The sequence below is a fragment of the Micromonospora sp. CPCC 205558 genome (assembly GCF_036902955.1).
Taxonomy (GTDB): domain Bacteria; phylum Actinomycetota; class Actinomycetes; order Mycobacteriales; family Micromonosporaceae; genus Micromonospora.
Genome location: NZ_JBAKHR010000011.1, coordinates 114,138 through 169,673 on the forward strand (window position 1 = coordinate 114,138; position 55,536 = coordinate 169,673).

Annotated in this window: 62 protein-coding genes (1 of these 62 cut by a window edge); 37 read left to right on the top strand and 25 right to left on the bottom strand. The window is 69.7% G+C overall.

From position 1 onward, the window contains the following. Positions 1-337 precede the first annotated feature (337 nt). Positions 338-619, bottom strand: coding sequence for a hypothetical protein (locus V6U86_RS15440; protein ID WP_334503619.1), 282 nt, complete (start codon positions 617-619; stop codon positions 338-340). Between the two features lie 65 nt (positions 620-684). Beyond that, positions 685-1,296, bottom strand: a complete 612-nt coding sequence (locus V6U86_RS15445) for a LysR family substrate-binding domain-containing protein (RefSeq protein WP_334503621.1) — start codon at positions 1,294-1,296, stop codon at positions 685-687. Here V6U86_RS15445 and V6U86_RS15450 point away from each other — a divergent pair. Continuing rightward, on the top strand, positions 1,274-1,699 hold the full coding sequence (locus V6U86_RS15450; RefSeq protein ID WP_334503623.1) for an SRPBCC family protein: 426 nt from the start codon (positions 1,274-1,276) through the stop codon (positions 1,697-1,699). The genes V6U86_RS15445 and V6U86_RS15450 overlap by 23 nt on opposite strands. A 165-nt stretch (positions 1,700-1,864) precedes the next feature. Here the strand turns inward: V6U86_RS15450 and V6U86_RS15455 are convergent, their stop codons facing one another. From V6U86_RS15455 to V6U86_RS15480, 6 genes are all read right to left on the bottom strand, one after another. Further along, the gene (locus V6U86_RS15455; RefSeq protein ID WP_334503625.1) at positions 1,865-2,734 is read right to left on the bottom strand and encodes an AraC family transcriptional regulator; all 870 of its coding nucleotides are present in this window, start codon (positions 2,732-2,734) and stop codon (positions 1,865-1,867) included. Positions 2,735-2,890: 156 nt separating this feature from the next. Further along, positions 2,891-4,633: an ABC transporter substrate-binding protein gene (locus V6U86_RS15460; RefSeq protein ID WP_334503627.1), complete on the bottom strand. Its 1,743-nt coding sequence runs from the start codon at positions 4,631-4,633 to the stop codon at positions 2,891-2,893. 144 nt (positions 4,634-4,777) lie between these two features. After that, entirely contained in the window at positions 4,778-5,764 is a 987-nt protein-coding gene (locus tag V6U86_RS15465; RefSeq protein ID WP_334503630.1) for an ABC transporter permease, read from the bottom strand. A gap of 11 nt (positions 5,765-5,775) precedes the next feature. Further along, positions 5,776-6,783, bottom strand: a complete 1,008-nt coding sequence (locus V6U86_RS15470) for an ABC transporter permease (protein WP_334503632.1) — start codon at positions 6,781-6,783, stop codon at positions 5,776-5,778. Then, positions 6,780-7,880: an ABC transporter ATP-binding protein gene (locus V6U86_RS15475; protein ID WP_334503635.1), complete on the bottom strand. Its 1,101-nt coding sequence runs from the start codon at positions 7,878-7,880 to the stop codon at positions 6,780-6,782. The genes V6U86_RS15470 and V6U86_RS15475 overlap by 4 nt, the downstream gene beginning before the upstream one ends. Next, positions 7,877-8,932, bottom strand: a complete 1,056-nt coding sequence (locus V6U86_RS15480; protein WP_334503872.1) for an ABC transporter ATP-binding protein — start codon at positions 8,930-8,932, stop codon at positions 7,877-7,879. The genes V6U86_RS15475 and V6U86_RS15480 overlap by 4 nt, the downstream gene beginning before the upstream one ends. A gap of 398 nt (positions 8,933-9,330) precedes the next feature. Between V6U86_RS15480 and V6U86_RS15485 the strand changes: the two genes are divergently transcribed. The 5 genes from V6U86_RS15485 (at position 9,331) to V6U86_RS15505 (ending at position 16,459) form a co-directional block, all read left to right on the top strand. Further along, on the top strand, positions 9,331-10,767 hold the full coding sequence (locus V6U86_RS15485; protein ID WP_334503637.1) for a TldD/PmbA family protein: 1,437 nt from the start codon (positions 9,331-9,333) through the stop codon (positions 10,765-10,767). Positions 10,768-11,011: 244 nt separating this feature from the next. Beyond that, entirely contained in the window at positions 11,012-12,409 is a 1,398-nt protein-coding gene (locus V6U86_RS15490) for a TldD/PmbA family protein (RefSeq protein WP_334503639.1), read from the top strand. A 244-nt stretch (positions 12,410-12,653) separates the two neighbouring features. After that, complete coding sequence (locus tag V6U86_RS15495; protein ID WP_334503641.1) at positions 12,654-13,460, top strand: hypothetical protein; 807 nt, start codon at positions 12,654-12,656, stop codon at positions 13,458-13,460. Positions 13,461-13,472: 12 nt separating this feature from the next. Further along, entirely contained in the window at positions 13,473-15,401 is a 1,929-nt protein-coding gene (locus V6U86_RS15500; protein WP_334503643.1) for a fumarate reductase/succinate dehydrogenase flavoprotein subunit, read from the top strand. After that, the gene (locus V6U86_RS15505) at positions 15,398-16,459 is read left to right on the top strand and encodes a succinate dehydrogenase/fumarate reductase iron-sulfur subunit (RefSeq protein WP_334503646.1); all 1,062 of its coding nucleotides are present in this window, start codon (positions 15,398-15,400) and stop codon (positions 16,457-16,459) included. Before V6U86_RS15500 ends, V6U86_RS15505 begins: the two co-directional genes overlap by 4 nt. A gap of 163 nt (positions 16,460-16,622) precedes the next feature. Here the strand turns inward: V6U86_RS15505 and V6U86_RS15510 are convergent, their stop codons facing one another. Next, positions 16,623-17,072 carry a (deoxy)nucleoside triphosphate pyrophosphohydrolase gene (locus tag V6U86_RS15510; RefSeq protein WP_334503648.1) on the bottom strand — a complete coding sequence of 150 codons (450 nt, stop codon included), beginning with the start codon at positions 17,070-17,072 and terminating at the stop codon, positions 16,623-16,625. Between the two features lie 183 nt (positions 17,073-17,255). Between V6U86_RS15510 and V6U86_RS15515 the strand changes: the two genes are divergently transcribed. The 6 genes from V6U86_RS15515 to V6U86_RS15540 all read left to right on the top strand — a co-directional run bounded on the left by V6U86_RS15515 (position 17,256) and on the right by V6U86_RS15540 (position 20,048). Next, on the top strand, positions 17,256-17,564 hold the full coding sequence (locus V6U86_RS15515) for a 4a-hydroxytetrahydrobiopterin dehydratase (RefSeq protein ID WP_334503650.1): 309 nt from the start codon (positions 17,256-17,258) through the stop codon (positions 17,562-17,564). 84 nt (positions 17,565-17,648) lie between these two features. Beyond that, positions 17,649-17,810, top strand: coding sequence for a hypothetical protein (locus V6U86_RS15520; RefSeq protein ID WP_334503652.1), 162 nt, complete (start codon positions 17,649-17,651; stop codon positions 17,808-17,810). Continuing rightward, a complete protein-coding gene (locus V6U86_RS15525; protein ID WP_334503654.1) occupies positions 17,807-18,313 on the top strand; it encodes a class I SAM-dependent methyltransferase in 507 nt (168 codons plus the stop codon). The genes V6U86_RS15520 and V6U86_RS15525 overlap by 4 nt, the downstream gene beginning before the upstream one ends. A gap of 10 nt (positions 18,314-18,323) precedes the next feature. Then, positions 18,324-18,686 carry a PH domain-containing protein gene (locus V6U86_RS15530; RefSeq protein ID WP_203147864.1) on the top strand — a complete coding sequence of 121 codons (363 nt, stop codon included), beginning with the start codon at positions 18,324-18,326 and terminating at the stop codon, positions 18,684-18,686. 229 nt (positions 18,687-18,915) lie between these two features. Beyond that, positions 18,916-19,650 carry a class I SAM-dependent methyltransferase gene (locus tag V6U86_RS15535; RefSeq protein WP_334503659.1) on the top strand — a complete coding sequence of 245 codons (735 nt, stop codon included), beginning with the start codon at positions 18,916-18,918 and terminating at the stop codon, positions 19,648-19,650. A gap of 116 nt (positions 19,651-19,766) precedes the next feature. Then, positions 19,767-20,048, top strand: coding sequence for a hypothetical protein (locus tag V6U86_RS15540; RefSeq protein ID WP_334503661.1), 282 nt, complete (start codon positions 19,767-19,769; stop codon positions 20,046-20,048). Positions 20,049-20,193: 145 nt separating this feature from the next. Here the strand turns inward: V6U86_RS15540 and V6U86_RS15545 are convergent, their stop codons facing one another. Continuing rightward, complete coding sequence (locus V6U86_RS15545; protein ID WP_334503663.1) at positions 20,194-20,544, bottom strand: ArsR/SmtB family transcription factor; 351 nt, start codon at positions 20,542-20,544, stop codon at positions 20,194-20,196. After that, entirely contained in the window at positions 20,541-20,999 is a 459-nt protein-coding gene (locus V6U86_RS15550) for an SRPBCC domain-containing protein (protein WP_334503665.1), read from the bottom strand. Before V6U86_RS15550 ends, V6U86_RS15545 begins: the two co-directional genes overlap by 4 nt. A 115-nt stretch (positions 21,000-21,114) precedes the next feature. On the opposite strand from V6U86_RS15550, the gene V6U86_RS15555 reads away from it, so the two are divergent. Further along, positions 21,115-21,489 carry a VOC family protein gene (locus V6U86_RS15555; RefSeq protein ID WP_334503667.1) on the top strand — a complete coding sequence of 125 codons (375 nt, stop codon included), beginning with the start codon at positions 21,115-21,117 and terminating at the stop codon, positions 21,487-21,489. Positions 21,490-21,505: 16 nt separating this feature from the next. Here V6U86_RS15555 and V6U86_RS15560 read toward each other — a convergent pair whose 3' ends face one another. After that, positions 21,506-21,853, bottom strand: a complete 348-nt coding sequence (locus V6U86_RS15560; protein ID WP_334503669.1) for a hypothetical protein — start codon at positions 21,851-21,853, stop codon at positions 21,506-21,508. Positions 21,854-21,932: 79 nt separating this feature from the next. Further along, on the bottom strand, positions 21,933-22,700 hold the full coding sequence (locus tag V6U86_RS15565) for a class I SAM-dependent methyltransferase (protein WP_334503671.1): 768 nt from the start codon (positions 22,698-22,700) through the stop codon (positions 21,933-21,935). Positions 22,701-22,918: 218 nt separating this feature from the next. On the opposite strand from V6U86_RS15565, the gene V6U86_RS15570 reads away from it, so the two are divergent. Next, positions 22,919-23,221: a hypothetical protein gene (locus tag V6U86_RS15570; RefSeq protein WP_334503673.1), complete on the top strand. Its 303-nt coding sequence runs from the start codon at positions 22,919-22,921 to the stop codon at positions 23,219-23,221. Here V6U86_RS15570 and V6U86_RS15575 read toward each other — a convergent pair. Together V6U86_RS15575 and V6U86_RS15580 are read right to left on the bottom strand one after the other, a co-directional pair. Then, a complete protein-coding gene (locus V6U86_RS15575) occupies positions 23,176-23,889 on the bottom strand; it encodes a hypothetical protein (protein WP_334503675.1) in 714 nt (237 codons plus the stop codon). The genes V6U86_RS15570 and V6U86_RS15575 overlap by 46 nt on opposite strands. A gap of 106 nt (positions 23,890-23,995) precedes the next feature. Further along, positions 23,996-24,463, bottom strand: coding sequence for an ArsI/CadI family heavy metal resistance metalloenzyme (locus V6U86_RS15580; protein WP_334503678.1), 468 nt, complete (start codon positions 24,461-24,463; stop codon positions 23,996-23,998). Between the two features lie 77 nt (positions 24,464-24,540). On the opposite strand from V6U86_RS15580, the gene V6U86_RS15585 reads away from it, so the two are divergent. Beyond that, positions 24,541-24,915, top strand: a complete 375-nt coding sequence (locus V6U86_RS15585; RefSeq protein WP_334503680.1) for an ArsR/SmtB family transcription factor — start codon at positions 24,541-24,543, stop codon at positions 24,913-24,915. Next, on the top strand, positions 24,912-25,391 hold the full coding sequence (locus tag V6U86_RS15590) for an aquaporin (protein WP_334503682.1): 480 nt from the start codon (positions 24,912-24,914) through the stop codon (positions 25,389-25,391). The genes V6U86_RS15585 and V6U86_RS15590 overlap by 4 nt, the downstream gene beginning before the upstream one ends. 969 nt (positions 25,392-26,360) lie before the next feature. Here V6U86_RS15590 and V6U86_RS15595 read toward each other — a convergent pair. The 3 genes from V6U86_RS15595 to V6U86_RS15605 form a co-directional block, all read right to left on the bottom strand. After that, positions 26,361-27,461, bottom strand: a complete 1,101-nt coding sequence (locus tag V6U86_RS15595; RefSeq protein WP_334503685.1) for a hypothetical protein — start codon at positions 27,459-27,461, stop codon at positions 26,361-26,363. 636 nt (positions 27,462-28,097) lie between these two features. Then, positions 28,098-28,349 carry a hypothetical protein gene (locus V6U86_RS15600; RefSeq protein WP_334503687.1) on the bottom strand — a complete coding sequence of 84 codons (252 nt, stop codon included), beginning with the start codon at positions 28,347-28,349 and terminating at the stop codon, positions 28,098-28,100. A gap of 320 nt (positions 28,350-28,669) precedes the next feature. Beyond that, the gene (locus V6U86_RS15605; RefSeq protein WP_334503689.1) at positions 28,670-29,914 is read right to left on the bottom strand and encodes a helix-turn-helix domain-containing protein; all 1,245 of its coding nucleotides are present in this window, start codon (positions 29,912-29,914) and stop codon (positions 28,670-28,672) included. 219 nt (positions 29,915-30,133) lie between these two features. Here V6U86_RS15605 and V6U86_RS15610 point away from each other — a divergent pair, with 219 nt between their 5' ends. The 12 genes from V6U86_RS15610 (at position 30,134) to V6U86_RS15665 (ending at position 38,102) form a co-directional block, all read left to right on the top strand. Next, a complete protein-coding gene (locus tag V6U86_RS15610) occupies positions 30,134-30,454 on the top strand; it encodes a hypothetical protein (RefSeq protein ID WP_112681382.1) in 321 nt (106 codons plus the stop codon). A gap of 286 nt (positions 30,455-30,740) precedes the next feature. Further along, complete coding sequence (locus V6U86_RS15615; RefSeq protein WP_334503697.1) at positions 30,741-31,616, top strand: hypothetical protein; 876 nt, start codon at positions 30,741-30,743, stop codon at positions 31,614-31,616. Positions 31,617-31,701: 85 nt separating this feature from the next. After that, a complete protein-coding gene (locus V6U86_RS15620) occupies positions 31,702-32,565 on the top strand; it encodes an FtsK/SpoIIIE domain-containing protein (protein WP_334503698.1) in 864 nt (287 codons plus the stop codon). Continuing rightward, a complete protein-coding gene (locus tag V6U86_RS15625) occupies positions 32,562-32,771 on the top strand; it encodes a hypothetical protein (protein ID WP_334503700.1) in 210 nt (69 codons plus the stop codon). The genes V6U86_RS15620 and V6U86_RS15625 overlap by 4 nt, the downstream gene beginning before the upstream one ends. 84 nt (positions 32,772-32,855) lie before the next feature. Beyond that, entirely contained in the window at positions 32,856-33,296 is a 441-nt protein-coding gene (locus V6U86_RS15630) for a DUF6197 family protein (RefSeq protein ID WP_334503702.1), read from the top strand. Continuing rightward, the gene (locus V6U86_RS15635) at positions 33,293-33,595 is read left to right on the top strand and encodes a hypothetical protein (RefSeq protein ID WP_334503703.1); all 303 of its coding nucleotides are present in this window, start codon (positions 33,293-33,295) and stop codon (positions 33,593-33,595) included. Before V6U86_RS15630 ends, V6U86_RS15635 begins: the two co-directional genes overlap by 4 nt. Positions 33,596-33,615: 20 nt before the next feature. Continuing rightward, entirely contained in the window at positions 33,616-33,999 is a 384-nt protein-coding gene (locus V6U86_RS15640) for an RRQRL motif-containing zinc-binding protein (protein WP_334503874.1), read from the top strand. Continuing rightward, a complete protein-coding gene (locus V6U86_RS15645; protein ID WP_334503705.1) occupies positions 33,996-34,724 on the top strand; it encodes a hypothetical protein in 729 nt (242 codons plus the stop codon). The genes V6U86_RS15640 and V6U86_RS15645 overlap by 4 nt, the downstream gene beginning before the upstream one ends. Continuing rightward, positions 34,721-34,987 carry a hypothetical protein gene (locus tag V6U86_RS15650; protein WP_334503707.1) on the top strand — a complete coding sequence of 89 codons (267 nt, stop codon included), beginning with the start codon at positions 34,721-34,723 and terminating at the stop codon, positions 34,985-34,987. Before V6U86_RS15645 ends, V6U86_RS15650 begins: the two co-directional genes overlap by 4 nt. Beyond that, a complete protein-coding gene (locus V6U86_RS15655; RefSeq protein ID WP_334503709.1) occupies positions 34,987-36,774 on the top strand; it encodes a replication initiator in 1,788 nt (595 codons plus the stop codon). Before V6U86_RS15650 ends, V6U86_RS15655 begins: the two co-directional genes overlap by 1 nt. A 49-nt stretch (positions 36,775-36,823) precedes the next feature. Continuing rightward, positions 36,824-36,994, top strand: a complete 171-nt coding sequence (locus tag V6U86_RS15660; RefSeq protein ID WP_334503711.1) for a helix-turn-helix transcriptional regulator — start codon at positions 36,824-36,826, stop codon at positions 36,992-36,994. 1 nt (position 36,995) lies between these two features. Next, positions 36,996-38,102: a tyrosine-type recombinase/integrase gene (locus V6U86_RS15665; protein WP_334503713.1), complete on the top strand. Its 1,107-nt coding sequence runs from the start codon at positions 36,996-36,998 to the stop codon at positions 38,100-38,102. Positions 38,103-38,122: 20 nt separating this feature from the next. On the opposite strand, the gene ychF is transcribed toward V6U86_RS15665, so the two are convergent. Further along, a complete protein-coding gene (gene ychF, locus V6U86_RS15670; protein ID WP_334503715.1) occupies positions 38,123-39,208 on the bottom strand; it encodes a redox-regulated ATPase YchF in 1,086 nt (361 codons plus the stop codon). 143 nt (positions 39,209-39,351) lie between these two features. On the opposite strand from ychF, the gene V6U86_RS15675 reads away from it, so the two are divergent. Next, the gene (locus V6U86_RS15675; protein WP_334503718.1) at positions 39,352-39,921 is read left to right on the top strand and encodes an exonuclease; all 570 of its coding nucleotides are present in this window, start codon (positions 39,352-39,354) and stop codon (positions 39,919-39,921) included. A gap of 3 nt (positions 39,922-39,924) precedes the next feature. On the opposite strand, the gene V6U86_RS15680 is transcribed toward V6U86_RS15675, so the two are convergent. Further along, entirely contained in the window at positions 39,925-40,659 is a 735-nt protein-coding gene (locus V6U86_RS15680) for a peptidase E (RefSeq protein ID WP_334503721.1), read from the bottom strand. Positions 40,660-40,811: 152 nt separating this feature from the next. Next, complete coding sequence (locus V6U86_RS15685; RefSeq protein ID WP_334503723.1) at positions 40,812-41,315, bottom strand: hypothetical protein; 504 nt, start codon at positions 41,313-41,315, stop codon at positions 40,812-40,814. A gap of 139 nt (positions 41,316-41,454) precedes the next feature. Here V6U86_RS15685 and V6U86_RS15690 point away from each other — a divergent pair, with 139 nt between their 5' ends. The 8 genes from V6U86_RS15690 (at position 41,455) to valS (ending at position 52,788) form a co-directional block, all read left to right on the top strand. Further along, positions 41,455-41,964: a SigE family RNA polymerase sigma factor gene (locus V6U86_RS15690; protein ID WP_334503726.1), complete on the top strand. Its 510-nt coding sequence runs from the start codon at positions 41,455-41,457 to the stop codon at positions 41,962-41,964. Then, positions 41,961-42,479, top strand: a complete 519-nt coding sequence (locus tag V6U86_RS15695) for a hypothetical protein (RefSeq protein ID WP_334503728.1) — start codon at positions 41,961-41,963, stop codon at positions 42,477-42,479. The genes V6U86_RS15690 and V6U86_RS15695 overlap by 4 nt, the downstream gene beginning before the upstream one ends. Before the next feature lie 290 nt (positions 42,480-42,769). Further along, positions 42,770-44,203 (top strand): FAD-binding oxidoreductase, encoded by a 1,434-nt coding sequence (locus V6U86_RS15700; RefSeq protein ID WP_334503730.1) that lies wholly within the window; start codon positions 42,770-42,772, stop codon positions 44,201-44,203. Positions 44,204-44,281: 78 nt separating this feature from the next. Next, positions 44,282-45,808, top strand: coding sequence for a DNA-3-methyladenine glycosylase 2 family protein (locus V6U86_RS15705; RefSeq protein WP_334503732.1), 1,527 nt, complete (start codon positions 44,282-44,284; stop codon positions 45,806-45,808). Further along, positions 45,805-46,314 carry a methylated-DNA--[protein]-cysteine S-methyltransferase gene (locus tag V6U86_RS15710; protein ID WP_334503735.1) on the top strand — a complete coding sequence of 170 codons (510 nt, stop codon included), beginning with the start codon at positions 45,805-45,807 and terminating at the stop codon, positions 46,312-46,314. Before V6U86_RS15705 ends, V6U86_RS15710 begins: the two co-directional genes overlap by 4 nt. Before the next feature lie 37 nt (positions 46,315-46,351). Further along, positions 46,352-48,199, top strand: a complete 1,848-nt coding sequence (locus V6U86_RS15715; RefSeq protein WP_334503737.1) for an ABC transporter ATP-binding protein — start codon at positions 46,352-46,354, stop codon at positions 48,197-48,199. After that, positions 48,196-50,076 (top strand): ABC transporter ATP-binding protein, encoded by a 1,881-nt coding sequence (locus V6U86_RS15720; RefSeq protein WP_334503739.1) that lies wholly within the window; start codon positions 48,196-48,198, stop codon positions 50,074-50,076. The genes V6U86_RS15715 and V6U86_RS15720 overlap by 4 nt, the downstream gene beginning before the upstream one ends. Positions 50,077-50,169: 93 nt before the next feature. Further along, positions 50,170-52,788: a valine--tRNA ligase gene (gene valS, locus V6U86_RS15725; RefSeq protein ID WP_334503740.1), complete on the top strand. Its 2,619-nt coding sequence runs from the start codon at positions 50,170-50,172 to the stop codon at positions 52,786-52,788. A gap of 44 nt (positions 52,789-52,832) precedes the next feature. On the opposite strand, the gene V6U86_RS15730 is transcribed toward valS, so the two are convergent. The 4 genes from V6U86_RS15730 to V6U86_RS15745 all read right to left on the bottom strand — a co-directional run. Next, positions 52,833-53,477 (bottom strand): hypothetical protein, encoded by a 645-nt coding sequence (locus tag V6U86_RS15730; RefSeq protein ID WP_334503742.1) that lies wholly within the window; start codon positions 53,475-53,477, stop codon positions 52,833-52,835. A 93-nt stretch (positions 53,478-53,570) separates the two neighbouring features. Continuing rightward, the gene (locus tag V6U86_RS15735; RefSeq protein WP_334503745.1) at positions 53,571-54,281 is read right to left on the bottom strand and encodes an ABC transporter permease subunit; all 711 of its coding nucleotides are present in this window, start codon (positions 54,279-54,281) and stop codon (positions 53,571-53,573) included. A gap of 67 nt (positions 54,282-54,348) precedes the next feature. Then, a complete protein-coding gene (locus V6U86_RS15740; protein ID WP_334503747.1) occupies positions 54,349-55,260 on the bottom strand; it encodes an ABC transporter ATP-binding protein in 912 nt (303 codons plus the stop codon). Further along, on the bottom strand, positions 55,260-55,536 hold the 3' portion of the coding sequence (locus V6U86_RS15745) for an ABC transporter permease (RefSeq protein ID WP_334503749.1). It continues 629 nt past the right edge of the window; only the last 277 of its 906 coding nucleotides appear in the window; the start codon falls outside the window, past its right edge; the stop codon is at positions 55,260-55,262. The genes V6U86_RS15740 and V6U86_RS15745 overlap by 1 nt, the downstream gene beginning before the upstream one ends.

The following is a 55,536-nucleotide window of genomic DNA, read 5'->3' on the forward strand; positions in this document are numbered from 1 at the left end:
GATCCGCCCAACGACGACCTACCTGCTCACGGCCGAACCACCAAGATCACCTGGAGTGAGCCGCCCTGCTTCCGCACCCGAGAGTGACCGCGACTCGGGGTACTCGCCGCTGGCGCGCACTGCATTCGTGAATCTTGGACACTTTCCGTTCGCGCCTAACGGAAAGTGTCCAAGATCTCCTGTGGCGCCTGCCCGCCGCCCAGTTCTCCGTTGGCTGCGAACGGCACCGCCGAGCGGCTGGCAGCGGCGCGACCAGTTCACGGCCACCACTCACCCCTACCGGACCGCGACGGCGACGGCGACGGCGACGACGGCGACGGCGACGACGGCCCGAACGTCAGTCCGTTCCCCCTCCGCCACCGCCGGTATCGAAGTTCGCGGCGTCTCCATAGGTGGCGTTCTCGATGATGGCGGCAGAGTGCCGGTCGGGAACGCCGCGGCCACGATGGAAGGTGTCGTGACTAGAGCGCGGCGAGTTACGACGCATGGCTCGCATGGCGGCTCGCGCGAGGGCTGCCGTCTCCTCGGCGCTGAGTGGCCGACGACGTCTGCGCTTGAGCATGAGGACCGTGACACCCGTCGCGAGCCCGATGCCGGCGATCAAGAGATACCACTGCATGTCATCACGGTAGGAGACGCCCGCATCTGGCCCTGCTTGGTGTCCGGCAACCACCTCGTGACCGCTCAGTCGGCGCCCGGTTCACCGAGGACGGTTTCGCGGAATGACGCCACCACGGGCCGAAGATCGACCCGGTGCCACGCGGCCCACAGCTGCACGGACCCCCCGTACCAGGGAATTTCCCGCACCACGATGCCCTGGGTCGTGCCACGCACCATGCTCCGCTGCACGAGCGCGAGGCCGAGACCGGAGGCGACCAGGCCCAGCGCGGTGAGCGGATCGGCCGCGTTGAGGCCGATGTCCGGCGTGAAGCCGGCGGCCACGCACGACGCGACGAACGTGTCCCGCCAGGCCGGGTCCTGTGAGTCGCCCACCGCGATCCACGGCTGCCCGTTCAGGTCAAAGGTGTAGCGGATCAAGGCACTCGCCGCGCGACACGGGGTCAGCGTCAAGGCCGCCGCGCTGCAGTTCTCTCTCGCCCACCCGGCCACGGTCGCCGCGATCCCCGGCGCCACGAAGCCCGGCCGCATCGCGGAAGACGTGGCCGCCCTCGGCGAAACGGTGCCGGCCGCCTTCTGGACGGCGCTGCGCGAGGAGAAGTTGATCGCCGACACCGCGCCCGTACCCGCAGCCTGACTTTCTGAGGAGAATCCCGTGGCCACCGCCACCGAGTTCATTGACATCCCCGTTACGCCAGAGCGCACCTGGCAGCTCATCGGCGGCTTCGACTCGCTTCCCGACTGGCTGCCCTACATCCCCAGCAGCGAACTCAGCGAGGGCGGACGCGTCCGCACCCTCAAGAACGAGGACGGCGGCGTCATCGTCGAGCGCCTCGAAGCCTTCGACAACGAGGCCCGCAGCTACAGCTACTCCATCCTCCAGGCGCCATTCCCCATCACCGACTACCTCTCCACCATCACGGTGCACGAGGTGCCCGGACAGGACGGGGCCCGCGTGCAGTGGTCCGGCACCTTCACGCCGGTTGGCGTCACCGATGCGGAGGCCGTCGCCCTGTTCCGCGGCATCTACCGGGACGGCCTGGCCGCACTGCACCAGACACTCACCGCGAATGCCGCCTGAGAGTTCAGGGATCTCGTCGAGACACCGCAGATGCGGGCGATCAGGCGCGCTCGCCCACCGAGGTCCGGTCTCGTGACCTGTCCAGCAGAACAGAAGGGCCCCCTCCCGACGGCGTTGTCGGGAGGGGGACCCCTGAGGCTCACCGGACACGTACGCCCGGGTCCGTCACGCTGGCTCGATGGGCAGCCACAGTTCGCAGGTCGCGGTGCTGAAGTCCTCCGCCCGGTCGAGGATGGCAACCACCGAGGGGCCCGGCCGCAGTCGCCACGGGTTGGACGGGAACCACTCGGTCGCGGTCGCCGCCCAGGCTGTCTGCAGGGCCTGCGGGTGGGGTCCGGCGGTGCGGAACACCGCCCACTGGCCGGCCGGCACCTCGATGGCGTCGAGGTCGTCGGGGACCGGCGTGTCTCGGGACACCGCGACCCCGTGCAGGTAGGTCAGTTCGCTGCCCTCGGTGGCCTCGGCCTCGACGTCGTCGCTGACCTGTAGCAGCCCGGCGGGTTCGGTGTCGCTGAGTGCCTTGAGCCGGAGATGCTCCTGCGGTGGCAGTCCGGCGATGTGCTGCTGGATGTGTGGGTTGATGCCGTGGTGGATGAGTGGGACCCGGGCCGCGTGTCCGACCAGCCGGAACGTGGGGCGGTCGACGATGCGGGTATGCATGGGGATGATCCCTTCGACGGTCAGGCGGAACCTGAGCTGCGGTTGTGTGCGAAGGGGGCCTCCATCGCGGCGTACGTCGCCGGGGCTGGCACCGTGGACCGCCCGGAACGCACGTCCGAACGCCTCGGTCGAGCCGTATCCGTGTCGGACGGCGATGCTCAGCAGGTCGTCCTCGCCCCGAACGATGTCGGCGGCGGCGACGGTCATGCGGCGTCGGCGCACGTACTCGGACAGCGGCATGCCGGCCAACGACGAGAACATCCGGCGCAGGTGGTACTCGGTGGTGCCGACTGCCCTGGCCGCTGCGTTGACGTCGAATTCCTCGGTGAGGTGCTCTTCGAGTAGGTCGACAAGCTGGTTGAGTGCCGCGATCACGAGGCCTCCTTTCGACGTCAAGCCTGACCGAAGGGCCCTGCCGCGCACCCGACCGTAGCGGTCCGATCTGATCAGGTGGCCGGACTTCCGAACGACGACAGGGCCCCCTCCCGACGGCGTTGTCGGGAGGGGGCCCCTGAATCTCTGCGGTGTGCCTTACGGCTTGACGTGCGCGTTCACGAACGACGGGTAGCCGAAGACGCTGGAGATGAAGACTCCGCCGGCCTTGGAGCCGTGCACGTTGTAGGCCACGTCGACGTAGAGCGGCACCACCGGCGCGTACTCCTTCATGATCCGCTCGTCGAGCTTGGCCCACTCCGGGCCCTGCTCGGCCGGGGCCAGCGCCAGGATGCGGTCCATCTCGGCGTTGATCGTCGGGTCGTTGAAGTAGGACTGGTTGCTGTTGCCCTCGGCCTTGATGGTGCGGCCGTCGTAGAGCACCGGCAGGATCGACGCGCCGCTCGGCCAGTCCGCCGCCCAGTTACCGATGTACAGGTCCCAGGGGTTGTCCTTCTTCTTGATCTCGTCGAGCTTCGCGTCGTCGGAGATGTTCCGCAGCGTGATCTTGAAGCCGGCCCGTTCCAGGTTGGCCTTGAGCTGGGCACCCTGCTGCTGCTCGGTCGAGTTGTCGGCGACACCGAGGACCAGCTCGGGCGTCTGACCGCCGAGCAGCTCCTTGGCCTTGGCGACGTCACCGTTGGGTCCCGCCGGGTACGCCTCGTACGCCTTGTAGCCGATCGTGGCCGGCGGCATGAGCGTGGTCAGCGGCGCGGCGACGGTCTGCCCGCCGAGCGCCTTGATCATGCCCTCGCGGTCGATGGCGTAGTTGAGCGCCTGGCGGACCTTGAGGTCCTTGACCCGCTGGTTGTTGATGACGAGCTGGTTGGCGCTCGGCGTCGGCGACAGGATGCTGCGCGACTTCAGCGTGGCGTCACCGACCACCTTGGCGACCAGCGAGGCGGGCACGGCGTTGAAGGCGAGCGCGCTCTGGTCGGCGCCGTTGTCGGCGATCACCCGGTTGTTGGCGGCGTCCGCGGTGGGGCCGAAGGTCCAGACGAACTGGTCCGGGTACTGGTGCCGCACCGGGTCGGTGTTCGGGTCCCAGTTGGTGTTGCGGTCCAGGGTGAGCTGCACGCCGACCTGGTTCTTGGCGATCTTGTACGGGCCGGACGAGAACGGCTGCTTGTCCAGGTCGACGCCGGTGTCCTTGTCCGCCGGCAGCGGCGCGGTGGTCGGCAGCGAGACCGCGAACGGCAGGTCGCAGCGGGGCTTGGCGAACTCGAAGCGCAGCGTCTTGTCATCCGGCGTGCTCAGGCCCGGCGGCAGCGACGTCTTGTCCTTCTTGAAGTCCCACTTGGTGTCGAACTGCGGGCTGTCGGCCAGCCACTCCTGGATGTAGGTCGGGCCGCCGGACAGGTCCGGGTCGAAGGAGCGGGCGATGCCGTACGCGATCTCCTTGGAGGTGATCGGGCGACCGTCCTCGAACTTCACCCCGTCCTTGACCTTGAACTCCCAGACCTTGCAGTCGCTGTTGACGTTCTTGCCCGGGGTCTCGGCCAGGTCGCCCACCAGGACCAGGCCGCCCTTGCCGTCGTCCTTCCAGGTGGTCAGGTAGCGGGCGAAGAGCGGGTTGGCCATCAGACCGGCAAACGAGTACGTCCGCTGCGGATCCAGGTGGGAGATCGGCGACTCCCGGATGATGGTGAAGGTGCCGCCCTTCGCAGCGCCGCTCACCTCGGCCGCCGGCCCCTGCGAGTCCTTGGGGTCGGTCGCGATGACCCCGGTCTGCTGCCGTTCGGTGTCCACAGTGGTGCCCTCGCCCGTGTTCTTCGAGCACGCACCCAATGCCACAACCAGAGCGATCGCGCCGCCTGCGGCAACCGCCACGCGTGGTCGCATGAAGTACCCCCTTCACCCATGTGCCGTGCGGTTTCGTCGGGGCGAGAACCACCGACGTCCCGAGGATCGTAAGGAAGAAAACCTACGATTTATGTAACAGTTGTCGATAAATTTTGCCAGCACCGTGCCCTGGTCACCGACGGCTCAACGCAACCGCACCCGGGGGTCGATGGTCGCGTAGAGCAGGTCCACCAGCACGTTCGCCAGCACCACGAAGACCGCGGCGATCAACACGGTGGCCATGATGGTGGGCAGGTCACCTGAACGCACCGCGTCCACGGCCGTACGCCCCAGCCCCTGGATGCCGAACGTCGTCTCGGTGATCACCGTCCCGCCCAGCGCCCCGCCCACGTCCAACCCGGCGATCGTCACCACCGGTGTGATCGCCGCGCGCAGCGCGTGTCGCCCGTACACGGTGGGTTTGGCCAGGCCCTTGGCCCGCGCGGTCCGGACGAAGTCCTCCGACAGCGTCTCCAACATCTGCGCCCGCGACAACCGGGCGTAGATGGCCGAGAAGAGGAAGGCCAGCGCCACCCAGGCCAGCACCAGCCCGCTGGCCCACTTCGCCGGGTTGTCGAATATCGAGGTGTAGCTCGGCACCGGCAACAGCCGCAGGTTGTAGACGAACACCAGCAGCAGCACCGCACCCACGAAGTACAGCTGCAACGACGCGCCGGTCAACGAGAAACCGATCGCCAGCCGATCCAGCCAGGTGCCCCGACGCAGCGCGGACACCATGCCGAGCCCCACGCCGAGCAGCAACCAGAGGATGGCCGCCGGGATCACGATGCTCAGCGTCACCGGCAGCACCCGGGCGATGGTGTCCGAGACGGCTTCGTTGGTGACGTACGACCAGCCCAGGCAGGGCGCGTCACACCGGCCACCCTGGGCGCTGCCCAGGTCCCGACCGGTCACGATGCCCTTCATGTAACCGGCATACTGGCTGATCAGCGGGTCGTTCAGGCCCAGATCGTCGCGAACCCGCTCCAGCCGCTCCGGGTTGCAGTTCTTCGAGCAGATGCTGCTGACCGGGTCGCGCGGCAGGGCGAAGAACATCAGGAAGGTCAACACGCTCACCGCGAAGAGGGTCAGCGTGGCGGAGAAGAGTCGCTTGAGCAGAAATCGCGCCATGATTTTGACCCCTACCGGGACGACTTCGGGTCGAGCGCGTCCCGCAACGCGTCGCCGAAGAGGTTGAAGGCGAACACCAGCGCGAAGATCATGATGCCCGGGAAGAACACGTACGCCGGGTCGGTCTGGAGGAAGTCCAGACTGCGGTAGATCATTCGGCCGAAGCTCGGCGTCTCGTCGCTGAGGCCGACGCCGATGAACGACAGCGCCGCCTCGCTGGTGATGAACTGCGGCACCGCCAGGGAGAACGACACCAGGATCGGCGCCCAGATGTTCGGTAGCAGCTGCCGAAAGAGCATGTGCCCCAACCCTGCCCCGCTGGCCTTGGCGGCCTCCACGAACTCCCGCTCACGCAGCGCGATCACCTGCCCGCGCACCAGCCGAGCCGTGCTGGTCCAGCCGAAGATGGCGAAGACGGCGATCAGCACCCCCACCCCGAAGGCGGACGACACCTGGCCCCGCTCGCCGTAAAAGCGCAGCGTGATGGTGGGCGTGAGCGCCAGCGCGATGATGAGGAAGGGCATGGCCAGGGTCAGGTCGGTGATCCAGTTGATCACCGCGTCGAGCCAGCCGCCGAGGTAGCCGGCGAGCGCACCCAGCACCACCCCGATCGTCGCCGTGATCAGCGCCGCCGCGAACGCGATGAACAGCGAGGTCCGCAGCCCGTAGATCAGCCGGATGAAGATGTCCCGGCCCAATCCCGGCTCCAGACCGAACCAGTGCTCGCCGGTGACACCGCCGGCGTAACCCAGGGGCATGCCGAAGCCGTCCAGCAGGTTCTGGAACTGCTCGCGCGGGCCGATCCCGTAGACCATCTCGATCAGCGGGGCGGCCAACCCCAACACCATGAAGAAGACCAGGAGTACGCCGCTGACCATCGCCGTCCGGTCGCGGCGCAGCCGCAGCCAGGCCAGCTGACCGGGCGAGCGGCCGACGACGCCCTTCGCAGCCGGCTCGCCCGGGTCGGTGCCGGACTCGATCTCGGCCAGCGCCACGCCCTCCACCGGGGACAGGCTCACGACGACACCTCCTCGATGATCGCGTCGGTCGCCCCGGCGGACGCCCCACCACCTGGGCTCGTGCTGGCCGCTTCCCCTTCGGGGCTCGTGTTGGCAGCTTCCCCTTCGGGGCTCGTGCTTTCTGCTTCCCCTTCGGGGAAGTGACACGCGGTGGCCTGGTTGCCGCCGTCGCGCGGGACCAGCGCGGGCTCCTCGGTGGCGCAGATGTCCTGCGCCTTCCAGCACCGGGTACGGAACCGGCAGCCCGACGGCGGGTCCAGCGGCGTGGGCACGTCACCGGACAGCCGGATGCGACCCGCCGGGCCGAGCTGGGTGACGTCCGGGATAGCCGAGAGCAACGCCCGGGTGTACGGGTGCTGCGGGCGCTCGTAGATGTCCGCCCGGTCGCCGATCTCCACGATCCGGCCCAGGTACATGACCGCGACCCGCTGACAGAAGTGCCGGACCACGGCCAGGTCGTGCGCGATGAAGACGAAGGCCAGGCCAAGCTCCCGTTGCAGATCGCGCAGCAGGTTGACGACCTGCGCCTGGATCGAGACGTCCAACGCGCTCACCGGCTCGTCCGCGACGATCAGCTTCGGGCGCAGGGCCAACGCGCGGGCGATGCCGATGCGTTGACGCTGACCACCGGAGAACTCGTGCGGGTACCGGTTGTAGTGCTCGGGGTTCAGCCCGACCAGCTCCAGCAACTCCTGCACCCGGGCCTTGATCCCGCCCGGCGGCTTGATCCCGTTGACCTGCAGGGGCATCGCCACGATCCGGCCCACGGTGTGCCGGGGGTTCAGCGAGGCGTACGGGTCCTGGAAGATGATCTGCAGTTCCTGGCGCAGTGGGCGCAACTCGCGGCGGCCGGCGTGGGTGATGTCCCGCCCGTCGAACTCGATGCTGCCGCTGGTCGGCTCCAGCAGCCGCACCAGCATCCGGCCGGTGGTGGTCTTGCCGCAGCCCGACTCCCCCACCAGGCCGAGCGTCTCGCCCGGGCGCACGTCGAAGTCGAGCCCGTCCACCGCCCGCACCAGACCGGTGGCGCGCAACCCCTGGCGTACCGGGAAGTGCTTGCTCAGCCCGCGTACCCGCAGCAGCGGTTGGTCGGTCACAGGGCCACCCCCACGGATGCGATGTCCTCGGCGTAGAACGTGGCACGCTCCTCGGCGCTGAGGTGGCAGGCCACCAGGTGGCCGTCCGCTCCGGCCGGGCGCAACTCGGGCACCTCGCTGCGGGAGCGGCTGCCGGCCCGGTCGGCGTAGCGGCAGCGCGGGTGGAAGGCGCAGCCGGACGGCAGGTTGATCAGGCTGGGCGGGTTGCCGGGGATGGGCACCAGGTCCGCGTCCGCGTCGCCGTGCAGCGACGGCACGCTGGAGAGCAACCCCCAGGTGTACGGATGCTGCGGCGCCCGGAGCACCTGCTCGACGCTGCCCCGCTCGACGGCACGCCCGCCGTACATGACCAGCACGTCGTCGGCGACCTGGCCGACCACGCCGAGGTCGTGGGTGATCAGGATGATCGCCGAGTGGAACTCGGCCTGGAGGTCGGCCAGCAGGTCCAGGATCTGCGCCTGGACGGTGACGTCCAGCGCGGTGGTCGGCTCGTCGGCGATCAGCAGTGCCGGGTCGTTGACCAGCGACATCGCGATCATCGCCCGCTGGCGCATGCCACCGGAGAACTCGTGCGGGTACTGGTCGAAGCGGCGCGCTGGCTGCGGAATACCGACCCGGTCCAACATGTCGACCGCCCGCTGGCGGGCTTCGCGCCGGTTGGCCTTCGGGTGGTGCACCCGGTACGCCTCGGCGATCTGCCGGCCCACCGAGTAGTACGGGTGCAGCGCCGACAGTGGATCCTGGAAGATCATCGCCATGTCCCGGCCGCGCAGTCGGCGTACCTCATCGTCTGCGAGACCGACCACCTGCCGGCCACCCACCGAGATCTCCCCGGTGATGGTGGTCCGTTTCGGGTCGTGCAGGCCGAGGATGGCCAGCGAGGTCACGCTCTTGCCGGAGCCGGACTCACCGACGATCCCGAGGGTGTGGCCCCGCTCGACGGCGAACGACACCCCGTCGACCGCGCGCACCACGCCGTCCTCGGTGTCGAACCGGACCCGCAGGTCACGCACCCGCAGGTAGGCGTCCTGGTCGGGGCGCTGGGCCGGCACGGTGGGACGGTCGTCCGGTTCGCCGGACGGCAACGGTTCCGAGCTGTCCACGGCCACCTCCCTCAGTGACGAAGGGAACTTACAGGAAAGTCCCGAGGGTGAAAATAAGCTACAAAGTCGGCACGTGTCAGCGGGCCCGAGCGTAACGAGTCGGCATCGGCCCCGCACCCCCGTCACCTCCCCATCCACGCCCGTTCATCTCCCGCGCTCCGTGCCCGTGCCCCACGCCCCGTGCAGCACGACAAGGTCACACTCGAACCAGGAAGTAGTGGCATCGCCGTCGCGCCGACTCCACTAAAGCCAGGATGTTGCGCGATCTTGCGAGGCGGTACGGGCCAGCATCCGGCCGGACGAACTGCTTCCCTGACAGGTGTGGGCGGCTGGCCTAGGGTCGGTCCATGACCGAGTTCGACGCCGCCACCGCCGCCGTCCAGGCAGCCCTCGACGCGGGCGCCCGGTACGCCGACGCCCGGGTGATGCACCGCCGCTACGAGTCGATGACCGCGCGCAACGGTGACGTGGAGGAGCTGACCCAGGACGAGAGCATCGGGCTGGGAGTCCGGGCGCTCGTCGGGGCGAGTTGGGGCTTCCACGCCGTACCCGATCTGTCGGACGCCGCCGCCCGCGACGCCGGCCGGCGCGCGACCCGGACCGCGATGGCGAGCGCCCGGGTGCCCGGCCCGCCGGTCGACCTGGTGCCGGTCCAGGCGGTCACCGCGAGCTGGGCCTCCGGCTGCCAGATCGACCCGCTCGGGGTGCCCCTGTCCGACAAGGGCGATCTGCTGGTCGACGCGACCCGCACGATGACCAAGCACGGCGCGGACCTGGCCGAGGGCCTCTACCAGATCTGGGACACCGCGAAGTGGTTCGTCTCCAGCGAGGGCCACCGCATCGACCAGCGCATCCGCGAGTGCGGCGGCGGCATCTCGGCCACCTCGATCGGCGACGGCGAGACGCAGCGCCGCTCCTGGCCCAGCTACCGCGGCCAGTACGGCACCACCGGGTGGGAGTTGGTCGAGTCGTTGGATCTGGCCGCGCACGCCGCGCAGATCGCCGAGGAGTCCCGAGCCCTGCTCACCGCGCCGCCCTGCCCGGCCGGTGAGACGGATCTGATCCTCGGCGGCGAGCAGTTGGCCCTGCAGATCCACGAGTCGGTCGGCCACGCCATCGAACTGGACCGGATCCTCGGCTGGGAGGCGGCGTTCGCCGGCACGTCCTGGCTGGACCTGGCCCAGCTCGGCTCGCTGCGCTACGGCTCGGAGCTGATGAACATCACCATCGACCCGACGATCCCGGGTGCGCTGGGCAGCTTCGGTTTCGACGACGAGGGCTCCCCGGCGGTCAAGCGGGACGCGGTTCGCGATGGTCGCTGGGTGGGTGTGCTGGCCGGTAGGGATTCCGCCGCCATGGCCAGCCTCGACTACGGCGGCAGCGTACGGGCCGACGGGTGGGCCCGGCTGCCGATGGTGCGGATGACGAACGTCGGCCTGGAACCCGGGCCGCACACCCTGGAGGAGATCATCGCGGCCACCGACGACGGCGTGCTGATGGACCTCAACCGGTCCTGGTCGATCGACGACAAGCGGCTCAACTTCCAGTTCGGCTGCGAGGTCGGCTGGGAGATCAAGAACGGGCGGCGGGGGCGGATGCTGCGCAACCCCACCTACACCGGGATCGGCCCACTGTTCTGGCGCTCGATGGACATGCTCTCCAGCGAGACGGTCTCCTGGGGGACGCCCAACTGCGGCAAGGGCCAGCCTGGCCAGATCGGGCACACCGGCCACCCGGCCGCGCCGGCGCGGTTCAAGAACGTCCGCGTGGGGGTTTCAGCGTGAGCGCGAGGAGTGAGCCGGGTTTGCGAGCCCCGCAGTCGCGAACGAAAGGTGGCTCAGCGTGAGCGCGAGGAGTGAGCCGGGTCTGCGAGCCCCGCAGTCGCGAACGAAAGGTGGCTCAGCGTGAGCGCGAGGAGTGAGCCGGGTTTGCGAGCCCCGCAGTCGCGAACGAAAGGTGGCTCAGCGTGAGCGCGAGGAGTGAGCCGGGTCTGCGAGCCCCGCAGTCGCGAACGAAAGGTGGCTCAGCATGACTGAACTGGAGCTGGCGGGGCAGGTTGTTGATCTGGTTCGGCGTCTTGGTGGGCCGGGCGCGCAGGCCGAGGCGGTGGTGACGCGGGCGGACCTGGCGCTGACCCGGTTCGCCAACTCGGGCATCCACCAGAACGTCTCCGAGTCGACAGTCGGGGTCCGACTGCGGGTACACGTCGACGGTCGGACGGCCGCTGGCGGCGGCAGCGTGGTCACCGCCGATGGGTTGTCCGCCCTGGTGGAGCGCACCCTGACGGCGGCGCGGCTCTGCCCACCCGACCCGGGCTGGCCGGGGCTGGCTCCGCCCATGCCCACGCCGGAGGCGCCGCCCGTCGACGAGGCCACCGCGCACGCCGAGCCGGATCAGCGGGCCGACCGGGTGGGCGCGTTCGTGGCCGCCGCCGGGGGCCTCAGCACCGCCGGTTACTGCCGCACCGCGCACCGTTCGTCGGCGTTCGCCAACTCGGCCGGGCACTCGGCGTACGGCCGCTCGGTGGAGGCGGCGATGGACGGCATCGCCCGCCGCGACGGCGCGGACGGGGTGGCCCGGCGCAGCGCCGACCGGCTGTCCGACCTCGACGGCGCCGAGTTGGGCGCGCGGGCGGCCGCGAAGGCGCAGGCGGCGGCGGACCCGGTCGAATTGCCGCCGGGGCGCTACGAGGTGGTGTTCGAGCCGGCCGCCGTGGCAGACCTGCTACAGAACCTGTCCTTCTACGGATTCAACGGCAAGCGGTACGCCGAGCGGCAGTCGTTCGCCGAGCCGGGCGTGGCCCAGTGCGACCGGGCGGTGACCCTGGTGGACGACCCGTTGGGCGGGTCCGGGTTGCCGTTCGACGCGGAGGGCACCGGCCGACGGGCGCTGACGCTTGTTGAGGCGGGCACCACCAGGGCGGTGGCGCACGATCGCCGGACCGCCGCCGAGGCTGGCTCGGAGTCCACCGGGCACGCGGTGGCGGGCGGCTCCACCTGGGGTCCGATGCCCCGCAACCTGCGGCTGACCGGCGCGGTGGCAGGCCCGGCCAGTGCGGTGGGCCGGAGCACCACCGGCCCGGCGGCCGGAGCGGTAGTGGACGCTGACACCGCCGCCTTGGTGGCCGGCGTACGCCGGGGGCTGCTGGTCACCGACCTGTGGTACACGCGGGTGCTGGATCCGAAGAGCCTGGTCGTCACCGGTTTGACCCGAAACGGCGTCTGGCTGATCAAGGACGGCACTGTCGTCCGGGCGGTCCGTGACCTGCGGTTCACCGAGTCGTACCCGCGGGCGCTCGGGCCGGGGGCGGTGCTCGGGCTGGGCGCGCAGGCGGTGCGCCAACCGGAGCGGGTGGACGGTGCCTGGTGGGCGGCGCCTTCGCTGCGGCTGGCGTCCTGGCACTTCACCGGAGGCGCCTCCGGCTGACGTTCTCGACGACACGTGCCGAACCGGCGTGTCGAGGCCTTTTCCGCAGGCCAGACACACGGGACGGTCCCTTGCGCGGACGGCCCGCAGAGATCGGCGTAACGTGTGTCACTTAGCTGCGTCGGTCGATCCGGCGTGGTCGTTGGTGTGCGCATGACGTGGCAGCGGGTGCGGGTTCGCCGGTCCGCGTGCCGACCGGAGAGAGACCGCCTGCCCGTACGGGCCCGTCGAGGAGACGACTCGAATGACTTCAACGGCAACGAGGCCGAGGGGGGCGCGGGCGCGCGCCGCCATCGCGGCGAAGACGTTGCGTACCGACCGATGGTGGTTCGCCCCGCTGATCACGGTGATCGGGCTCAGCGCCTGGGTGGTGTACGCGACGGTCCGGGTGTTCATGCACGACAACTACTGGGTCGACGAGTTCCACTACCTGACCCCGTTCTACTCCCCGTGTGTGACCGACCGGTGCGTCGAGGCAGCCTCGCACTTCGGCAGGTTCCTGCCCGGCTGGTGGATCATCCCGGACGCGGCGCTGACCCTGCCGTTCCTGCTGCTGTTCCGGCTCACCTGCTACTACTACCGCAAGGCGTACTACCGGTCGTTCTGGCTGTCGCCGCCGGCCTGCGCGGTCCCGGACGGTCACAAGGAGTACGGCGGTGAGACCCGCTTCCCGCTGCTGGGCCAGAACCTGCACCGCTACTTCTTCTACGCCGCCGCGATCATCTCGCTGATCAACACGTGGGACGCGATTCTCGCCTTCCACTCGCCGAAGGGCTTCGGCTTCGGGCTGGGCAACATCATCCTGGTGCTCAACGTGGTGATGCTGTGGGCGTACACAATCTCCTGCCACTCCTGCCGGCACATCATCGGCGGCCGGCTCAAGCACTTCTCCAAGCACCCGGTGCGCTACCGGGCCTGGACGTTCGTCTCGGCCTTGAACGTCCGGCACATGCAGCTCGCCTGGATCACCCTCGGCACCCTGGCGCTGGCCGACTTCTACATCATGGCGCTCGCTGCTGGCTGGTTCTCCGACCTGCGGTTCATCAACTAAAGGGCCCCTGACATGACCACAACCACTCGTATCGAACGACACCACTACGACGTCGTCGTGATCGGGGCCGGCGGCGCCGGTCTGCGCGCGGCGATCGAGGCCCGGTTGGCCGGCAAGAAGACCGCGATCATCTCCAAGTCGCTGTTCGGCAAGGCGCACACGGTGATGGCCGAGGGTGGCGCTGCCGCCGCGATGGGCAACGTGAACAGCCGGGACAACTGGCAGGTGCATTTCCGCGACACCATGCGCGGCGGCAAGTTCCTCAACAACTTCCGGATGGCCGAGCTGCACGCGAAGGAGTCGCCGCAGCGGATCTGGGAGCTGGAGACGTACGGTGCGCTCTTCGACCGCACCAAGGACGGCAAGATCTCGCAGCGCAACTTCGGTGGCCACGAGTACCCGCGGCTGGCGCACGTGGGCGACCGGACCGGCCTGGAGCTGATCCGCACCCTCCAGCAGAAGATCGTCTCGCTTCAGCAGGAGGACCAGCGGGAGTTCGGCTCGTACGACGCCCGCATCAGGGTGTTCTCCGAGACGACGATCACCGAGCTGCTGCTCGACGGTGACCGGGTGGCCGGCGCGTTCGGCTACTACCGCGAGTCGGGCGAGTTCATCCTCTTCGAGGCCCCGGCGGTCGTGCTGGCCACCGGTGGCGTCGGACGCTCCTACAAGGTCACCTCGAACTCCTGGGAGTACACCGGGGACGGGCACGCGCTGGCGCTGCGCGCCGGGGCGACGCTGATCAACATGGAGTTCCTCCAGTTCCACCCGACCGGCATGGTCTGGCCGCCCTCGGTGAAGGGCATCCTGGTCACCGAGTCGGTGCGCGGTGACGGCGGCGTCCTGAAGAACTCCGACGGCAAGCGGTTCATGTTCGACTACGTCCCCGACGTCTTCCGCAAGCAGTACGCGGAGACCGAGGAGGAGGCGGACCGCTGGTACACCGACCCGGACAACAACCGGCGTCCGCCGGAGCTGCTGCCCCGCGACGAGGTGGCCCGCGCGATCAACAGCGAGGTCAAGGCCGGCCGGGGCTCCCCCGCCGGTGGTGTCTTCCTGGACATCGCGAGCCGACGCTCGTCCGACGAGATCCGCCGCCGGTTGCCGTCGATGTACCACCAGTTCAAGGAGCTGGCCGACGTCGACATCACGGCCGAGCCGATGGAGGTCGGGCCGACCTGCCACTACGTGATGGGCGGCGTCGAGGTGGACCCGGATTCGGGTGCCGCCTTCGGCCACGTACGCGGGTTGTTCGCCGCCGGTGAGGTCTCCGGCGGCATGCACGGCTCCAACCGCCTCGGTGGCAACTCCCTGTCCGACCTGCTGGTCTTCGGCAAGCGGGCGGGCGGGCACGCCGCCAGCTACGCCGACGGGCTGACCGCCCGGCCGAAGGTGGCCGTGGAAGAGGTCGAGGCCGCGGTGGAGACCGCCCTCGCTCCGCTGCAACGGGACACCGGCGAGAGCCCGTACACCCTTCAGCAGGACCTCCAGGCGGTCATGGGGGATCTGGTGGGGATCATCCGTCGGGAGGGTGAGCTGGCCGATGCGCTGGTGCGGCTCGCCGAGCTGCGTGAGCGGGTGGCCAAGGTGAGCGCGGCCGGCGGCCGACGCTACAACCCGGGCTGGCACCTGGCCCTGGACCTGCGCAACATGCTGGTGGTCTCGGAGTGCACCGCGAAGGCGGCGTTGGAGCGGCAGGAGTCACGCGGCGGGCACACCCGGGAGGACTACCCGGCAATGGAGCCGAAGTGGCGGCAGGTCAACCTGGTGTGCGCGCTGGACGGCGACACCGTGCGGCTGACCCGCAAGCCGCTGCCGAAGATGCGGCCGGAGCTGATCGGCCTCTTCGACCGGGCCGAGCTGGCCAAGTACCTCACCGACGAGGAGCTCGCCGACTTCGACGCCCTCGTTGCCGACGCTGGAGAGGCGGACAACCGATGAGCGCGAAGCGTCAGTTCCGGATCTGGCGGGGCGACGAGACCGGCGGTGACCTCCAGGACTACATGGTGGAGGTGAACGAGGGCGAGGTCGTCCTCGACGTCATCCACCGTCTGCAGGCCACCGACGCGCCGGACCTGGCCTGCCGGTGGAACTGCAAGGCCGGCAAGTGCGGCTCCTGCTCCATGGAGATCAACGGCAAGCCGCGGCTGGGTTGCATGACGCGGATGTCGACCTTCGGCGACGACGAGACGGTCACGGTCACCCCGCTGCGCACCTTCCCGGTCATCCGGGACCTGGTCACCGACGTCTCGTTCAACTACGAGAAGGCGCGGGAGACCCCGGCGTTCGCCCCTCCGGCGGATGTTGCCCCGGGTGACTACCGGATGCAGCAGGTCGACGTCGAGCGCTCGCAGGAGTTCCGCAAGTGCATCGAGTGCTTCCTGTGCCAGACGGTCTGCCACGTGATCCGCGACCACGACGAGAACAAGCAGGCGTTCTCCGGCCCGCGGTACTTCATTCGGGCGGCCGAGCTGGACATGCACCCGCTGGACGCCCGGACCGACCGCAAGGAGTACGCGCAGGCCGAACAGGGCCTCGGCTTCTGCAACATCACCAAGTGCTGCACCGAGGTCTGCCCCGAGCACATCAAGATCACTGACAACGGGATCATCCCCATGAAGGAACGGGTCGTCGACCGCAGGTACGATCCCCTTGTGTGGCTTGGTAGCAAGATCTTCCGTCGGGGCGAGACACCCCAGACCAGCGTGACCACCGCCCGTCAGGGCTCGGCGACGCCGGGCTCGGCCCGGGGTGGGGTGCACTCGCACGCGGGTGGCTCCCACGACTCGCGGGCCGAGACGCAGGCGCAGAGCGGCGTCAACTGGGACCGGGAGGTGCCGCACCCGACCGCTCCGGCGGTCGACGATCGGGGCAAGCTGCCGCTGACCGAGCTCACCTTCGACCGGGCCGCCGCGCCGTCGCCGTTCGGCGACGACGTGACCTTCCCGCTGCCTCCGGAGCACCTCAACTTCGCTCACCCGGAGCAGGACAAGCACTGACCACCTGAACAACAACGGGGGCCGTGGCTATCGCCACGGCCCCCGTCCCACTTCCCCCACCCCGGCGCCCCCGGCCCCCCGGCCACCCGGCCACCCGGCCACCCGGCCACCCCCGTTGATCATGAAGTTATGCCATCAGGCGCGGCGTGTCATGGCAATAACTTCATGATCGACGAGAGCTGAGCAGGAGGGGGCGGAGGGCTGCCACGATGGGGGCGTCGGCGGGGAGCCAGGTGACCGAGTCCAGCTCGTCGGCGGTGAGCCAACGGAGCGCCTCGTGCTCCAACGCCTGTGGCTGGTCGTCGCCGAGCAGGCGGGCCGCGTACACCTTGAGCACCGAGCGGCCGTGCGCCATCCGTACGTTGCGGCCGACCCGGTTGCCGATCTCGACGCGTACGGCCAACTCCTCGGCGCACTCCCGGATCAACGCGTCGGTCTCGGCCTCCCCCGGCTCGACCTTTCCGCCCGGAAACTCCCACATGCCCGCTACCTCGGGTGGGGCGGAACGCGCACAGGCGAGCACCCGCCCATCCCGGATGATCGCCGCGCCGACGATCACCTTCAGGTCCCGTCGTTCGGCCTGCCCGCCACCATTCGCCCGTTCGGTCCGCACGGGCGTCCAGGGTGCCAGATCAATCGGCGGTTTGGGTACCGTAGCCGTCCGCTAGGCCAGTAAGACACGGAAGTGTGGGCGTGGACACCCCCTCCGAGCAGCGGGAGACTAGGGGACACCGACAAGACACGGGATGGCGACGATTTGGCCACGAGCCGGCAACGGCGCTTGGGGGGTGCGGTGATGCGCGCGCTGTTCAACAGCAGGGCCAAGCACGACTACCTCTCCGACGCGTTGACCTTGCTATCTGGTTGGACACGCGAGGGCGAGCAGATCCGACGGACGCTCGTGATCGACGATACCCAACACGCCGCACTAACTGAACGGGTCAAGGTCGTCGCGGATGCGCTGCATCTGCGACCCGAGATCAGCCGCCGGGCGGACAGCACCCAGATCCGGGTCGGGCACGGCAGCGGCGAGCCCCTGACCGAGGGCGAGGTCCTGTTGGCCGCCCGCATCGAGGATGCGTACCGGGCGGTCACCGAGGCCTGACGACCGAATCCGACCCCGCGTCCTGCGGGTACCAGCGCAGCTCCACCGAGTTGCCGTCCGGGTCCCGCACGTAGAGTCCTGCCGGTGGGCGAGCACACTCGGCGCTACTACCCGCGCCCCGACGTGGCGTACGTGCCCGTCCACGACGCGCCACCCATCGAACGAGGGCCGGTCTGGCTGCCCAGCAACACCACCACCCGGGTACGCGAGTTCGTCCGCGCCGCGACCGACGCCAACCCCCGATGAGACACGCCGAGTTTCGCCACCACCGGCTGGTCGAGGTGTACGACGCGGAGTGCCGGTGGGGGCCGGATGACGACTTCTTCCAGGCGGTGGTCGACGAGACCCCGGCCGCCCGGGTGCTCGACCTCGGCTGCGGCACCGGCCGGCTGACCGTTGCCCTCGCCGCCGCCGGCCACACCGTCACCGGTGTCGACCCGGCCGGCGCGTCTCTGGCCGCCGCTCGCGCCAGGCCGGGCGGCGGCGAGGTCCGCGCGTGGACCGCTGTCACCGGGGTACGCGACGGAGTGGTCGACTTCACCCACCACTACCACTTCGACGACGGGGAAGAACTGCTCAGCTCGGCGAGCCTGCGCTTCCGCAGCGAGGCCGAGCTGCGCACCTCGCTGACCAGGGCGGGGTTCATCGTGGACCGCGTCCACGGGGGCTGGAACGGCGAGCCGGTCGGCCACGGTGACGGCGAGTTCGTGGTCCTCGCCCGGGTGGGCACGTTGGCACCGGTTTTCTAGCCTGGATCGCATGGCGAACATCGCGTACGACCGCAAAGAGCAGGTCCAGCAGATCGAGAGTGGCCTCCTCGATGGCGAGCAGATCATCGCCGTCTACGACGCCGTCGGCACCGGCACCGGGTTCATCGGGCTGACCGACCGCCGCGTGATCATCCAGGACCGCTCCTTCGTCGGGAAGCGGTTCGCGATCACCAGCATCCCGTACTCGAAGATCACCAGCGTGAGCGTGGTCAGCAACAAGTCGTGGGGTGGTTCGTTCTTCTCCACCGGCGCCATCGCCATCCACGTCGGCACGCACACCTACGAGGTGGAGTTCCGTGGCGCGCAGAAGAGCCACCACGTACACAACGTGATCCTGCACCATATCTCCTGACGGCACGTCCCGTCGTGGGCCCGGCTGGCGTAATTGCCTTGCCGGGCCCACGGCGTCTCTGGTGTCCTGAGCCGACAGCCGTACGAAGGGAGCAGCCACCATGCCCAACACGACGAGGTCCCCCGAACCCACCGTCATCCGACCTGAGGAATCGAGACTTCGTGAGCAGGACTGTTCCCCTGGCTGCGGCGCTGCTGGGCGCCACTGATCCCAACCCCGGAGGCCGCTGATGTCGGTCTTCGACGATCCCGGCCTCTTCGGCCGGCTGTGGGCCGCCGGATACGACGACGGCGGCACCAACCCCGACCCGGCCCCCGCCGTGGACTTCCTGGCCGACCTGGCCGACGGCGGCCCCGTTCTCGAACTGGCGATCGGCACCGGTCGGGTCGCGCTTCCGCTGGCCGAGCGCGGCCTCGCCGTGCACGGTGTCGAAGCGTCCGAGGAGATGCTCGCGCAACTGCGGGCGAAACCCGGTGGCGACCGGATCCCGGTGGTCGTCGCCGACATGGCGGACGTACCGGTGGCCGGTGAGTTCCGGCTCGCGTACCTGGTCTTCAACACCCTGTTCAACCTGGTGGACGCCGAGCGGCAGGCGGACTGTTTCCGCAACGTCGCCCGGGTGCTGTCGCCCGGCGGCGCGTTCGTCATCGAGACGTTCGTACCCGACCCGCGTGACTTCGACCGCCACGAGCAGGTGCAGGTACATGCCGTGACCGAGGACTCCGCGACGATCCGGCTGCACAGGTACGACCGGCCGGCGCAGCGGTTCATCCGGCAGACCATCACCTTCGACGGCGACGGTGTGCACCTGAAGCCGTTCGCCATGCGGTACGCCTGGCCGCACCAGATCGACGAGATGGCGCAGCGGGCAGGGCTCCGGCTCACCGAGCGGTACGCCGACTGGCATCGACGACCGTTCCAGGCCGACAGCCCGTCGCACATCTCCGTCTACCGAGCGGAGTAGCGGCGGTTGATCGACTCCGGTCCCCGGGGGCGTGAGCGTCGATGTGCCACTGTGTGCACGACGACCTGTCGCCCGAGGGGCCGGGGTCGATCTCCGTCGCACGGAAGCGGGCGCCCATGATGTTCAAACGGTCGGACCTGCCCATCCTGGCGCTGGCACTCGGCCTGGTGGCCGTTGGCCTGTTCCTGCGGGAAAACACGCACGGCACGGCCCAGACGGTCGGCCGGGTGCTGACGCCGCTCGGCTACCTCTGCGGCCTCGCCGCCTTCATCGGCCCGAGCCGTCGCGCCAGGCGGGAGAACGCCAGACTGCGGGCGGCACTGCTTGAGGGCGCCACCACACCGGAGGCGGACGAGCGACCGGACCGTCCAAAGGCCGAGGACGGCCCGAACCGGTAGGTCCAGCCTTCCGCGCTCGATCGTGACCGTCGGCCTGGTCGCCGGAGGGTTCGTGATTCCGTGGCGGAAGCCACGATCCTCCGGCGACCCAGCCGTCACCGAGATCAGTGTCCGTCGCTGATCTGGCGCAAAATGTCGACCATTTTCAGCCTCCCTCGTTGTTGGTGCGGTGGCGTTCGATCGTCTCGGCGATGCGCTTGATCCGACGGAGTCGGGCGTCCCAGGTGGCGCCGACGGCTGACAGTTGGGCGACCGCGCGGGCGAGCTGCGCCTCGTCCACCTGGTAATGACGCTCACGACCTGCTGGTGCGGCGTGGATCAACCCGACCCGGTCCAGGACCGCCAGGTGCTTCGAGACGGCCTGGCGGGTGACGGGTAGCCGCCTGCTCAGCGAGGTGGCGGCGCCCGGCCCGTCGGAGAGAAGAAGGTCGATCATCGTACGCCGAATCGGGTCGCCGATCGCCGACCACAACTCGTCGTCGACCGCCGTGCTCATGCGATCGCGACCAGCCGCGCGACGTACGCGCCCAGCCGAGGCATGTAGTGGTCCCAACCGTTCTCGTGGTCGCGGTACTGCTCTTCCAGGACGGCGACCTCCCAACCCAGCTCACGGAACCCGGTCTCGGTCATCCGGATCTGCGTCCCCGCGCCGTTGGGGATCAGGTCGAAGGTGACGAGCAGCGCCTGCCCGCTCCGGTCCGGCTCGGTGAAGCACCACCGGAAGGAGAACCGCTTCGGCGGGTCGACCTCGACGACGGCGAGCGCGACGGTCTTCGTCTCGCCGGTGTCAGCGTCGCGCCAGACCAGCTCGCCGGGCGCCCCGGCGACCGACTCGAACCGTGCGTCGTCGGGCCACCACTCCCGCATGTGCTCGGGCTGGCTGACCACCTCGAAGACGACCTCGGGGGACGCGTTGACGTGGATGTCGCGTTCGATGGTTCCCTGTTCCATGCTCACAACCTTTCGCAACTTTTGGTTGCGTTAAACCTACGGCAGCCCTCCTCCATCGCGCAACCTTTCGTTGCGTGTTGCGGGTTCCGTCGTACCCGAGGTGCACGATCGGCCCATGTCTGAGCCATCGCCGCACCGACACCACGCCATCGACTACATCGAGCTCACGGTGACCGACCTCGCCGTGGCCAAGCGCTTCTACGCCGACGCGTTCGGTTGGCAGTTCAACGACTACGGGCCTGAGTACGCCGGCATCCGCAGCCCGCACGGCGACTCCGCACCAGAGGTCGGCGGTCTCCGGCTGGACCGGGAAGTTCGGGCGGGCGGGCCGCTGGTGTTGCTCTACTCCGCCGACCTGGACCGGTCCGTGCAGGCCGTGAAGGAGGCCGGCGGCCAGGTGGTGAACGGTCCGTACGAGTTCCCCGGCGGCCGGCGGTTCCACTTCACCGACCCCAGCGGCAACGAGCTGGGCGCCTGGGCCGAGCAGTAGGGCCGCACCGCCCGATTTATTGGAGGTCGTCGGCACTCAGGACGAGACAACCGAACATGTCCACGAGGACGGCCCGCTGGTGGTCGGTCAGTGAGTTCGCGAAGACGACGACGCCCACCCGGCGCTGCCGGCAGTCGTCGGCGACTTCGCGGGCTCTACCGGGGCTGAGCAACGTCCGCCGCGAGAACGGAGCGCTCATCTTGCCTACGCCGCCGGACGAGACGCCCCGCCTCTGAACGTGCCGGCTCACGACCTGGCCACCGTGGGCTTCCACCAAACTGGCCAGCAGGTTGAGCTTGCTGACAAACTCTTTGTCCTTTGCCGAGAACAGGCCCACCAGCGCCACGTCGGCACCTGCCAGCACAGCGTTCAATCCCTCGGCCCGATGTCGGCTCACCCGGCAACCCCAGCGAACAACCCTCCAGGTCGACGGGTCGCCGCCGTCACCGCCGCCGAGCGCGCAGCACGCCGGTCAGCATCGGCAGGGTGAACTCGCCGTGAGCGGTTTCGGGTCCGCTCCCCAGGAAGGCGCGGATCCGGTCGAGCGTGGCCTCCCGTTCCGGGTCCGGCATGACCAGCATCCCGGCCCGCGTCGCGAGCGTCGCGACCAGAGAGTCGGCGGTACGCCGCTGCCCGTGCGGGAACTCGCCCTGCTCAGAAGACCCGAACCGGGCGACCGGGCCGTTGCTCGGAAGCAATTCCGCGGTCGCCGCACGCCAACTGCTCAACGTGTCACGCGGGCCGATGGCCGCGCTTCCGCTGACCCGTTCGAGCCCGGCAACCCAGTCGACCCGGTCGTCCATGATGTTCCACAGGCCGGCCAGGACACCGCCGGGCGCGAGGACCCGGGCGATCTCCGCCCCCGCGACGGCCATGTCGAACCAGTGCAGGGCGTTGCCGGCGAGCACAGCATCGACGGACCCGTCCGGCAGCGGGATGGCCTCGGCGCTGCCCGGCAGGGCACGGACGGTCGGCATCGCACGGCGCAGCTCGGCGAGCATCGCCGGGTCGGGTTCGACGGCCACGACGTCCGCGCCCACCGCCGCCAGCGTCGCGGACAGCTTGCCGGTGCCGGCGCCCAGGTCGAGCACGCGTAGGCCGGGAGCGGGCTCCAGCGCCCACCGCACCGCGGCCTGCGCGTAATCCGGGCGGTGCTCGGCGTACGCGGTCGCTGCCGCGCCGAACGACGATCGGAGCATCTGATCCGTCATCCGGTCAACGTACCGCCGCTCGTCGACATCGACTGCCACCATGGCCACCGTGCAGATCCTGCGAAGCTGGTGGCGCGTCCGCTACCCCGTCTACGCGCTCGGCCTCGTGGTCGGATGGTCATGATGTGGCTGCCCTTCAAGACCTTCCAGGACAACGACGCCGGGGAGAGTCGACTGCGGGCCCAGGCTTCCCAGCCCAGGCAGTCGTCGATGAACTGGTGCGCGAGCGGCGCAAGACGATGCACCTGAGCTATGAATTCGCCGGTGTTCAGCGTCAGGCCGAGGTTGGCTGTTGGGAGGCGTGCCTGGCGGCCGGCAGCACGGTGCGGATCTGGGTCAACCCCACCGACCCGGATGACTTCGTGACCGACTTCGTCATCCTCAGCGGGCATCGGGGCCGGCTGCAAGGGGTGGTCGGAGCGGCGGGCCTGCAGCTGTCGCTGATCTTCCTGGCACCGGCCGTTGGCTCACAGACTCACGATTCGGAGCTGGCCCTCACCCCGCCCGGGCCAACCAACTGAAAGCGCTCGAACCGATCGACGTCCTGTCCGAACGGCGCTGGCCAACCAGACCGGGTATTGGGCAGCATGTGCCGATTGGTAGCGGCCAGGGACATCAGGCCACGATCGGCGCGCATCAGTTCAACGGTCTTTCTGGCGACTACCTTGTAGCTGTCGTGAAGCCTGACAGGCACGTCGAGCCCATCCGCTCCTTCCGAGATGGGAAGTACGGCATCCACTTCGGAGACGAACCTCGACATGAGGTCGCAGCATTCACGGGCGGAGTCTCGGACCGGCACGGAGGCCGAAAGCTCCAGTTCCGCCATGATGCCTACGGCTCTTACGCTGGCATCGTAGAGTTCATCGGTGTCCACAATGAACAGATGACCCTCTCCGGCCTCGATCATCTGCCTGATGTCAGCCGCCCTTCGACCCCAGTTCCAGATGGTCTGCATGAACTGTTTGTAGGTCTCTTCGCGGGACTCGCGATGCCGAAGCTCATCGTCTCGCTGCCACTGCGCCGCTCGGTCTTGGCGCTCCCGCTCCCAGCGTTCCTGCTCTCGTTCGCGCTCCAGGTTCCACCGACGGTCCTCACGGCGAGTGGTAAGGAACTGGGTCGAAATAGCGGCCCCGAGAGTACCGGCAACACCAAGCACGGCGACGAGGAGAACCGGCCAGATCTCGTCCATGGTGGGAGTATCCAGCCTCGATGCAGCCGGAACGGCGCGCCCCGCCGTCTCGCTCCACTGCGCGCCCGTCTTCCAAGTCGAGGACGGGCGCGCGAGGGCGCAAAGATCAGCAGCAGCTCGATGCGGCCCCGCTGGTGGCCGGCTGCTTCTCAGCGTCGGTCGATTCGCCGCAGCGACACTCACCCTCGGTCGTCTTGGTAAGGGTGTCGGCGTCGGCCTTGACGGTGTAGACCTCCCATGGCTCGTTGCCGGGGCCGCGCACCCACACCTTGTCCTGGAGGGCGTAGCAGCACTCGGTGTTGTTCTCTTCCAGCGTGATGAGACCGGAGTCGGTGAGGCGCTTGGTGGCGGCGTTGACGTCGTCGGTGCTGGCGACCTCGACGCCGAGGTGGTCCATGACGGTGGGCTGGTCGGCCTCACCTTCAAGGAGCACGAGCTTGAGTGGCGGGTTTTCGATGGCGAAGTTGGCGTAGCTGGGGCGGCGCTTGGCCGGCTCGACGCCGAACAGCTTGGAGTAAAAGGCTACGGAGCCTTCGAGGTCGGACACACGCAGGGCGAGCTGAACACGGGACACAGCCGTCTCCTTGCCTAGATGCTTATCGAAGCAAGACCCACGTTGCACGCTGTTTTGATATCTGTCAAGGTAGAGGCATGTCGAAACAAGAGTTGCCGGTGGTGGACCTCAACGCGGTGGCCTGCTGCTCCCCCCTCGCGGTCCGCCCGATGGATGCCGAGCAGGCGGCGCTGGTCGCACCGCTGTTCAAGGCCCTGGGTGACCCGATCCGGCTGCGGCTTATGTCGATGATCGCCTCGGTGCCGGAGATGTGCGTCTGCGACCTGACCCCGGCGTTCGACCTGTCCGGGCCGACCATCTCTCACCACCTCAAGGTGCTGCGCGAGGCGGGCCTGGTCGACTCGGAGCGGCGCGGCACCTGGGTCTGGTACCGGGTGAAGCCGGAAGCGTTCCGGCAGCTCGGCGCTCTGCTGGACATCTCCGCCGCCCCGGCCGCCAGTAGTACCGCGTGAGCCTCGCCCTGCCCCGGCGGGCCTCGGCAGAGTTCGCCGGCACCGCCCTCCTGGTCACCGCCGTGGTCGGCTCCGGGATCGCCGCCGCCCGGCTCTCCCCCACCGACGTCGGACTCCAGCTCCTGGAAAACGCGATCGCCACCGCCCTGGCCCTGGGCGCGCTGATCCTGACCTTCGGGCCGGTGTCCGGGGCGCACTTCAACCCGGTCGTCTCCGCCGTCGACTGGTGGCTCGGCCGCCGCGCCAGCACCGGCCTGACCGGGCGGGACCTCGCCGCCTACACCGCCGCCCAGACCGGCGGCGCGATCACCGGCGCGGTCCTGGCTGACCTGATGTTCGACCTGCCTGCCGTGGCCTGGTCCCGCACCGAACGGACCGGGGGAAACCTGTGGCTGGCCGTCGCGCGGACGATGACGTACGGAGTTGTGCCCCAGGGCAACGACCCAACCGACCGACGGGCGAAGACAGTGCGGTAGTCAGACGTTGAAGCGGAACATAGAGCCGTTGTTCCGCCAGCAGCCTGAAAGGTCTTCGACACCTGCTCATGGGGCGTCTTGGGCTGCCATCGTTGGTGACTGGTTGATGACGTTTGACAGTCTCTTGTGCCCCCTGTGTGCCCCACACTGCCAGGAACGGGCAAGGCCGCCAGGCTCCCCGGCACCAATCAGCCGCTCCGGCGAGGTCCGTAGATGTCCGGTCCACCTAGTTTCAGTTCGGGAGTTGGCTTGACTGCTCACTCGGCTGCTCGGGGACGCCCGTCGCCTGCGGTTCCGATGTCTGAGCGCCACTGCTAACAACAAGCGGGGGTCGCCTACGAGCGCGTTCTAGCGCCCCAAAATATTCGTCAACAAGAGGCGCGTTCTGAAGCCTGCTCATACTTCGCGCAATCTCCCCCGCCCGTTCCATTCGGCGAGTAATCCTGATGGACCAATAGAGGGCAGACAGTCCGCCAACCGCAAAGACTAGCACCCCGGGAGGACTACCTTTTTCCATCAGCGAAAGGCCCATAACGAGGAGAACAAGGCCCAGCACCATACCAGAAAGAAAACGCAACCCCGTTACAATTTGCGTCAAAATGAAGGTGGACAATCCCACCGAATGCTCGATAAACCACCGGGCTTCCTCTTCACGCTTGGCGGCTTTGCTCTGGATGCGGATCCTCCATCGACCCGAGACTCTTGCCAAAGCCCTACCAGCGGCGGGTGTGGCAAAGTTCGCGACAATGCTCAGGGGGATCGAGAGAGCAAGTCCCACCCAGAATCCCGTTTCTCTCACCGACTCGACTCCCGACATCTCTCCTGAAACCTACTCAACTACGGCAAAGGACTACTCACAGCAGAGCTGAAAGCTAACTCCCAGCTACCCGCACGGATTAAGACTGCTGCCCCTCCTCAAGCCCAGCCGTCCAGCCTTACGCGAGGACTGCTGCATCGACCCGCATGGCTTTATTTTTTGTCAGTTGAGCCGCCGGATCCCGCACGCAACGATGATGACACTTCCTTCAGGGCGGCTATCTTTGATGAGAAGAAAGGGTCAAGCGGAACCAGGATGCTGATAATCATCCAAATTGCCGTGACCAGCCGCAACCAAGACTCGGCCACCTTGGGCACATCCGCAAACTGCGGAAGCACCCATACAACAAAGACGAATGGAGCAACAGCCACGAACCCGTAGCGCAAGAAGTTAATTGCCCGGGTGGTGAAGGTGCGAATCATTCCTGAGGGCGAATCTACCCCGCTCACGGGTAGCCTATCGAAAGTTCCGTGAATAAGCACTGTCATCAGAATCGAAACTTCTTTGGTTAGCTCGATTCTCGTGTGTGCGTTTGCCACGGCTGCCCGGGTACCAAATTCCCGGAGTTGCTGCGCTGCACTCATGCACCGGTTCTTCAGCACTCGGTCCGCATGAACCTCGCCAACGGCATACCGGCGGGGCACATGGAGCTCCAGAAGACGTGCGCACTCCTCGAACCCCCGCCCTAGGTGCCGCCTGGTGGACGGTCGGCTGAAGACATAGGGGGACTCAAGATAGCCAGCGATCCGCTGGAGCCTGTCAGCCAGCAGCAACTCCGGCAATCGTCTCCGATAACGCCGGATGAGATACAAGTAAGAAATTTGCCCGCCCCTCCGGGTGCGAAATAGCCGCCAGATGTACAGCCATTCGACCACAGCCACCACGACGATGATCACCGAAAAAATGGCAAACTTCGGATCAGATAGCGGAATGATGCCCCGTCCAGTTACCTCGGCAGTTAGATAGGACGCCAGCAGCGAGATTGCCAGTGAACCCAAGATGCATGCGGCTTCCGCCTTCCGCGCTCGCGGGTCAATCACCCAGACGTGATGACGCAAGTAGCCAACACGCGTGCCACCGATTGAAATTGCGCGATAGACGACTTTATCGCCATCGGTCAGGCCGATGCCACGCTCTCGGGCGTCGCTGACGATGCGGTCCCAAAGTCCGTGCTTCACTCTGATGTCACGCACGATTGCCCGCGCAATTGGCCTAAGCGCGGAGACACGTTCTGGCGAGAGCGGCTCATGCATTGGCGTATGGACCCCTTTGGGGGCGAGAAGGATTGAGAATTACACAGGCAACCAGCTTGTCCGAAGCTAGCGCGACAACGCAATAGCGCGCTGCCATCCCGTCTGCCGTCGACCCGCCCTCCTGGGGAGCGGGCCGCCGCCCGGCCCGCCATGTCAAGGGGACGTTGACGGCTCGTACGGGCGCTGGCGGGTCGGGTGGTGGTCTGCTCGGCTTGCCCGGGTCGATGGCAGACGGGATGGCCTACCGCAACCACCCGAGACCACGACCCGCCGACGGAACCCCGGCCATCCTGGAGCCCGAGCGCCCCCGCCGGAGGCGTACTAACCGCGACCCTGCGACCGCCGCCAGCTCGCCGACGCGGCCTGCGTGCGCTTCCCTGCGCCGTGCGGGTCTTGGCCGCGCGGCCCGGCCGGCTGCCGGCCCACCACCACCCGGTCAACCGCCCTGTCGTGCTGCGGCGGCCCCTTGGGCTCCTCGCTCCCGCGCCAGCCGCCGGGCGTGTTGCGTGGCCGGAGTCGGAGCGCCAGCGGAGCGACGGACGCGCGCCCAGGCGGCGGCGCGTGCGGCCCGTCCAGGGCCGCCTTGAAGACGTACAGAAACTTTGAACCAATTCGCCGGCAGTCCGGCCGCTGGCCTCACTCCGGTGGTTGCGTGGCTGCGTCGCGCGAGTGCTCACGCCAGGGACTCCCGTCAGCCTGGACGAGACGCCGCACCATCCGACGGGCTTCGTCCTCCGTGTCGAACTCCCAGCGGAGCACCCTGCCCGTCTCGGAGTCGCCAGCCCTGGCGATGACGTGCCACCGCACCTCCCGAGCAAGCCACACGTCACGTCGGGTCAGTCGTCCCCACACGCCGTTCCACCAACGCGTGACCAGCTCCTTTGTCACGTGAAGATCGTACACATGTTCGACAGCCGGAAGTGAGAGGCAGCTCAGGAGCAAGGAATGTCAGAATGAGGGCGTGGGAGCTAGCCCAGACACAACCGCGGAGTGGTGGACGACCTCCGACGTGGCCGCGTACCTCGGGGTCAAGGTGGCAACCGTGTCCAACTACCGGAAGCGGGGCCAGATGCCCGAGCCCGATGCGACTGTCGGTCGTACCCACATGTGGCGCCCTACCCGCGTTGTGTCCTGGCACGAGAGCCGACCGCGTCCCGGAGTCGGTGGTCGCCCCGGTCAAGTCAGTACAAGCGAGAGCGAACCCGACGTCAGCTCGGGCTAAGGGTCCGCACCTCGTCCAAGTACGACAGGGCCTCCGGCTCGTTCGGGAACTGCTCTCGCATTAGCGTCGCCAACTCGCGGGAGCACATCAAGAGAGACGGCAACGACTTGCGGTCACCCTCCAACGCCCGACGCCCGTGAGAGACCGCCAGCTCAAGATCGCCTGACCGGGCAGCGACTACCCCGAGCGTGACCCGCGCCTCTGCGATCCGCATGGGCTTACGCTCTGTGCCATCCGGGTCCGTCGACGAGCGGATGACCTCGGCGGCGTACATCTCCGCTAGGCGGTCCTCACCTGCCAGCCGGTAGCAGTCCATGGCGTAGAAGTCGAACTTTGCCGGATCCACGACGAAGTGGTGGTCCGTGTTCTCGGGATACGGCAGCGATTCAAGCAGCGTTCGGCCCTTGTCTAGCGCCATTTCGACTTGCCGCCTATCGCCGAGTCGAGCCCACGCCTTGGCGCGCTGGCCGGCGAGCTGCACGGCAGCACTGCTGCTGGCCGCGATCGACTCGCCAGCCTCCGCCGCCGCGATGACACCTCGATAGTCGCCCTGCGTCAGCGCGTACCAGGCTCGCATCTCGTAAGCCCAACCGGAGACAGCAGCGTTTCCAGCCTCCTCGCCGAGCGTCAACGCCGCCTTGCGCGTTCCCTCAGCAATGCGGCGTAGCCCCATGTCGTACTCGACGCAGCCAACGAGCAACGCGACCCATCCTGCAAGGGTCAGCACCTCCTGGTGCTGAGCAAGGGTAAGCCGGCGATCCATCAGCGCAGTGATCCGACGCAACCAAGCTCGCCCCTCGACCCGGAGCTGATCGGACGACATGTACGGGTACTCGCTGCAAAGCCGGTCGGCGGTGATGCGCAGCGCTTCCAATGTTGCGTTCGATACGTCAGAGGTCCGCAGGCGAGCAAGGATTTCCACCGTTTCCATGCCCGTGCCGGCGATCAGTTCAGCATCAGCGTCATGCCGAACGGCCGGCGGAAAGAAGGCGGCCGTGACAGTCCCAAACGTTTTCGCGATCAACGACCTGTAAAAGGCGTCGGGCTCCGAGCTGCCTGCCTCCCACCTTTTCCAGTTCCGGAGGAGCGTGCTGTCCGCCGGCAATTGCTCGCTGGCATGCACTCTCATGGCGCGCACAGCCTCGCCCTGCGACCAGCCCCGAGCGGTGCGCTCGGCCCTGAGTCGCGATGCCCAGGCTGGTCGATCGAGGTCAGCAGCAACGTCAGCCATACAGCCAGTATCGCCCGACGCAGGGGACATGGCGAGGGGACTTTGCCCTGTCACCGCAGTGACACCTGTCGTTTTAACGGACTCAAGGTCATCGTTGTGGGTGTCAGCGAAACGCCGGAAGGAATCCGGTGAGGGTCTGGCGTAGTACCAACTCAGTTGGTACTTTGGTTGCGAGGCAGGCATCCAACAAGGGATGCGCCTAGACACAGGAGGTTTGTTGTGAAGCTGTACGTGGACACCCAGAGCAAGCAGGTTCAGGTGACGAAGGACCCGGAGCCGAAGAACGACCAGAACGGCAATCAGCGGTCGGAGAAGAACACTGGCCGGCTCATGTGGTCGACCCAGGTCTTCGTGCTCGACGAGACTGGCGGCGAGATCATCACCATCACCACGGCGGGTGAGAAGCCGGGCGTGACGGTGGGGCAGCTCGTCGCTGTCGAGCAGTTGGAGGCTATTCCGTGGGCGACCAACGGGCGTAACGGCGTCGCGTTCCGTGCGATCACGCTGAAGCCGAAGGCTGGTAACTCGGCGGCTAAGTAGGTCCCTCGCTCACCGCGCTGCGTGAGCCCTGGTGTCTGAAGCACGAACGCGGCCTGATGGTCCGTTGATCTGAGATCCACAGGTCCGGGAGTGGTTCCGACTCCTGCATTCCCGGCCCGTCACCACCAGTGGTGGTGGCATCCCCGCAAGAGCTGGCGCGGGGTCGGTCCGACTCCTACATCTGCCGACCCCGTGCCCTCCACTCATCCAACCCAACTCGCGATTGGGAGGACTCGTCGTGTCCAAGTCTAGCCCCCGCCGCCCCTTCGGCGGCAGATCCGGAACGGTGACGGTCATTGAGGCCAAGGTCCACCGTTCCTCGGCCCGCAACGCCCGGTTGGCGTTCGTCCTGACGGCGGTCATCGTCGGCCTTCTCTCGGCTGTGGTGGCCGCTTCCTCTATCCACCCCATCCTCGCCGTGTTCGTCGGCGCGCTCATCGGCGTACCGACCGGCGGCCTCGCCTGGGTCCTCGTCAGGATCTGGCCGGTGATTCGGCTGCTGTGGTGGTGGAGCACCGAAATCGTGCTCTCGGTCCTGCTGCTGACCTTCTGGGTGCAGCTGGCCGATCACACCTCGACCGTGGTGACCCTGCTCGTGGTCGCCCTGGTCGTCGGCGTCCCCGCCGCCATCCCCACCATCCGCCGCCAGGTCATCGCCTGGACGTGGTGCCTCGTCGTGCGGCATCGACTGCGCGTGTGTTTCGCGCAGTTCATCATCGCCAACCAGTCCGGCAGCCTGCCGCTGATCCTGTGGGCTCGCCCTACCCCGGTCGGTGAGCGAGTCTGGGTCTACCTGCGACCCGGCCTGTCCATGGCCGACCTGGAAGGCCGCCTCGACAAGATCGCCGTCACCTGCCACGCCTCGACCGCCCTGGTCGAACGGGCCTCGGACGGCAACGCCGCGTATCTGCGGTTCGACATCAAACGCCGCGAGGTCCTCACCGCCCAGGTGAACTCGCCGCTGGTCGACGTCATCAACCCGGACACCCCCACCGCCGACCGGCCAACGCCGGTGATCCCGACGGCTCTGGATCTGCCGGACGTCGACGCTCCCACCATCACCCTGCCGGCCCAGCCCAAGAAGCCGGCTACTACAGCCAACGGCAGCAAGCCCGCGGCTTCCTCGGCACCTGACGCCGAGGACGTCTCCGACTGGATCTGACCCACCCCACTCCTGGACGCGGGGAGCCCGTTGCGGCTCGTTCGTGTGGCTTCCCGCGCCCACCTACTGCCCAGGGAGGGCACTCATGACCACCACGACACCCGCCGCTGTTGGTGCGGTTCCGGTGGGGCCTGGCCTGTCGATGTTCGACCCCATCTTCGTCGGAATCGACGAGTTCGGTCAGCCCGTCTACATCACCCTCGCCTACCGCAACCTCCTCGCCGGAGGCGAACCCGGCGGAGGCAAGAGCGGCCTTCTCAACGCCATCGCCGCCCACGCCGCGTTGTGCGTGGACTCCCGCCTCGTGCTGCTCGACGGCAAGCTCGTCGAACTCGGCCAGTGGGAAGACTGCGCGGACGCGTTCATCGGCCCGGACATCACCGCCGCGCTGACCGTCCTGCGACGGCTCCAGCAGGTGATGAACAACCGCTACGCCTGGCTACGGGCGCATGGGCGCCGCAAGCTCACCGCCGCCGACCGCCTGTCGGTCATCACCGTCCTGGTCGACGAGATCGCGTTCTTCTCCGCGACCGTCGGCAGCAAGCAGGAGCAGGAAGAGTTCGTCGCGCTCCTGCGTGACCTTGTCGCTCGGGGCCGTGCCGCCGGCATCCCCGTCGTCGCCGCCACGCAGCGGCCGTCGTTCGACATCATCCCCACCAGCCTGCGGGACCTGTTCGGCTACCGCGCCGCGTTCCGCTGCACCACCCCCAACAGCTCGAACATCGTGCTGGGTCACGGCTGGGCCGAGCAGGGCTACTCCGCCACCGACATCTCACCCAGCAACCAGGGCGCGGCCTACCTCATCGCCGAAGGCGGCATCCCCCGCCGCATCAAAGTCGCCTACCTGACCGACGCCCAGATCTCCGGCATCGCCGACTACGCCGCCTGGATCCGCCGACCCGGCGGACTCACCATCCCCACCGCCAGCGAGTGGGAGGCCGTGGCATGACCACCCGCGAACGGGCCTACGCCCGCGCGAACAACCAGCGGGCCGCCCAGTTCACCGAACTGTGGATCACCGGCAGTCCCGAGGACATCGCCGTCATGGTCCAAGCCGTCGCCCGCACTGGGCGACTCGTCTACCTGTCCGCACCCACCCAGATGCCGGGTGACGACAACCGGCACCGCCGCTACCTGCGGCTACGCGCCCGATAACCGGCCGACAGGACCAGTCAACGCCTGCCAGCAACCGCTGGTCCTGCCGACCTCCACCAACAACCTCGAAAGGACGTGGTTGCCATGAAGGCTACCCAAAACCCACCCACCGCAGCACCGGTCACACCTGCTGACCTGCTGCGGATGGCTGCCCTCTACCTGCGCCGGCACGGTTGGCACCAGGGCACCTACTACGCCAAGAACGCCGACACGCTCACCCCGCCGGCCTGCGCCGCCGGGGCCATCGGCATCGCCTGCGCCGGACACACCGTCGAGCACTTCTCCCAACTTGACCCCGACGCCCTTGCCGACTACCTGACCGCCCTCGGCGTGTTCGTCGACTACCTCGACACCACCGCCCCGGTCTTCTTCGTCGATGAGGACGGCTACCTGCTCGACGAGCACACCTCCCCGTACTCGTGGAACGACGACCCGGCCCGCACCGCCGAGCAGGTCATCACCGCCCTCCAAGCGGCTGCCACCGAATGGGACTGCCTCCGCACCACCGGAGGTGAGAACGCATGAGCACCGTCAAGGCGTCCTTGACGGCCAACCTTCCCCGCCAGCGGCGTCGGGACGTCGTCGAGAACGACGCCTTCGCCTCGTTCGCTCGGCGCATCATCCGCGCCCACGGCCGACGCGTCGCCACCGGAGACGTCGAAGCACTCCGCGACCTCATCGCCCTCTCCACCGTCATCGACGACGCCATCGGAGAGGCCGTGATCGGCCTGCGGGCGTTCGGCTACTCCTGGGCCGAGATCGGCTCACGCCTCGGCATCTCCCGCCAAGCCGCACAGCAGCGCTGGGGCGGTGACAAGCCATGACCGACCTGCGCAACGTCGACCTGGACAACCTGGCCGAGCGCACCGGCATTCGGGTCGAGTTCTACGACCCGCTCGGCACCCGCTACGGGTTCCCCACCTTCCCCTACCACTGCGCCCCCACCGGCCTGGCCACCCTGCGGCAGCTCCGCGCCGCCGGCCTTCGCCCCGGAGGGCATGACCCGGTCGCGCAGATCTACTGGCGGCATCGCTCCAACCGCAGGGTCGCCTACCTCTACCGCACCGATCTCGCCGCACCCAAGCGCACCGCCACGCCCGCGCAGCGGGAGGCCATCGCTAAAGCCCTGCTCGCCCGCCGGACCTGCCGGCACTGCGGGCTAGTGAAGCCCTACTACATCCCCCGCCGTTACGGCTGCTGCCTCGACTGCCACGGAGGCCACCAATGACCACCCCCACTCCGGCCAGCGCCGGCACCCGCTTGGAGGGCCTGGTCCTGGTCCTCATCCTCATCGTCGTCGGCGGCTCCGCCGGGGCCGCCTCGTTCACCCACGTCCACGACTGGACCATGGCCAACAGCCCGGCTCAGACGCCCGGCTGGTTTGGCTGGGCCAACGCCGTCATCTCCGAACTCGTCCCCATCGCCGCCCTGCTGACCATCCGGCGACGCCGCCGGGTTGGCGCTCCGATCGGGTATCCGATGGTCCTGCTCATCGCCGCCGCCGGCCTCTCCCTCGCCGCACAGTTGGCGGTTGCCAAGCCCGGACCGTCCGGGTGGCTCCTGTCGGCGGTTCCCGCCCTGGCCTTTATGGCTCTGGTCAAACTCGTCCTCGCCCCCGCACCCACCCCGCAACCCGTGGCACCGGCTTCTGAGCCGATGGAGCCAATCCGCGTTCAGGTGGCCGAGCAGGTCACCACCGAACCGGCACCACCGGCCGCCATCACCCCGGCCCCCGAGCCGACCCCGACCGTCGAGCCGGAACCCGTCACCGCACCGGCCTCGGAGCCGGTCGACGTCCCCGCCCACCTGCTGCCCACCGCCCGCTTCGCGGCCGTGCAGCACGAACAAGCCACCGGCCAACCCATCACCCCCGCCGAGCTGGCCGACCGCCTCGACATCACCCCGGTCATCGCCGGGCAACTCCTCACCACCATCGGCGGTGGTGTCCGATGACCATCGTCTTGGTCGACATCGAGCAGGTCACCCACACCTGCCCCGCCTACCCCGACGCCCACCCGTTCGACATCCGCCGAACCCTCATCGACGTCATCCCCGGCGGTCCCTGCCGGGCACCGGTCACCATCCGCTGCGGCGACACCACCGCCACCATTCCGTGCCGCAGGCACGAACCGGTCAAGCGCCAGTGCGGCGCCTGCCGGGTCATCGTCACCGAACACACCATCACCACCCGCACCCTCACCGAGGTACGCGGCTGATGGCCTCGACGCTGGACCTCACACCCCGGACCACCTCGGCCCGGGGTGTGGGCTCGAACGCCGACACCATCCCCGTCCACGACTACACCGCCACTGGTTCCGCCTTCACCCGCGCCACCCAACCGGACTACTTCGGATGGCTGGAACACGTCCGCGCCGCCGCCGGCTGCACCCGCCCCATCCGCCTCGCCGGCCAACTCCTCACCGTCGAACAGTCGACGGGCCGTGTCCTGGACCAGCGGCACACCGACGCCATGCCCGACGCCGCGATCTACACCGCCTGCGGCAACCGCCGGTCGAGGGTCTGCCCCTCGTGTGCGCAGACCTACCAACGCGACGCCTTCCAACTCCTGCGCGCCGGCCTCATCGGCGGCAAAGGCATCCCCGACACGGTCGCCTCGCACCCAGCGGTGTTCGCCACCTTCACCGCCCCATCGTTCGGGACCGTGCACGCACGCGTGGTCAAGCGCCACACCTGCCGCAACCGCCGCCGCTGCGACTGCCGCGCCGAACCCTGCCACGCCCGCCGCGACGCCGGCCTATGCGAGCACGGGCGGCCCGCCGTCTGCTGGGCACGACACGAAGCCACAGACACGGTGCTCGGGCAGCCGTTGTGCCTCGACTGCTACGACCACGACCACCAGGTCGTCTGGAACATCTTCTCCGGCGAACTATGGCACCGCACCAAGCAAGCCGCGGAACGATGGCTCGCCAAACTCGCCCGCCGCCGAGGCATTCCCCGCGTCGACGTCCTCACCGCATCCGGCAACATCCGAAAAATCCCACCGGTCCGACTCTCACCCGGGAAGGTCGCCGAACTTCAAGCACGCGGAGCGGTGCACTTCCACGCCATCGCCCGCCTCGACGGCGTCGACGGCCAGGACCCCGACGCCGTCGTAACCCCACCCGCCGGGTTCGGCGTTGACGAGCTGGTCGACGCGCTCCGGCACGCCGCCCGACACGTCGCCTTCCACACCCCAACCCACCCGGACCGGCCCGAGGGCTGGCCGATCACCTGGGGCGAGCAGTTCGACCTAGAACCGATCGCCACCGACGGCACCGGCGAAGTCACCGACGGCATGGTCGCCGGTTACCTTGCCAAGTACGCCACCAAGAGCACCGAGGCCACCGGGCACACCTCCACCCGCCTCACCGCCGATTCGATCGGGGACTACGCCGACCCCGACGGCGACCACACCGCCCGCCTCATCGACGCCTGCTGGCGCATCGGCCGACCCACCAGCACACCCGTCCCCCTGACGGAGCGGCCCCGCGACCCCCGGCCACGGCCCGGCTTTGTCGACCGCTGGGAGTGCCCCGACTGCGGCACCCACACCCACTACGCCGCCTGCCCCGTCTGCGTCGCCCACCGTCAAGCCGACCTTGACAGCGAACCGACGAAACCAGCGACGGCCAACCCTTACGCCCGGCTGCGCCGTTGGGCGCACATGCTCGGCTACGGCGGCCATTTCCTCACCAAAGGCCGCCGCTACTCGGTGACCTTCCAATGCCTGCGCGACACCCGCGTCACCTTCCGACGCCAGGAGCACGAGCACCAGGCCGACGAGCAGACCGGCACCCTCCGCGCCGTCGACCACCTCGACCAGGACGACACAACGCTCATCGTCGGCACCCTCACCTTCGCCGGCGTCGGCTGGCACACCACCGGAGACGCCCTCCTCGCCAACACCGCCGCCGCCCTCGCCCGCGAGCGACGAACCACCGGCCGCGAAGAACTCGCCCACGAACTCAGCACCACCCCCGCCGGTCTGTCGCCGGCTGCCTAGAGCGCACTGATGAGGAGGACTGACGTTGACAAGTCGAGCAGTAACCGGCATGGATGATCTGTGGTCGATCGAGGACGTTTCCGCGTTCCTTCGCGTTCCGGTCGGCACGCTGTATCAGTGGCGCTATCGCCGAACCGGTCCGCGTGCTTTCAAGGTCGGCCGGCATCTGCGCTACGACCCTGCCGAGGTGCGGTCCTGGCTGTCGGGTCAGGCGGCCTGACATGGGTAGCGTTGAGAAGCGGATACGCGACGGCAAGGTCACCTACCTGGCTCGGTGGCGCGACGACGCCCGCCGCCAGCGCAAGCGCTCCTTCACGCGCAAGTCCGACGCTGACCGCTTTCTCACCCAAATTGAAGCCGACCTTGTGCGCGGCCAGTACGTCGACCCGTCCGACAAGACGACCGTCGTCGAGTACGCCCGGCGCTGGGCTGCCGGCCGGTCTCACCGTCCCACCACCGCCCGGCGTGTGGCGAGCCTGATCGAGACACATATTGCGGCGACTCCACTCGGCACCCGCCGCCTGGCGGCCGTCGTGCCCTCCGAGGTGCAGGCGTGGGCGGCCGATCGTGGCAAGGTGCTGGCCCCGTCGACGCTGCGCAACCTCGTCGGGCTGCTCCGCTCGGTCTACGCGGCGGCAGTGCTGGATCGGCTTGTCGGCCGCTCGCCCGTGGTCCGGGTCAGCCTGCCGTCAGCCCACCGGGAACGGGTCGCGCCGCTCACCGTCGAGCAGGTCCGCGCGCTCGCCGACGCGATCCCCGCCCGCAACCGCGCCATGGTGCTCACCCAGGCCGGGTTGGGCCTGCGCCTCGGCGAGCTGCTCGCGCTGCGCGTGCAGGATGTCGACTTCGCCGCGCGCCTGGTGCGGATTGAGTGGCAGTTCGCGCCACAGTCCAAGGTGCGGACGGCCCCCAAGACACCGCGCTCGCGCCGGACCGTGCCGCTGCCCCAGGTCGTCGCCGACGCGCTGCGGGCGCACATGGCGCAGTTCCCGCCGGCTGACGACGGCACCCTGTTCACGACCCGTTTCGCCGGCCCCTACCGGCACGACTACTACGGCTCGCTCATCTTTGGCGCGGCGGTGCGGAAGGCGGGCCTGCCGGACGGCATCACGAGCCACGACCTACGCCACCACTACGCCTCGGTCCTGCTGATGCAGGGCGAGTCGGTCATCACCGTGGCGGAACGGCTGGGGCACGAGAACGCGACGCTCGTCCTGTCAACCTACGGTCACCTGATGCCGGACTCGGAGGAGCGCACCCGCCGCGCCGTCGACGACGCATGGGGTTGTGCCCCCGACGTGCCCCAGGGCGACGATCCAACCGTCTGACCTGCGGGAACGGGCCGGATTCAGACGTTGAAGCGGAACTCCACCACGTCGCCGTCCTGCATGACGTACTCCTTGCCCTCGATGCGGACCTTGCCCGCAGCCTTGGCCGCCGCCATCGAACCGTGCTCGACCAGGTCGTGGAAGGAGACCACCTCGGCCTTGATGAAGCCGCGCTGGAAGTCGCTGTGGATGACGCCCGCGGCCTCCGGCGCGGTGGCGCCGATCGGGACGGTCCAGGCACGCGCTTCCTTCGGGCCGGCCGTGAGGTACGTCTGGAGACCGAGGGTGCGGAAGCCGACCCGGACGAGCTGGTTGAGGCCGGGCTCGTTCTGCCCGATCGACTCCAGCAGCTCGCGGGCCTCCTCCTCGGGCAGGTCCACCAGCTCAGACTCGATCTTGGCGTCCATGAAGATGGCCTCGGCGGGGGCGACCAGGGCGCGCAGCTCGTCGAGGAACGTCTCGTTGGCCAGCTCGGCCTCGTCGACGTTGAAGACGTACAGGAAGGGCTTGGTGGTGAGCAGGTGCAGCTCGCGCAGGTGCTCCAGCTCGATCTTGGCTGCGGCGGCCCCGGAGTAGAGGGTGGTGCCGCCGTCGAGCACCTCGATGGCGGCCTTCGCGGCGGCGACTGCGGCCAGGCGGTCCTTGCGGAGCTTGGCCTCCTTCTCCAACCGGGGCAGCGCCTTGTCCAGGGTCTGCAGGTCGGCGAGGATCAGCTCGGTGTTGATCGTCTCGATGTCGTCGGCCGGAGAGACCTTGCCGTCGACGTGCACCACGTTCGGGTCGGAGAAGGCCCGGACGACCTGGCAGATCGCCGAGGCGTCCCGGATGTTGGCCAGGAAGGCGTTGCCCCGGCCCTGCCCCTTCGACGCGCCTCGGACCAGGCCGGCGATGTCGACGAACGACACCGGCGCCGGCAGCACCTTCTGCGACGAGAAGATCTCGGCCAGCTTGCCCAGCCGCTCGTCGGGCAGCCCGACCACGCCGACGTTGGGCTCGATGGTGGCGAACGGGTAGTTCGCCGCCAGCACGTCGTTCTTGGTCAACGCGTTGAAAAGCGTGCTCTTGCCGACGTTGGGCAGGCCGACGATGCCGATGGTGAGACTCACGACGGGCCAGCCTACGCCGGTCCCGGTCGGGCCGGTCGAGGCGGCTCCGATTCGGCGGTGGGCAGATGGTCGATCGTCGGGCCTGCCAGGCCCGGGGTGGCGTTGCTACCCTGCCGGTTCGATGCTCCGCCGCTGGAGGTCAGATGAGCCCGACCTTGCCTGAGCTGTACATCGCCGTCGATGTGGAGGCGGACGGGCCGATCCCGGGGCCGTACAGCATGATCTCGCTGGGCATGGCCGTGGCCGGCCGCCCGGATCTGACCTTCTACACCGAGCTGCGTCCCATCTCCGACGAGTTCGTCCCGGCGGCGCTGGCCGTCTCCGGCCTGGACCGGGAGCGTCTGCTGCGGGAGGCGCCCACCGCGCAGGAGGCGATGTCCGCCGCGGCGGCCTGGGTCAACGGGCTGCGCCGGATCGGCCGTCCGGTCTTCCTCGCCGCCCCGGCCGTCTGGGACGGCATGTTCGTGCACTGGTACTTCGTCCGCTTCGTCGGGCACAGCCCGTTCGGTGCGACCGGCTCCGGCGTCGATCTCCGTAGCTACTGGATGGGGTTGACCGGCAGCGAGTGGGTCCAGACCCGCAAGGGCAAGATCAAGCACGAGTTGGGCCTGCACGACGTGCCGCACACGCACCACGCCGGGGAGGACGCCGCCGAGCTGGCCCAGGTGTTCGACGCGGTGCTCAGCCGCCGACCGGCCGTCGAGGAGGGGTGACGCTCAGCCGAGCAGACGGGGGGCGATGACCGCCTCCCGGACGCTGCCGTCCGCGCCCCGGCTGACCTCGTACGCCGAGACGCCCTCCCGGTCCGCGATCGCCTCGACGAGCCGGGTGCCCCGGTAGACCAGGCCAACGCCGTCGTCCGTGCAGTGACTGGTGGGGAGCGTGCCGTCGCCGACCAGTTCGTGCATGAGCGGCCTGCGCTGGCCCTCGCTGTCGTAGTGCACCCCGTTGCCGTACGGCAGCCAGCCCAGCCCGTCGGTGAAGCCGCGCAGCCGCAGGCCGAAGCTGTCGGTGGCACCGCCGACGTGCCAGCAGATCGAGCCGGCGGAGACGCCGGCCAGCACCACGCCGGCCTGCCAGCACTCGTGCAGGATCTCGTCGAGCCCGTGCACCCGCCACACCGCGACCAGGTTGGCCACACTGCCGCCGCCGACCCAGATCACGTCCTGGGCGAGCAGGTGGGCGCGCACATCCTCGACGTTCGGCATCGGAAACAGGGCGAGGTGTGACAGCCGGAACCGGGTGTCGGCGAACGCGCTGTAGACGGCGGTCAGCGAGGTGGGCTGGTCACCGACGGCCTGCCCGAGGTAGCAGACCCGCGGCTGCGAACCGGCCTCGGCCAGCTCGGCCGCCAGCTCGAAGACCGGGCCGGGACGCAGGTCGTAGGGCCCACGGTCGCCCCGGAAGAAGCCCATGCTGGTGGCGATGATTGTCGGCTCACTGGCGGGCATCGGGCGTCCTTCCGTTGCGGGCGGTGCGGCGTCCATCCTGCCGCGCGGCCAGCCTCCCACCCGGTCCATCCCGGTGCGGGGGCCCGACTCCACCCGTGTCGATCATGGGGTTGGCGGGTGTGCGACCTCCACAGTTCCCGCCAACACCATGATCAACCAGACTGGTCGGGGCGCCGTTGGCGGGGCACCTCGAACTCGGGCCAGTGGGCCAGCGTTCGGCGGTCGGCTGGGGAGAGCTGCGCTGCGGCGGCGCGGGGCAGGGTGAACCGGTCGGCGGCAGCCGGACCCGCCGAGGCCGACTCACGCAGCATCCAGCGCACCTCGTCGGCCGTCCAACCCAGCCCTGGCCGCGCGGCGACCTCGCGGATCAACCGCCGGCCAACAGTCGTGTCGTCGTCGTAGAAACGCATGCACCAGTGGTGCGTCCACATCCCCAGCGCCCGTAGGCCCGCGTCGTCGAGCGAGCCGGCCAACCGACCGCAGGCGGTGTCGGGGAAGCTCCGCTCGGGATCGCCCGTCCGGTCCCGTTCGATGGCGCCGACGGCGGCCGGCGCGACGGCCCGCATCCGGCGGTAGAAGGACTGCGCCACCGCGCGGGGCAGCGGCGGGAACGCACCCGGTGTCGACGCCGCCGCCCAACCCGCCACGCTCGTCATTCGCCGCACCCCTTCTTCAGTTGGTGGCCGGACGCTACCTGGCACGCCCGACACTTTCGGGCCGAAAAACCCCACCGATCGTGGATAGCGACGATGACCTGGGACGTCTGTATCTGTGACAACGAAACGGGGGTGGTGGGTGGACGAGGACGAGCGCGCGCGGCTGGCCGAGTTCGTCGGCAGCCGGACTCCGGCGCTGATGCGGGTCGCGTACCTGCTGACCGGGGACCGCAACGCCGCCGAGGACCTGCTCCAGTCGGCGTTGGCGCGGACCATCCCGAAGTGGGGAAGCATTCGACACGCCGATCCGGAGGGTTATCTGCGGGTGGTGATGTACCGCGAGCAGATCAGCTGGTGGCGGCGGCTCCGACGGTGGCGGGAGACCCCGCTCAACCCGGCGGACGAACCGGTCGGCGACGACCCCAGCGGCGGCTCCGACGTGCGGTTGGCGATGCGTGCCGCGCTGCGTCATCTGCCACCGACGCAGCGGGCGGTGGTGGTCCTGCGCTACTACGAGGACCTGCCGGAAGCCCGGGTGGCCGAGTTGCTCGGCTGCTCGGTGGGCACCGTGCGCAGCCGTACGCATCGAGCCGTGCGGCGACTGCGCGACCTGCTGCCGGACGTCGACATGCTGGAGGTACGGCGATGACCGACCCTTTCGAACACCTCATCCGCTCCACCCTCACCGACCTGGCCGAGGAGGCACCGATCGTGCATGACCAGTTGAGCCGAGCGGAACGGCGGGTGCGCAACCGACGCCGCGCCACGGTGACGGTGGGGGCGGTGAGCACCCTGGCGGCGATCCTGATCGCCACTCCGCTCGCCCTGGCCGCGACCGGCTCGGACGAATTGCCGCCGGCCGTGCCCAGCCCGGCCGGCCCGGCAGCCGTGCCCAGCCCGCCCGTACCCAGCCCGTCCCCGTCCACCGCTGTGCCCACGGTCGAGCCCAGCCCCGGTGGTGGGCAGGCGAACCAGGTCCCTCCGCTCGGCCCGCCCGGCGTACCGGACCGGCCGACGGTCTCGCCGAGCCCGTTGGCTCCGCCGGGGGTGCCAGGCCAGCCGGGGGCACCGGGCGGACCGACCGTCTCACCAAGCCCGCTGAGTCCGCTGGGCCCGCCCGGTGTGCCGGACCGGCCGACGGCCTCGCCGACCCCGTTGCGCTGAGCAGGACCGGTCCGGTCGGCGGTTTCCTCGCGCCGGCCGGACCGGCCGTCCCACTGTCACCGCCGGCCACGGTGGTGTGCCGGCACGCCACTGGCCTGCCCGAGCCGCAGGCGGGGAACCGGTCGGAGATCCCGGTCACCTTCGCGCGCCACTCCCCCGCACCGGCGAGCGTCGCGCGCCGCAGCGACCAGCGGGCACCGGTACACCAGATTTGTCGAGGCCGGCACGCCCGCTCATCCTTGGGCCATGACCAATCCCGGACACCCGAGGTGCGAGCTGCGGGGGCAACGATGAGCACCGCCATGGCCCGGGTGCCCGACTCCCTCCGGGGGCAGATCGTCACACCCGGCGACCGCCGGTACGCCCAACTCCGCTCGACGTACACCAGGTCGGCGTCGCCGGCCGCCGTCCTGCTGCCCAAGACCACCGCCCAGGTGGTCGACGCGCTCCGCTACGCGCGGGAGCAGCGGCTGCCCATCGCGGTCCGCAGCGGCGGGCACGGCCTCTCCGGGGCCTCGTCCAACAACGGTGGGATGGTCATCGACCTGTCCATGCTCAACCGGGTTCAGGTGATCGACGAGCGGGCCGGGCTGGTCCGGGTCGAGGCCGGTGCGCGCTGGGCGAACGTCGCGAAGGCGTTGGCCCCGTACGGCCTGGTGATCAGCTCGGGTGACTACGGGGGCGTCGGCGTCGGCGGCCTGGCCACCGGCGGTGGTGTCGGCTGGCTGGTCCGCGCCCACGGCCTCACCATCGACCGGGTCCGCGCCGTCGAGGTGGTGCTGGCGGACGGGACGCTGGTACGTGCGGATGCCGAACACGAGCCGGAGCTGTTCTGGCTGGTCCGAGGGGCCGGGGCCGGCGCGGGGATCGTGGTGGCCTTCGAGATCGAGGCGGCCGAGCAGCGCAACGTGGGTGTCGCGCAGTTGGTCGTCGAGGCGCATCCGGACGGCCGCACCGTCCGGGAGTGGACGAGCTATCTCACCCAGGCGCCACGGGAGTTGTCCGCCGCCGCAGTGGTGTTCGCGGAGGGTCGATCGGTCCTCATGTCCATCACCGCCGTGGTCGCGGCCGAGAGCCTGCGCCGGGCCCGACCGGCTGTGGAACCGCTGCTCGCCATCGGCAAGGTGCTCGAACACCGCACCGACCTGCTGCCTTATCCGTCGCTGGTGCCGACCGCGCACCTCAATCCCAACGTCGGGCAGCAGCGGGGCACGACCACGAACGGACTGTTCAGCGCGTTGGACGACGCCGGGGCGCGGGCCGTGACGCGAGCGGTGACCGGGCCGGGGCGGGCGGTGATCCAGCTCCGCTCGTTGGGTGGGGCGGTCAACGACGTCGCTCCCGACGCGACCGCCTACCCGCATCGTCACCAGGACACGCTGATCGTGGCCTCGGTGTTTCCGCCGCAGGCCGACGCCGCGTTGAACGCCGCCTGGCGGGCCGCCGGAGCGCGCGCCGACGGCGCGTACGTCAACTTCGAGAGCCGGCCGGACCCGGCCGCGTTCGCCCGGATCTACCCGGGCGAGACCGGGGCCCGGGTCCGGCGGCTGTGGAAGCGGTACGACCCGGACGGCGTGTTCCGACCGGCCCTGCTGACCGCCCAGCCCAGCCGTGCCACCCAGCCCAGCCGCGCCGCCCAGCCCAGCCGTGCCACCCAGCCCAGCCGGTCCGGTCAGCCCACCGGGTCTGGTCAGCCGCACCGGCGCCGTCGACGCCCCCGCTGACCGGGCCTCTTCGCCCCGGCACACCCAGGTCCGATTCCCGCCAGCCGACGACCGGCCGAGCGGGGCATCATCGGTGACATGGAGATGGACTTCGAGCGGTGTTACCGGGCCGTGGACAGCCGTGACCAGCGGTTCGACGGCTGGTTCTACACCGGTGTGACGTCCACCGGCATCTACTGCCGGCCGTCCTGCCCGGCGATCACGCCCAAGCGGCAGAACGTCCGGTTCTTCCCCTCGGCAGCTGCGGCGCAGGGCGCCGGTCTGCGCGCCTGCCGCCGCTGCCGGCCGGACGCCGCGCCCGGCTCCCCGCAGTGGGACATCCGCGCCGACGTGGTCGGCCGGGCAATGCGGCTGATCGCGGACGGGGTGATCGACAGGGACGGCGTACCGGGGCTGGCCTCCCGGCTGGGCTACACCGAACGGCACCTGCACCGGATGCTCAGCGCCGAGATGGGCGCCGGGCCGCTCGCGCTGGCCCGGGCGCAGCGGGCACAGACCGCCCGGATCCTGATCGAGACGACCGACCTCGGGATGGCCGAGGTCGCGTTCGCTGCGGGCTTCGGCAGCGTGCGGCAGTTCAACGACACGCTCCGCGAGGTGTACGCGAGCGCGCCGTCCGACCTGCGCGCGGCCCGTGGGCGCCAGCGGGCGGCGGTCGGGGCGGGGACGATCGCGCTCCGGCTGGCGTACCGCCCGCCGCTGCACGCCCGGGCGCTGCTGGACTTCCTCGCGGTGCGGGCGTTGCCCGGCGTGGAAGAGGTCCGCGACGGGACGTACCACCGGGGTCTGCGGTTGCCGCACGGCACCGGTCAGGTGGCGCTGACCCCGGCGGACGGGCACGTGGCGGCGACGTTGCGGCTCGCCGACCTGCGCGACCTGGCACCCGCGGTGGCCCGCTGTCGCCGGCTGCTCGACCTGGACGCGGACCCGGTGGCCATCGACGCCACGCTGGCCGCCGACCCGGCGCTGGCCCCGGCGGTCACCGCCGAACCCGGCATCCGCGTCCCCCGCGCGGTCGACGGCTTCGAGCAAGCCGTCCGCGCCATCATCAACCAACAGGTCTCGATCACCTCAGCAAGAACAACCCTGACCCGCCTCCTGACCACCCCCACCCCCACCCCGGCCCCCACCCCGGCCTCGGCCCCCGCCCACGCTCGCGTTGATCATGAAGTTATTGCCACTGACGACGGCGTGTCGGGGCAACAACTTCATGATCAACGGGGTGGGTTGCGGGGGTTCCTGGGGGCGGAGGAGCTGTTGGGTCTGCCGGATTCGGCGTTTGGGATGCCCGTCGGGCGGCGGGAGGCCCTGCGGGGGTTGGCTCGGGCCGTTGTCGACGGGTCTGTCGACCTTGCGGCTGGGGTGGAACGGGGGGAGGCCGTTCGGCGGCTGCTCGCGCTGCCCGGCATCGGCCCGTGGACCGCCAACTACCTGGCCATGCGCGCCTTCGGCGACCCGGACATCCTGCTCAGCTCCGACCTGGCGGTCCGGCGCGGCGCCGCCGCGCTCGGCCTGCCCGACACCCCGCCAACCCTCGACCGGTACGCCGAGCGTTGGCGTCCCTGGCGGTCCTACGCCACGATCAGACTCTGGAGAGCGGCATGAACATCGACAGCACCGTGGTGAGCACACCGGCCGGCCCACTGAGCATCCTCGCCGGCCCCGACGGTGACGTACGGGCAGCAGGCTTCACCCCGGACCCGGCGGCGCTGCTACCCCTGGTCCACCCGACCCTGCGGGCACCACTGCGGGAGCGGGCCGACCTCGGCCCGGTCAGCACGGCCGTCCACTCCTACCTCGACGGTGACCTCGCCGCCATCGACGCGGTGCCGGTCCGTCAACGCACCGGCGGAGAGTTCATGGCGCACGCCTGGCAGGTGCTGCGCGAGGTGCCGCCGGGCACGCCGGTCACCTACACCGGGTACGCCGCGCTGGCCGGTCGACCACCGGCGGTGCGGGCCGCCGCAGCCGCCTGTGCCCGGAACGCGGCAGCCCTCTTCGTGCCGTGTCACCGGGTCCTTCGCACCGACGGCACCCTCGGCGGCTACCGCTGGGGGCTGGACGTGAAGGAGTGGCTTCTCGGTCATGAGCGCCGCATGACAACAAGCTGACAGAAGCATCGACACGCATTGACGCTACCGTCGGGTAGTGCCTGTGGAGAGCGACGGCGACCCGGCCGCCGCGGGAACCCGCCCCGCGCACAACCTCTGGCGGCTACGCCCCTACCTGCGCCCGTACGCCGCCGAGTTCGCCTGGCTGCTCGTCGCGGGGCTCGCCGGCACCGCGGCCGGGATCGCCGTACCGCTGATCGTGCAGCGGGTCGTGGACGGGCCGGTGGCCCGACACGAACCGGCCGGCCTGCTCCAACTCGGCGGCCTGGCGCTGCTGCTCGGCATCGTCGAGGCGGTGCTCATCTTCATCCGCCGGTGGGTGCAGTCGTCCTCTGCGGTGGGCATGGAGGCGGCGCTGCGGGCCGACGTCTACGCCCACCTGCAACGGCTGCCGACCAGCTTCCACGACCGTTGGCAGTCCGGCCAGTTGCTCTCCCGGATCACCAGCGACCTGTCGGTGATCCGCCGGTTCCTCTCCTTCGGCGTGTTCTTCCTGGTGCTCAACCTGACCACGTACGTGGTCGTGGTGGTGCTGCTGATCAATCTGCATCCGGCGCTCGGGGTGCTGGTCGCGGCCAGCGCGGTGCCGCTGCTGCTGATCAGTCGCCGGTTCGGGCGGCACTACCACGCCGCGTCCCGCCGGATGCAGGACCAACAGGGCGACGTGGCGACGCTGGTCGAGGAGACCGCACAGGGTCTGCGCACCATGAAGGCGTACGGGCGGGGGCCGGAGCTGGCCGCCCGCTTCGCCGGTGCGGCCCGACGGCTGCACGACACCGGCGTCGACAAGGGACGGCTGCTGGCCAACACCTCGGCGCTGCTCGACCTGGTGCCCAACGTGACACTGGGCGTGGTGCTGGCGGCGGGGGCGGCTGCCGCCGCGCAGGGCGCGCTCACCATCGGCGAGCTGGTCGCGTTCGTCAGCCTGCAACTGATGCTCATCTGGCCGGTGCAGTCGCTGGGTTGGATCATCGCCAACGGTCAGGAAGCGGCCACCGCCGCCGACCGGATCCAGGAGGTGCTGGACACCCCACCGGAGATCATGGATTCTCCCCGCGCTGTCGATCTGCCCCGCGACGCGGTGCACGGCCGGCTGCGCTTCGAGCGGGTCGCGTTCAGCTACCCGGGTGCCACCACAGCGGTGCTGCGTGGGATCGACCTGAGCATCGAGCCGGGCGAGACGCTGGCCCTCGTCGGCGCCACCGGCTGCGGCAAGAGCACACTGCTCTCCCTGGTGCCCCGGCTACACGAGGTGACCGGCGGCCGGATCACCCTGGACGGCCACGACCTGCGCGAGCTGCGGCTGGCCTCGCTGCGCCGGCTGATCGGGGTGGCGTTCGAGGAGCCCACGCTCTTCTCCATGTCAGTGCGCGAGAACCTCACCCTGGGCCGCCCGGACGCCGACGACGACGAGGTCCGCGCGGCCCTCGCGCTGGCCCAGGCCGACTTCGCGTACGACCTGCCCTGGGGGTTGGCCACCCGGGTGGGCGAGCAGGGGTTGTCCCTCTCCGGCGGGCAACGGCAGCGGCTCGCGTTGGCGCGGGCCGTGCTCGGCCGACCGGCGGTGCTGGTGCTGGACGACCCGCTCTCCGCCCTCGACGTGCACACCGAGGCCCTGGTCGAGGCGGCACTCCGCCGGGTTCTGCGCGACAGCACCGCACTGCTGGTGGTGCACCGGCCGTCGACGATCGCGCTGGCCGACCGGGTCGCCCTGCTGGAGGACGGGCGGATCACCGCGACCGGTAGACATTCCGACCTGCTGGCCACCGTCCCGGCGTACCGGGCGCTGCTCGCCGCCGAGCCGCCCGCCGCGCATCCCCCGCCGGCCGGGGCGGGCGGGCCCAGCCCGTCCCCTTCGGACGGACGGGGGCTGGTGCGTTCGTGAGCGTGCCGAAGCAGGCCGACCCACCTCCCGAGGAGGAGCCCGAGCTCACCAGGTGGCGCGGAACCGCCACCGACCCGGAGGCCGACCGCAGTCGAGCCGAGGACACCAGCCCCGAGGCGGTGGCCCGGCTTCGCCGGCTCAGCCGCAGCCTGCTGGGCGACCTGCTGCGCGGGCATCGGAGGCGACTCGCCGCGGCGGTCGCCCTGCTGCTGGCCCAGAACGCCGCCGCGATGGCCGGTCCGTACCTGGTCATGATCGGCATCGATCGGGCCATCCCGCCGTTGCGCGCCGGCGACGCCGGCCCGCTGATCACCGTCGCGGGCGCGTTCGCGGTGGCCTCGGTGACCGAGTACGCGGCCCGCCGCGGCTTCCTCACCCTGTCCGCCCGCATCGGCCAGGCCGTCCTGCTCGACCTGCGGAAGCGGGTCTTCGGGCACTTCCTGCGGCTGTCGGTGGGCTTCCACGAGCGGTACACGTCCGGCCGGATGGTCTCCCGGCTCACCAGCGACCTCGACTCGATCGCCGAGCTGGTCGACGGTGGGATCGACAGCCTGGTGCTGGCCGGGCTCTCGATCCTGTCGGTGGCCGCCATCCTGCTCTGGCTGGACCTGCCGCTGGCGGCCGTGACGCTGCTCGCCTTTCCGTTCCTGTTCTCGCTGTCCCGCTGGTTCGCCCGGTCGTCAGCCAGCGCGTACCGGCGGACCCGGGACGCGGTCGCGCTGGTCATCGTGCACTTCGTCGAGTCGATGCGGGGCATCCGGGCGGTGCAGGCGTTCCGCCGGGAACCCCGCAACCAGCGGATCTTCGTGGCGCTCGGCGACGACTACCGGCGAACCAGCCTGCACGCGTTCCGGCTGATCGCCACGTACTCGCCAGCGATCAAGCTGATCGGCAACGTCACCGTGGCGGTGGTGCTCTGCTACGGCGGTTGGCGGGTGCTCGGTGGGCAGACCGAGATCGGCGTGCTCGCCGCGTTCCTGCTCTACCTGCGCCGCTTCTTCGAGCCGATGCAGGAGCTGAGCCAGTTCTACAACTCGTTGCAGTCGGCCACCGCCGCACTGGAGAAGCTGGCCGGAGTGCTCGACGAACGACCGGCCGTCGCCGAACCGGCCCGGCCCGTACGACTGCCGACCGGGCCCGAGCGTGGCGAGCTGACCTTCCGGGCGGTCAGCTTCGGCTACCGGGCCGACACCCCGATTCTCTGCCGGCTGGAGTTGACGGTGCCGGCCGGGCAGACCGTGGCGCTGATCGGACCAACCGGGGCGGGCAAGTCGACGATCGCCAAGCTGGTCGCCCGGTTCCACGACCCCGACACCGGCACGGTCCAGTTGGACGGGGTCGACCTACGCGACGTACGCGACGCCGACCTGCGCCGCGCGGTGGTGCTGGTGACGCAGGAGAACCACCTGTTCAGCGGGACCGTCGCGGAGAACATCCGATTCGGTCGCCCGGAGGCCGACGACGACGCCGTCCAGGCCGCCGCGCAGGCGATCGGCGCGCACGACTTCATCGCCGCGCTCCCCGACGGGTACGCCACTCAGGTGCACCGACGAGGCGGCCGGCTCTCCGCCGGGCAGCGGCAGCTGGTCGCGTTCGCCCGCGCGTTCCTGGCCGACCCGACCGTGCTCATCCTGGACGAGGCGACGTCGTCGCTGGACGTGCCGACGGAACGTCTGGTGCAACGGGCACTCGGCACCATCCTGCGGGACCGGACCGCACTGGTGATCGCCCACCGACTCTCCACGGTGGAGACCGCCGACCGGGTGCTGGTCCTCGACGGCGGGAAGGTCGTCGAGGACGGCCCACCCGCCGTGCTGGCCGAGGCCGACGGCCGGTACGCCGCCCTGCACCGCCAGTGGCGTGACTCGCTGATCTAGCGGGACCGCCCCGACAACCGCCGGTCGCCGCTGGCCGGTGTGTTCGGCCGCAACTACGTCGCCCCGCACCCGACGGGTGCCTACGATCGCAAGATGACCGATACGGCGAGGACAGCCCGCGCCGGCGTTCCCGAGCGTCCGACCCTGGACGGGCTCGAGGAGAGCTGGGCACGCCGCTGGCAGGAGGACGGCACGTACGCGTTCGACCGCTCGAAGGAGCGTAAGGACGTGTACGCGATCGACACCCCGCCGCCGACCGTATCGGGCGAATTGCACATGGGGCACGTGTTCTCGTACACCCACACCGACACCGCCGCGCGCTACCAGCGGATGCGCGGCAAGGCCGTCTTCTACCCGATGGGCTGGGACGACAACGGCCTGCCCACCGAACGTCGGGCGCAAAACGTGTACGGGGTGCGACCCGACCCGGCGCTGCCGTACGACCCGCTGTGGAGACCACCGGCGGCTCCGGTCGACGACGCGGCCCGCCGCGACCCCACCGCGATCTCCCGGCGCAACTTCATCGAGCTGTGCGAACGGCTGACGGTCACCGACGAGCAGGCCTTCGAGGCTCTCTGGCGGCGGCTCGGGCTCTCGGTCGACTGGTCGCTGACGTACACGACGATCGGCCGGATCGCGCGGACCACCAGCCAACGGGCGTTCGTCCGCAACCTGCGCCGCGGCGAGGCGTACCAGTCGGAGGCGCCGACGCTCTGGGACGTCGGCTTCGCCACCGCGGTCGCCCAGGCGGAGTTGGAGGACCGGGAACGCCCCGGGGCCTATCACCGACTGCGGTTCGCCTCGGCCAACGGGGTCGAGGTGCTCATCGACACCACCCGGCCCGAGCTGTTACCGGCCTGTGTGGCGCTGGTCTGCCACCCCGACGACGAGCGGTACGCCGACCTGGTGGGCGGCACGGTGCGCAGCCCACTGTTCGACGTCGAGGTGCCGGTGTACGCCCATCCACTCGCCGATCCGGGCAAGGGCACCGGCATCGCGATGGTCTGCACGTTCGGTGACCTGACCGACGTGACCTGGTGGCGTGAGCTGGGGCTGGCTACGCGGGTGGTGATCGGCCGGGACGGTCGACTGCTCCCCGAGCCGCCGGACGGGGTGCCGGCGCAGCCGTACGCGCCGCTGGCCGGGCAGACGGTCAACGGGGCCCGCCGGGAGATCGTCGGGATGCTGGCCGACGCCGGTGACCTGATCGGCGAGCCGCGCCCGATCACCCACCCGGTGAAGTTCTACGAACGCGGCGACCGGCCACTGGAGATCGTCTCGACCCGACAGTGGTATCTGCGCAACGGCGGCCGGGACGAGGCGCTGCGCGCGACGCTGTTGGCCCGGGGCGAGCAGCTGCACTGGGTGCCGGCGCACATGAAACACCGCTACGACAACTGGGTGGGCGGCCTGAACGGAGACTGGCTGGTCAGCCGCCAACGCTTCTTCGGGGTGCCGGTGCCGGTGTGGTACCGGCTCGACAACACTGGCGAGCCGGACTGGTCCCACCCTCTCACGCCGGACGAGTCCGCGCTGCCGATCGACCCATCCAGCGATCCGGCGCCCGGTTACGACGAGGCGCAGCGCGGCCAGCCGGGCGGGTTCATCGGCGACCCGGACGTGCTGGACACCTGGGCCACGTCGTCGTTGACCCCGCAGATCGTCGGCGGCTGGGAGACCGACCCGGACCTCTTCGCCCGGGTCTTCCCGATGGACCTCCGCCCGCAGGGGCAGGAGATCATCCGGACCTGGCTCTTCGACAGCGTGGTCCGTTCACACTTCGAACACGGGGTGCTGCCCTGGCGGGACACCGTGCTCTCGGGCTGGATCCTCGACCCCGACCACAAGAAGATGGCGAAGTCCAAGGGGAACGTGGTGACCCCGCTGGCCCTGTTGGAGCAGCACGGCTCAGATGCGGTGCGCTACTGGGCGGCCAGCGGCAAGCCCGGCATGGACCTGGCCTTCGACCCGGCGCAGATCAAGGTCGGCCGGCGACTGGCCACCAAACTGCTCAACGCGTCCAAGTTCGCGCTCGGGCTGGGCGCGGCGGACGCCCTGCGCGACCCGTACGGCAACTCCAGCTCGGCGCGTCTGACGCCACGCCGCGACCTGGAGCTGCCGGCCACCACCCCACTGGACCGGGCCATGCTCGCCGAGCTGGCCACCGTGGTCAGCGCCGCGAGCACCGCCTTCGACTCGTACGACCACACGGCGGCGTTGCAGGTGACCGAGACGTTCTTCTGGCGGTTCTGCGACGACTACATCGAGCTGGTCAAGGAGCGCGCCTACGGCACCGGGGCGGCGGCCGACTCGGCCCGCGCAGCGTTGGCCGCGGCACTCTCGGTGCAGCTGCGGTTGTTCGCCCCGGTGCTGCCGTACGTGACCGAGGAGATCTGGTCGTGGTGGCGGTACGGTTCCGTGCACCGGGCACCCTGGCCCACCACCTACGAGGTGGCCCGGACGATCGAGGGGTCGGGCGAGCCGGCGCTGCTGCGGCTCGCCGGTGACGCGTTGAGCCAGGTGCGACGGGCCAAGTCGGAACGGAAGCTGTCGATGAAGGCGGAGGTGCCGTTGGCCGAGGCGCTCGGGCCGGCGGCGCTGCTGGAGCAGCTCACGCTGGTCGCCGACGACCTCCGGGCCGCCGGCCGGATCGGCAAACTCGACCTGCTCCCGGACCGCGCCCCGGAGCTGGTCATCGCCTGCGCCTTCTGACCCGTGTCCGCCGCCGTCCGTACGGGCGGCGGCGGACCGGCGGGTCACCAGCCGCGCAGGAAGCGCAGCCCGAGCAGGAACGCGACCACGGCGGGCCCCACCAGCAGGGTGATCGCCTGGAGGCGGTACGGCATCCGGTGCCGGGTCAGCTCCCCCGCGTTGCCCAGCACGATGGCCCCGGCCAGCATCAGGAACGCCCCCCACCAACCGGTCTTGAGGTGGATCAGATCCACCCGGATCAGTTGCAGGGTCAGGCCGAGCAGCGCTCCGGTCAGCGCGAGCAGGGCCACCGCCCGGTGCAGGCCCCGGGCCAGCGGGTGGGCCGCCCGCCAGCCGTAGGTGCCGGCGACCGCCAGGCAGGGCAGCACCACCAGCAGCGGCCAGCCCCGCCCCATCACGCCGAACATCAGCAGCGCGCCGACCGCGAAGACGATCGTGCCGACGCAGGCGAGCATGTACCCGGCGAAGGCCCGGCCACCCCCACGGGCCAGCAACGGCCCGCCGCTGGCCGCGATCAACGCGGCCGGGATCAGGATGAACACCGCCCACCAGTGGAACTGGCCGCTGCCCTGAGCAGCCGTGGCGACCGTGGCACAGGCCAGCCCGGCGACGGCCAGACTGGTCAGCCACGGCCGGCTGCTCCGGGAGTACGGCTCAGCCAACGACGTCCGCTCCGCTTCGACGCTCACGCTGGTCAGCCTCGCCCGAGGTGGCCCGACCGGTCCATCCGGCCAGCCCTACCGTCGCGCGGGGGCTGGCCGGAACAGCGGCTCGCACCGCTGTCAGCTCGTCTCGCCGGCCACGCTGAACGAGCGCAGGCGGTCGATGGCGAGCACGGTGAAGCCGACGCTGAACAGCGCGGTCATCACCGACGCCACCGACACCGACACGCTCGTCTCCAGCAGCCCGGTGGGGGCGATCCGGTCGGCGAGAGCGATCACGTACTGCTGGATGGAGAGCACTTTGGTGCCACTGACGAAGTTGCCCAGCAGACCCTCCCAGATCAGCACGTAGACCAGGCCGAGTAGCACCGGCCGCCTGGTGACCAGGCTGAGCGCGAGGAAGAACGCCGAGTACGCCAGCGCGCCGAGCGCCGCCGCGGCCGCCAGCGCCAGACCGAGGCGTACCGAATTGGCGAGCACCCCCGCCACGTAGAGCGGCACCGCCGCGGTGACCGCGGTGACCCCGGTGGCCACCGCGAGCTTCGGCAGCACGATCTGCCAGCGCGGCAGCGGCTTGGTCAGGATGTGCACCACCGTGCCGTCGTCGATCTCGGCGCCCAGCACGCCCGTGCCGATGATCAGCGCAACTACCGGCAGCACCACGGCAAGCCCGAGACCTACCAGCACCGGCGGCCCCCAGTGGCGCGGATCCACCCCCAGCGACCGGCAGAGCACGGCCAGCCCGAGCAGCACCAACGGCAGCGGTAACAGCAGCAGGAACCGACGTCGGCCGAACAACCCGCGTGCGGTGATCCAGGTAACGGTCGACATGTCATCTTCCTTCGTTCGTCACTGCGGGGCTCACTCGCTGCGCTCGTTCACTCCTCGCCCGCACCGGTCAGGCCTCCACGAGGTAGGAGAAGACGCTCTCCAGGGACTCGTCGGACGGCACCAGCTGGCGCACCCGGATGCCCTTGTCCAGTGCGATCCGGGGTAGCGCCCGGGTGAACGCGCCGTAGTCACCGGCCCGTACGGTCAGGCCGGTCGGGTCCAGCTCGACCCCACTCACCGACGCCTCGGCGATCAGCGCGATGGCCAGCGCGCGGTCGTCGGTGGAGCGCACCGCGAAGACGTGCGGACGGTTGGTCATCAACCGGCGGATGGTCCGGAAGTCGCCGGAGGCGGCCAACCGCCCGGCCACCATCACCTGCACCGTCCCGGAGACCTGCTCGACCTCCTCCAGGATGTGCGAGCTGAACAGGATCGTCCGGCCGGCGTCGCCCAGGGTGTGCAGCAGCTGCATCATGTGCAGCCGCTGGCGCGGGTCCATGCCGTTGAACGGCTCGTCGAGCAGCAGCACCTGCGGGTCGTGCACCAACGCGGCGGCCACCCGGGCGCGTTGGCGCATGCCCTTGGAGTACGTGCCGATCCGGCGGTCCTGCGCCGATTCCAGCTCCACCAGGTCGATCGCCCGTCGGGCCGCGGCCGCGGGATCGGGCAGCCGGTGCAGTTTCGCGCTGGCCAGCACGAACTCGTACGCGGTGAGGAAACCCTGCACCGCCTCCCGTTCGCTGACCAGCCCCAGCCGCCGGTAGACGTCGGGGTTGCGCCAGGTCGGCTCGTCGTCGAGGGTGACAGTGCCGCGCGACGGGGCGAGGAACCCGGCCATCATGTGCAGCAGCGTGGTCTTGCCGGCGCCGTTCGGGCCGAGCAGCCCGGTCACACCCGGCCCCAGGGCCATGCTGATGTCGTTGACGGCGACCACATTGCCGTACCACCGGGACACCCCGGTCAGGCTCAGCGTGCTCATCAGGAGGCGACCTTCCGGTAGCGGGCCAGCAGGAGGGCGGTCGCGCCGGCGACCAGCAGCACCGCGGCCAGGGCGTAGACCGGGCCGAACCCGCCGATCATCATCTCGCCCGGATCGCCCTCGACCAGCAGGTCACCCAGCGACCAGATGCCCACCCCCTGCACCAGCGTGGAGGGCGAGGCGAGCCCGGCCAGTTCGTTGGCGGCGCGCGACGGCAGGATGCTCAGCACCCCGACGATCGGGGTGGTCATCAGGAAGACCGCCACCACCCCACCG

Coding starts and splice junctions, on each gene's coding strand:
- V6U86_RS15440 (WP_334503619.1), bottom strand. CDS start 619: ATGCAGTGGTATCTCTTGATCGCCGGCATCGGGCTCGCGACGGGTGTC.
- V6U86_RS15445 (WP_334503621.1), bottom strand. CDS start 1,296: ATGAACTCGGTGGCGGTGGCCACGGGATTCTCCTCAGAAAGTCAGGCT.
- V6U86_RS15460 (WP_334503627.1), bottom strand. CDS start 4,633: ATGCGACCACGCGTGGCGGTTGCCGCAGGCGGCGCGATCGCTCTGGTT.
- V6U86_RS15465 (WP_334503630.1), bottom strand. CDS start 5,764: ATGGCGCGATTTCTGCTCAAGCGACTCTTCTCCGCCACGCTGACCCTC.
- V6U86_RS15485 (WP_334503637.1), top strand. CDS start 9,331: ATGACCGAGTTCGACGCCGCCACCGCCGCCGTCCAGGCAGCCCTCGAC.
- V6U86_RS15490 (WP_334503639.1), top strand. CDS start 11,012: ATGACTGAACTGGAGCTGGCGGGGCAGGTTGTTGATCTGGTTCGGCGT.
- V6U86_RS15495 (WP_334503641.1), top strand. CDS start 12,654: ATGACTTCAACGGCAACGAGGCCGAGGGGGGCGCGGGCGCGCGCCGCC.
- V6U86_RS15500 (WP_334503643.1), top strand. CDS start 13,473: ATGACCACAACCACTCGTATCGAACGACACCACTACGACGTCGTCGTG.
- V6U86_RS15505 (WP_334503646.1), top strand. CDS start 15,398: ATGAGCGCGAAGCGTCAGTTCCGGATCTGGCGGGGCGACGAGACCGGC.
- V6U86_RS15515 (WP_334503650.1), top strand. CDS start 17,256: ATGCGCGCGCTGTTCAACAGCAGGGCCAAGCACGACTACCTCTCCGAC.
- V6U86_RS15525 (WP_334503654.1), top strand. CDS start 17,807: ATGAGACACGCCGAGTTTCGCCACCACCGGCTGGTCGAGGTGTACGAC.
- V6U86_RS15530 (WP_203147864.1), top strand. CDS start 18,324: ATGGCGAACATCGCGTACGACCGCAAAGAGCAGGTCCAGCAGATCGAG.
- V6U86_RS15535 (WP_334503659.1), top strand. CDS start 18,916: ATGTCGGTCTTCGACGATCCCGGCCTCTTCGGCCGGCTGTGGGCCGCC.
- V6U86_RS15540 (WP_334503661.1), top strand. CDS start 19,767: ATGATGTTCAAACGGTCGGACCTGCCCATCCTGGCGCTGGCACTCGGC.
- V6U86_RS15545 (WP_334503663.1), bottom strand. CDS start 20,544: ATGAGCACGGCGGTCGACGACGAGTTGTGGTCGGCGATCGGCGACCCG.
- V6U86_RS15550 (WP_334503665.1), bottom strand. CDS start 20,999: ATGGAACAGGGAACCATCGAACGCGACATCCACGTCAACGCGTCCCCC.
- V6U86_RS15555 (WP_334503667.1), top strand. CDS start 21,115: ATGTCTGAGCCATCGCCGCACCGACACCACGCCATCGACTACATCGAG.
- V6U86_RS15565 (WP_334503671.1), bottom strand. CDS start 22,700: ATGACGGATCAGATGCTCCGATCGTCGTTCGGCGCGGCAGCGACCGCG.
- V6U86_RS15575 (WP_334503675.1), bottom strand. CDS start 23,889: ATGGACGAGATCTGGCCGGTTCTCCTCGTCGCCGTGCTTGGTGTTGCC.
- V6U86_RS15585 (WP_334503680.1), top strand. CDS start 24,541: ATGTCGAAACAAGAGTTGCCGGTGGTGGACCTCAACGCGGTGGCCTGC.
- V6U86_RS15595 (WP_334503685.1), bottom strand. CDS start 27,461: ATGCATGAGCCGCTCTCGCCAGAACGTGTCTCCGCGCTTAGGCCAATT.
- V6U86_RS15605 (WP_334503689.1), bottom strand. CDS start 29,914: ATGGCTGACGTTGCTGCTGACCTCGATCGACCAGCCTGGGCATCGCGA.
- V6U86_RS15620 (WP_334503698.1), top strand. CDS start 31,702: ATGACCACCACGACACCCGCCGCTGTTGGTGCGGTTCCGGTGGGGCCT.
- V6U86_RS15625 (WP_334503700.1), top strand. CDS start 32,562: ATGACCACCCGCGAACGGGCCTACGCCCGCGCGAACAACCAGCGGGCC.
- V6U86_RS15630 (WP_334503702.1), top strand. CDS start 32,856: ATGAAGGCTACCCAAAACCCACCCACCGCAGCACCGGTCACACCTGCT.
- V6U86_RS15635 (WP_334503703.1), top strand. CDS start 33,293: ATGAGCACCGTCAAGGCGTCCTTGACGGCCAACCTTCCCCGCCAGCGG.
- V6U86_RS15645 (WP_334503705.1), top strand. CDS start 33,996: ATGACCACCCCCACTCCGGCCAGCGCCGGCACCCGCTTGGAGGGCCTG.
- V6U86_RS15650 (WP_334503707.1), top strand. CDS start 34,721: ATGACCATCGTCTTGGTCGACATCGAGCAGGTCACCCACACCTGCCCC.
- V6U86_RS15655 (WP_334503709.1), top strand. CDS start 34,987: ATGGCCTCGACGCTGGACCTCACACCCCGGACCACCTCGGCCCGGGGT.
- V6U86_RS15660 (WP_334503711.1), top strand. CDS start 36,824: ATGGATGATCTGTGGTCGATCGAGGACGTTTCCGCGTTCCTTCGCGTT.
- V6U86_RS15665 (WP_334503713.1), top strand. CDS start 36,996: ATGGGTAGCGTTGAGAAGCGGATACGCGACGGCAAGGTCACCTACCTG.
- V6U86_RS15675 (WP_334503718.1), top strand. CDS start 39,352: ATGAGCCCGACCTTGCCTGAGCTGTACATCGCCGTCGATGTGGAGGCG.
- V6U86_RS15680 (WP_334503721.1), bottom strand. CDS start 40,659: ATGCCCGCCAGTGAGCCGACAATCATCGCCACCAGCATGGGCTTCTTC.
- V6U86_RS15685 (WP_334503723.1), bottom strand. CDS start 41,315: ATGACGAGCGTGGCGGGTTGGGCGGCGGCGTCGACACCGGGTGCGTTC.
- V6U86_RS15695 (WP_334503728.1), top strand. CDS start 41,961: ATGACCGACCCTTTCGAACACCTCATCCGCTCCACCCTCACCGACCTG.
- V6U86_RS15700 (WP_334503730.1), top strand. CDS start 42,770: ATGAGCACCGCCATGGCCCGGGTGCCCGACTCCCTCCGGGGGCAGATC.
- V6U86_RS15705 (WP_334503732.1), top strand. CDS start 44,282: ATGGAGATGGACTTCGAGCGGTGTTACCGGGCCGTGGACAGCCGTGAC.
- V6U86_RS15710 (WP_334503735.1), top strand. CDS start 45,805: ATGAACATCGACAGCACCGTGGTGAGCACACCGGCCGGCCCACTGAGC.
- valS (WP_334503740.1), top strand. CDS start 50,170: ATGACCGATACGGCGAGGACAGCCCGCGCCGGCGTTCCCGAGCGTCCG.
- V6U86_RS15735 (WP_334503745.1), bottom strand. CDS start 54,281: ATGTCGACCGTTACCTGGATCACCGCACGCGGGTTGTTCGGCCGACGT.
- V6U86_RS15740 (WP_334503747.1), bottom strand. CDS start 55,260: ATGAGCACGCTGAGCCTGACCGGGGTGTCCCGGTGGTACGGCAATGTG.